This is a genomic window from Bacillus sp. USDA818B3_A, assembly GCF_009928415.1.
GTDB lineage: Bacteria > Bacillota > Bacilli > Bacillales > Cytobacillaceae > Neobacillus.
This window is the reverse complement of record NZ_JAABNN010000001.1, coordinates 639,100-696,770: the sequence shown is the minus strand read 5'-3', so window position 1 is coordinate 696,770 and position 57,671 is coordinate 639,100. Positions and strand designations below refer to the sequence as shown.

45 protein-coding genes and 2 pseudogenes (2 of these 47 only partly in view) are annotated in these 57,671 nt (G+C 37.3%); 36 read left to right on the top strand and 11 right to left on the bottom strand.

What is annotated here, in order from left to right:
* The 14 genes from mgsA to GXK58_RS03050 form a co-directional block, all read left to right on the top strand.
* Positions 1–319 carry the 3' portion of a methylglyoxal synthase gene (gene mgsA / locus GXK58_RS03115; RefSeq protein ID WP_160719693.1) on the top strand. Its footprint begins 122 nt before the window's first position, so only the last 319 of its 441 coding nucleotides appear in the window; its start codon lies off the left edge, out of view; it ends in the stop codon at positions 317–319.
* A complete protein-coding gene (locus GXK58_RS03110) occupies positions 304–630 on the top strand; it encodes an HPr family phosphocarrier protein (RefSeq protein WP_337248160.1) in 327 nt (108 codons plus the stop codon). Before mgsA ends, GXK58_RS03110 begins: the two co-directional genes overlap by 16 nt.
* Positions 631–700: 70 nt before the next feature.
* Positions 701–838, top strand: coding sequence for a sporulation histidine kinase inhibitor Sda (sda, locus tag GXK58_RS03105; RefSeq protein WP_160719692.1), 138 nt, complete (start codon positions 701–703; stop codon positions 836–838).
* A 374-nt stretch (positions 839–1,212) separates the two neighbouring features.
* Positions 1,213–3,648 carry a glycoside hydrolase family 3 N-terminal domain-containing protein gene (locus GXK58_RS03100; protein ID WP_160719690.1) on the top strand — a complete coding sequence of 812 codons (2,436 nt, stop codon included), beginning with the start codon at positions 1,213–1,215 and terminating at the stop codon, positions 3,646–3,648.
* Between the two features lie 115 nt (positions 3,649–3,763).
* Positions 3,764–4,522, top strand: coding sequence for an SDR family oxidoreductase (locus GXK58_RS03095; protein ID WP_160719689.1), 759 nt, complete (start codon positions 3,764–3,766; stop codon positions 4,520–4,522).
* A gap of 158 nt (positions 4,523–4,680) precedes the next feature.
* Positions 4,681–6,771: a beta-glucosidase gene (locus GXK58_RS03090; RefSeq protein ID WP_160719687.1), complete on the top strand. Its 2,091-nt coding sequence runs from the start codon at positions 4,681–4,683 to the stop codon at positions 6,769–6,771.
* A gap of 819 nt (positions 6,772–7,590) precedes the next feature.
* Complete coding sequence (locus GXK58_RS03085; protein WP_160719686.1) at positions 7,591–8,013, top strand: hypothetical protein; 423 nt, start codon at positions 7,591–7,593, stop codon at positions 8,011–8,013.
* 650 nt (positions 8,014–8,663) lie between these two features.
* On the top strand, positions 8,664–9,638 hold the full coding sequence (locus GXK58_RS03080; RefSeq protein WP_442862443.1) for an ABC transporter permease: 975 nt from the start codon (positions 8,664–8,666) through the stop codon (positions 9,636–9,638).
* 17 nt (positions 9,639–9,655) lie between these two features.
* Complete coding sequence (locus tag GXK58_RS03075; RefSeq protein WP_202171277.1) at positions 9,656–10,549, top strand: carbohydrate ABC transporter permease; 894 nt, start codon at positions 9,656–9,658, stop codon at positions 10,547–10,549.
* Positions 10,550–10,580: 31 nt separating this feature from the next.
* Entirely contained in the window at positions 10,581–12,203 is a 1,623-nt protein-coding gene (locus tag GXK58_RS03070) for an extracellular solute-binding protein (RefSeq protein WP_160719685.1), read from the top strand.
* Positions 12,204–12,523: 320 nt separating this feature from the next.
* Entirely contained in the window at positions 12,524–14,062 is a 1,539-nt protein-coding gene (locus GXK58_RS03065) for a response regulator transcription factor (protein WP_160719683.1), read from the top strand.
* Positions 14,037–15,833, top strand: coding sequence for a cache domain-containing sensor histidine kinase (locus GXK58_RS03060; RefSeq protein WP_160719682.1), 1,797 nt, complete (start codon positions 14,037–14,039; stop codon positions 15,831–15,833). The genes GXK58_RS03065 and GXK58_RS03060 overlap by 26 nt, the downstream gene beginning before the upstream one ends.
* Before the next feature lie 181 nt (positions 15,834–16,014).
* Complete coding sequence (locus GXK58_RS03055; RefSeq protein ID WP_160719680.1) at positions 16,015–18,201, top strand: alpha-galactosidase; 2,187 nt, start codon at positions 16,015–16,017, stop codon at positions 18,199–18,201.
* A gap of 210 nt (positions 18,202–18,411) precedes the next feature.
* Positions 18,412–18,666, top strand: a complete 255-nt coding sequence (locus GXK58_RS03050; protein WP_160719678.1) for an HPr family phosphocarrier protein — start codon at positions 18,412–18,414, stop codon at positions 18,664–18,666.
* 382 nt (positions 18,667–19,048) lie between these two features.
* Here GXK58_RS03050 and GXK58_RS03045 read toward each other — a convergent pair whose 3' ends face one another.
* The 5 genes and pseudogenes from GXK58_RS03045 to GXK58_RS27635 form a co-directional block, all read right to left on the bottom strand.
* Entirely contained in the window at positions 19,049–20,467 is a 1,419-nt protein-coding gene (locus GXK58_RS03045; RefSeq protein WP_160719677.1) for a sucrose-specific PTS transporter subunit IIBC, read from the bottom strand.
* A gap of 110 nt (positions 20,468–20,577) precedes the next feature.
* A complete protein-coding gene (locus GXK58_RS03040) occupies positions 20,578–20,814 on the bottom strand; it encodes an aspartyl-phosphate phosphatase Spo0E family protein (RefSeq protein ID WP_160719803.1) in 237 nt (78 codons plus the stop codon).
* A 98-nt stretch (positions 20,815–20,912) separates the two neighbouring features.
* A complete protein-coding gene (locus tag GXK58_RS03035) occupies positions 20,913–23,099 on the bottom strand; it encodes an alpha-galactosidase (protein WP_160719676.1) in 2,187 nt (728 codons plus the stop codon).
* A 412-nt stretch (positions 23,100–23,511) separates the two neighbouring features.
* On the bottom strand, positions 23,512–24,387 hold the full coding sequence (locus tag GXK58_RS03030) for an AraC family transcriptional regulator (RefSeq protein ID WP_160719674.1): 876 nt from the start codon (positions 24,385–24,387) through the stop codon (positions 23,512–23,514).
* 732 nt (positions 24,388–25,119) lie between these two features.
* Positions 25,120–25,342 (bottom strand): annotated as a pseudogene (locus GXK58_RS27635) (tyrosine-type recombinase/integrase); the annotation flags it as partial.
* Between the two features lie 436 nt (positions 25,343–25,778).
* Here GXK58_RS27635 and GXK58_RS03025 point away from each other — a divergent pair.
* The 7 genes from GXK58_RS03025 to pqqE all read left to right on the top strand — a co-directional run bounded on the left by GXK58_RS03025 (position 25,779) and on the right by pqqE (position 32,220).
* Positions 25,779–27,707, top strand: a complete 1,929-nt coding sequence (locus GXK58_RS03025; protein ID WP_160719673.1) for an outer membrane protein assembly factor BamB family protein — start codon at positions 25,779–25,781, stop codon at positions 27,705–27,707.
* 119 nt (positions 27,708–27,826) lie between these two features.
* The gene (locus GXK58_RS03020; protein WP_160719672.1) at positions 27,827–28,291 is read left to right on the top strand and encodes a hypothetical protein; all 465 of its coding nucleotides are present in this window, start codon (positions 27,827–27,829) and stop codon (positions 28,289–28,291) included.
* Positions 28,292–28,799: 508 nt separating this feature from the next.
* Complete coding sequence (locus GXK58_RS03015; RefSeq protein ID WP_202171276.1) at positions 28,800–29,054, top strand: hypothetical protein; 255 nt, start codon at positions 28,800–28,802, stop codon at positions 29,052–29,054.
* Complete coding sequence (gene pqqB, locus GXK58_RS03010) at positions 29,036–29,968, top strand: pyrroloquinoline quinone biosynthesis protein PqqB (RefSeq protein WP_160719801.1); 933 nt, start codon at positions 29,036–29,038, stop codon at positions 29,966–29,968. The genes GXK58_RS03015 and pqqB overlap by 19 nt, the downstream gene beginning before the upstream one ends.
* Positions 29,969–29,973: 5 nt before the next feature.
* Entirely contained in the window at positions 29,974–30,714 is a 741-nt protein-coding gene (gene pqqC, locus GXK58_RS03005) for a pyrroloquinoline-quinone synthase PqqC (protein WP_202171275.1), read from the top strand.
* A 44-nt stretch (positions 30,715–30,758) separates the two neighbouring features.
* A complete protein-coding gene (pqqD, locus tag GXK58_RS03000) occupies positions 30,759–31,103 on the top strand; it encodes a pyrroloquinoline quinone biosynthesis peptide chaperone PqqD (protein ID WP_202171274.1) in 345 nt (114 codons plus the stop codon).
* Complete coding sequence (pqqE, locus tag GXK58_RS02995) at positions 31,075–32,220, top strand: pyrroloquinoline quinone biosynthesis protein PqqE (RefSeq protein ID WP_160719669.1); 1,146 nt, start codon at positions 31,075–31,077, stop codon at positions 32,218–32,220. Before pqqD ends, pqqE begins: the two co-directional genes overlap by 29 nt.
* A 64-nt stretch (positions 32,221–32,284) precedes the next feature.
* Here the strand turns inward: pqqE and GXK58_RS02990 are convergent, their stop codons facing one another.
* The gene (locus GXK58_RS02990) at positions 32,285–32,665 is read right to left on the bottom strand and encodes a YkvA family protein (protein WP_160719668.1); all 381 of its coding nucleotides are present in this window, start codon (positions 32,663–32,665) and stop codon (positions 32,285–32,287) included.
* Between the two features lie 307 nt (positions 32,666–32,972).
* Between GXK58_RS02990 and GXK58_RS02985 the strand changes: the two genes are divergently transcribed.
* Positions 32,973–34,238, top strand: a complete 1,266-nt coding sequence (locus GXK58_RS02985) for an MFS transporter (RefSeq protein WP_237389552.1) — start codon at positions 32,973–32,975, stop codon at positions 34,236–34,238.
* Positions 34,239–34,822: 584 nt separating this feature from the next.
* On the opposite strand, the gene GXK58_RS02980 is transcribed toward GXK58_RS02985, so the two are convergent.
* Positions 34,823–35,011, bottom strand: coding sequence for a hypothetical protein (locus GXK58_RS02980; protein ID WP_160719664.1), 189 nt, complete (start codon positions 35,009–35,011; stop codon positions 34,823–34,825).
* Between the two features lie 648 nt (positions 35,012–35,659).
* Between GXK58_RS02980 and GXK58_RS02975 the strand changes: the two genes are divergently transcribed.
* On the top strand, positions 35,660–36,286 hold the full coding sequence (locus GXK58_RS02975; protein ID WP_160719662.1) for a hypothetical protein: 627 nt from the start codon (positions 35,660–35,662) through the stop codon (positions 36,284–36,286).
* Positions 36,287–36,319: 33 nt separating this feature from the next.
* On the opposite strand, the gene GXK58_RS02970 is transcribed toward GXK58_RS02975, so the two are convergent.
* Together GXK58_RS02970 and GXK58_RS02965 are read right to left on the bottom strand one after the other, a co-directional pair.
* Entirely contained in the window at positions 36,320–36,559 is a 240-nt protein-coding gene (locus tag GXK58_RS02970; protein WP_160719660.1) for a hypothetical protein, read from the bottom strand.
* A gap of 209 nt (positions 36,560–36,768) precedes the next feature.
* Positions 36,769–37,860, bottom strand: a complete 1,092-nt coding sequence (locus GXK58_RS02965) for a hypothetical protein (protein ID WP_160719658.1) — start codon at positions 37,858–37,860, stop codon at positions 36,769–36,771.
* Positions 37,861–37,997: 137 nt separating this feature from the next.
* Here GXK58_RS02965 and GXK58_RS02960 point away from each other — a divergent pair, with 137 nt between their 5' ends.
* Positions 37,998–38,168, top strand: coding sequence for an antitoxin VbhA family protein (locus GXK58_RS02960; protein ID WP_160719656.1), 171 nt, complete (start codon positions 37,998–38,000; stop codon positions 38,166–38,168).
* A gap of 66 nt (positions 38,169–38,234) precedes the next feature.
* Here GXK58_RS02960 and GXK58_RS02955 read toward each other — a convergent pair whose 3' ends face one another.
* Positions 38,235–39,023: a hypothetical protein gene (locus tag GXK58_RS02955; protein WP_160719654.1), complete on the bottom strand. Its 789-nt coding sequence runs from the start codon at positions 39,021–39,023 to the stop codon at positions 38,235–38,237.
* 359 nt (positions 39,024–39,382) lie between these two features.
* Here GXK58_RS02955 and GXK58_RS02950 point away from each other — a divergent pair, with 359 nt between their 5' ends.
* From GXK58_RS02950 to GXK58_RS02905, 11 genes and pseudogenes are all read left to right on the top strand, one after another.
* Entirely contained in the window at positions 39,383–40,267 is an 885-nt protein-coding gene (locus tag GXK58_RS02950) for an amidohydrolase family protein (protein WP_160719652.1), read from the top strand.
* A 388-nt stretch (positions 40,268–40,655) separates the two neighbouring features.
* Entirely contained in the window at positions 40,656–42,440 is a 1,785-nt protein-coding gene (locus GXK58_RS02945; RefSeq protein WP_160719650.1) for a S9 family peptidase, read from the top strand.
* Positions 42,441–42,878: 438 nt separating this feature from the next.
* A complete protein-coding gene (locus GXK58_RS02940; RefSeq protein ID WP_160719648.1) occupies positions 42,879–44,675 on the top strand; it encodes a cache domain-containing sensor histidine kinase in 1,797 nt (598 codons plus the stop codon).
* Entirely contained in the window at positions 44,650–46,239 is a 1,590-nt protein-coding gene (locus tag GXK58_RS02935; protein WP_237389542.1) for a response regulator transcription factor, read from the top strand. The genes GXK58_RS02940 and GXK58_RS02935 overlap by 26 nt, the downstream gene beginning before the upstream one ends.
* A 27-nt stretch (positions 46,240–46,266) precedes the next feature.
* On the top strand, positions 46,267–47,598 hold the full coding sequence (locus GXK58_RS02930; protein WP_160719646.1) for an ABC transporter substrate-binding protein: 1,332 nt from the start codon (positions 46,267–46,269) through the stop codon (positions 47,596–47,598).
* A 271-nt stretch (positions 47,599–47,869) separates the two neighbouring features.
* Entirely contained in the window at positions 47,870–48,805 is a 936-nt protein-coding gene (locus tag GXK58_RS02925; RefSeq protein WP_160719797.1) for an ABC transporter permease, read from the top strand.
* A gap of 19 nt (positions 48,806–48,824) precedes the next feature.
* Positions 48,825–49,706 carry a carbohydrate ABC transporter permease gene (locus tag GXK58_RS02920; RefSeq protein WP_160719644.1) on the top strand — a complete coding sequence of 294 codons (882 nt, stop codon included), beginning with the start codon at positions 48,825–48,827 and terminating at the stop codon, positions 49,704–49,706.
* Between the two features lie 58 nt (positions 49,707–49,764).
* Positions 49,765–51,375, top strand: a complete 1,611-nt coding sequence (locus GXK58_RS02915; protein WP_160719642.1) for an ABC transporter substrate-binding protein — start codon at positions 49,765–49,767, stop codon at positions 51,373–51,375.
* 94 nt (positions 51,376–51,469) lie between these two features.
* Positions 51,470–52,386: pseudogene (locus GXK58_RS27185) on the top strand (glycoside hydrolase family 32 protein); the annotation flags it as partial.
* Positions 52,384–52,938 carry a GH32 C-terminal domain-containing protein gene (locus tag GXK58_RS27180; RefSeq protein WP_442862452.1) on the top strand — a complete coding sequence of 185 codons (555 nt, stop codon included), beginning with the start codon at positions 52,384–52,386 and terminating at the stop codon, positions 52,936–52,938. The pseudogene GXK58_RS27185 and the gene GXK58_RS27180, both read left to right, overlap by 3 nt.
* Positions 52,939–53,034: 96 nt before the next feature.
* Positions 53,035–54,012 carry a carbohydrate kinase family protein gene (locus GXK58_RS02905; protein ID WP_160719640.1) on the top strand — a complete coding sequence of 326 codons (978 nt, stop codon included), beginning with the start codon at positions 53,035–53,037 and terminating at the stop codon, positions 54,010–54,012.
* Between the two features lie 60 nt (positions 54,013–54,072).
* On the opposite strand, the gene GXK58_RS02900 is transcribed toward GXK58_RS02905, so the two are convergent.
* Positions 54,073–55,128: an AraC family transcriptional regulator gene (locus GXK58_RS02900; protein ID WP_160719638.1), complete on the bottom strand. Its 1,056-nt coding sequence runs from the start codon at positions 55,126–55,128 to the stop codon at positions 54,073–54,075.
* Positions 55,129–55,446: 318 nt separating this feature from the next.
* On the opposite strand from GXK58_RS02900, the gene GXK58_RS02895 reads away from it, so the two are divergent.
* Positions 55,447–57,671, top strand: partial view of a family 78 glycoside hydrolase catalytic domain gene (locus GXK58_RS02895; RefSeq protein ID WP_160719636.1) — the 5' portion only. Its footprint extends 1,252 nt past the window's final position; the window shows 2,225 of its 3,477 coding nt (coding positions 1–2,225); its start codon is at positions 55,447–55,449; the stop codon falls past the right edge of the window.

Genomic DNA, 57,671 nt, shown 5'->3' with positions numbered 1-57,671 from the left:
AATGGAGCATACAAAGTTGCAAATATGTAGATTTAACTCTGGACCTTTAGGCGGAGATCAAGAGATTGGATCATTAATAGCGAAAAATTTGATGGATATTGTGTTCTTTTTTCGAGACCCATTAACCGCTCAGCCCCATGAACCTGATATCTCTGCTCTAATACGTCTTTGTGATGTTTATTCCATTCCTTTAGCTACGAATATGGGTACTGCAGAAATACTAGTACATGGTTTAAATAGAGGCGATTTACATTGGAGAGATATCATACATGAAAAAAACTTGGACACAGTCAAAGATAATGAGTGGAAAAAGAAATAGTCAACAAAGATAAAACTAAAGTAATTAAAGCTCTCAGAAAGAAAGGGGAGAAAATATTCCAAATGATAAGGAAAAACATTGTGGTGCAACATAAAAGGGGTCTTCAGGCCCAAGTTGCTGCAGAGTTTGTGAGAACAACGTCTTTATTTACTAGCGATATCTCTATTCTTAAAGAAGGAAAAATAGTTTCTGGTAAAAGTATAATGGGTGTTATGTGCCTGGCCATAAGAAAGGGAGAAGGAATCACACTTATAGCAGACGGAATCGATGAACAAAAGGCTATTGGGATTTTAGATGAATTTCTTTCCTAATAATAAAAAGTTGTTTATTTCTTTATTAATATCATCTATAACAATCGTTAAAAGGAATGTGTAAAATTTTATGAATAAACTAAGTACAAAAGCCTTGTTAGAGGTTTATATCCAAGCAATTGAATTAAAACTAAGTAAAGACTTCATAGATTTACTAGTTAGTGAGTTATACAAACGAGATCTTAATCAAGATATAGAAAGAAACTAAAACTTACGAGGCAGATGAACCAAGTTAGAATGTAGCTTAACCCATAACTGAAAATCTTAATTTTCCATATTGATTTAGTATAGATCCAACCGAAATTGGTTGGGTCTATACTAGTCTAAGAGGTACCTTATAAAATGATTGGATAATATTATTCAGGGAAAATATCTTGAACGAATCAATGACTCCTTTCGTGTTTAGTTTGAAGTTTTGTATATAGATTTACAATGTTTCATTATTTTAAATATCTATATAAACTATAATAACGCACAAAAATATAATTTATATAACAAATCTAAAATATTAAAGTGAAAACGGATTCTATAATATTGGTATATCAATAAGCTATAAACCAACAGAATTTTGGAGGTAGAAATATGGAAAAGTATAAAGACACAAGCCAACCTTTAGAGATAAGAGTGGAAGACTTACTATCCAGGATGACACTGGAGGATAAAATAGCACAAATTCAATGTATGATAGCTGCTGGTTCTGATCCTGCTGACACACTGGCATACTTTTCAAATGGAATAGGGGAAATTGGTAGTTTTCCCTCAGGGAGTAATGCGAATGAAGTAGCAGAAGAGAATAAAAAGATTGTTGATTTTGTATGTAATAGTGAACTGGGCATACCCCCAATTATTCATTGCGAGGCAATCACAGGCCTCAGTGCAGCCGAAGCCACTATCTTCCCATCAGCCATAGGACTTGGCGCAACCTTTAATCCTGAGACGGTTCAAAAAATGGCAGATATAATTCGTCAGCAGATGCTGGCGGTGGGTTACCGTCAAGCGCTATCTCCGGTCATGGATGTTTGCCGCGATCCGCGCTGGGGACGTATAGGTGAGACCTACGGCGAAGATCCGACACTTGCAGCCGCTATGAGTGTGGCTTTCACCAAGGGGCTGCAGAGCGATGACCTCAGAAATGGCATTGCCGCCACAGGAAAACACTTTCTGGGTTACGGTTTTTCCGAAGGTGGCCTGAATATGACCACGAATCCTATTCCTTCACGAGAATTGCGTGAGGTTTATGCAAAGCCCTTCCAGGCAGCCGTTACTGAAGGAGGTCTTCAGTCCATCATGAATTCATATGGAGTTATTGATGGGGAAATGATTGTTGGTTCAAAGCATATTCTAAGCGACTTATTACGGGATGAGATGGATTTTAAAGGCGTACTTGTGTCTGACTACACGTCAATTGAGCATTTGGTTGACCGTCACCTGGAACCCGATATGGTATCAGCGGCCATCACCGCTTTGAATGCTGGCCTTGATGTAGAATGTCCAATTCCCGCAGGCTATAGAACCGATTTATTAGTGGAGGCTATAAAGAGTGGAGCGCTCGATGAAGCGGTAATTGACCGTTCTGTTAGACGTGTATTGGAGACAAAGTTTAAACTTGGGCTGTTTGAAAATCCTCAGCCTAGAATTGAAATGTATGATACTGCCTATGGTAATCCGGAAAATGACCAACACAGCCTGAAGGCTGCACGGGAGTCTACGGTTTTGCTTAAAAATGAGGGACTTCTGCCTCTTTCCAAGGACATTAAGAAAATTGCAGTAATTGGACCCCATGCAAATAGTGTGAGAATGATGTTCGGCGGCTATACGCGCCCTGCAGGTTTAGAAATGATGATTGGGCGTACAATGGGAGATATGGCAGGTATGTCTAACGAATTTGTAAGCATAGATGAGGATGATGACTTTATACCGTCAGAACCCTTCCCAGGAAGTAACGTTTTACGTGAGCATCCAGATGCCATGGCGGCAATCAATGCTTTGTATGGACCTTCTACTCCTACGATACTGGCTTCTATCAAGGATAAATGCCCGGGAGCCCAGGTTGTTTATGTCAAAGGCTGTGATATTGCAGGTACTGACCGAAGTATGTTTAATGAGGCAATCAAAGCTGCGATAGAAGCAGATGTTGTGATACTGACTTTGGGAGGTAAGTATGGCTGGGGCGGAACCTGCACAATCGGTGAAGGAATTGACAGTGATAGCATTGGTCTGACTGGAATTCAAGAGGAGTTTGCAAAGGAGATTTTTGCTGCCGGTACTCCTGCAGTTATGGTGCATATGGACGCGCGTCCATTAAGCAGTGTATTTATCTCTGAAAAATTTCCAGCGATTATTGAGTATTGGTACCCGGGCATAACAGGAGGAAGAGCGCTAGCCGATGTTCTGTTCGGCGATTATAATCCTGCCGGACGCCTGCCGGCAACATGTGCCCGCAACGAAGGACAACTACCTATTTTCGCAGGACAATCCTATGGAAACAGCTATCATACGGAGAATACCAATAATATGTTAAATAAATATCTCGATAGCACCAAACAACCGCTGTTCTATTTCGGACACGGACTTAGCTACACGAAATTTGAGTACAGTGACTTGCAGGTAGAAAGTAATACTAGAGCTGATGGCAGCGTCAAATTGAGCTGCAAAGTTAAAAATGCCGGAAAGATCGACGGAGAAGAGGTAGTTCAGCTATATGTCAAAGATGAAATTGCTTCAATGATTCGTCCTTCTAAGGAACTTGCAGGGTTTGCTAGAATTTCTTTGAAAGCGGGCGAAGAAAAGATTGTTTGCTTTGAAATAAGAGCCGATCAGTTTGCCTTTTTGAATAAAGATATGAAATGGATCGTTGAAGAGGGTGACATGACTGTATGGATTGGCGGTTCGTCTGTTCATTTACCGCTGAAAGGAAGCTTCCATATAGACAACACCGCTGAAATTATTGCACATAAACGAGGCTTCTTTGCCAAGTCGGAAATACTGAATCGTATGGAGACACAAATCACTAAGTAACAATAGCAATTGATTTATTAAAATGTAGGTTATGAACATTTGGGGAGGCTGCCTTTCCATTCGGGAAATGGGATGGGCAGCTTTTTTTTCGAATTAAACAGGGGGGAAGAAAGAAGTGAGACTTAAAGATAAGATTGCGGTAGTAACTGGTGCAGCATCAGGTATGGGGAAAGCTATCGCTATTCTTTATGCAAAAGAAGGGGCAAAAGTAGTAGTTTCTGATATTAACTTAGAGGGAGCTAAAAAAACTGTTGAAGAAATCAAATTAAATCAGGGTGAGGCTCTAGCTGTATCGGCAAATGTAGCTAAAGAAGAAGATATTCAGAATCTAATAGAAACGGCCGTTCTAGAATTCGGTACTCTGGATATTCTTGTTAATAATGCTGGAATAATGGATAATTTCGAACCAGCTGGCGATGTGGAAGACGAGAAATGGGAAAGAGTCTTTGCCGTTAACACAACAAGCGTTATGCGTGCAACACGTAAAGCACTTCCTATTTTTTTGAAGAAGAAAAACGGTGTTATCATTAACATTGCGTCCGCCGGTGGTTTACAAGGAGCACGTGCCGGTGCGGCTTATACTGCTTCCAAGCATGCTGTAGTTGGATTGACAAAAAATACAGGCTTTATGTATGCAGATGAAGGGATTCGCTGTAATGCTATTGCTCCTGGGGCGGTTGAAACAAATATTATCACTTCCTTGAAATCGGCAAATCCATTCGGAATAGAGCGTATTCAGCTTGGAGCGGGCATTAATCCTCGTTTAGGTAAACCAGAGGAAATAGCAAACGTAGCCTTATTCCTTGCCAGTGATGAGTCAAGCTTTTTAAATGGCACGGTCATTACTGCAGATGCTGGTTGTAATGCATATTAATAAAACATATTAAATTAAATTTGAAGAATCTGGTATATGTTTTCATCTGAAGGACATTAGCTTTCTTGCTCTTGGATTATACAGGTTTGTTTAGAAGATATTAAAAAACGATTTTATTAAAAAAAGATATAGTTGAAAAAAAGAATGGAGGAAAAACTATGAAGGTTGACAAGCAAACTCGATTATCCTACAACCAAAAAGCTAAAGAAATTGTCGATCAAATGACTCTGGAAGAAAGAGTCTATTTAATGAGTGGAAATATGACGATGGAAGATTTAATAGAAGAAATAACAAAAGGTAAGCATTATAACGAAACCCCTTACGAAGCGGGGGGGAATGAACGCCTGGGGGTTCCTGCAATGAAATTTGTTGATGGACCTAGAGGGTCAGTGGCTGGTACAGGACAAAGTACTTGTTTTCCTGTACCGATGTCAAGGGGTGCTTCATTTGATAAAGATTTAGAAGAGCGCATCGGAAAGGCAATCGGAAAAGAAATCCGTGCTGTCGGTGGAAATCTATTTGGTGGCGTCTGTATCAACCTTCCTAGAAATCCTGGCTGGGGAAGAAGCCAGGAAACTTATGGAGAGGAATCGTTCCATTTAGGAGTCATGGGGTCGGCCTTGACAAAGGGTGTACAAAGTGAAAATGTAATTGCCTGCGTTAAACATTATGCTTTCAACAGTATGGAAAATGCCCGATTTAAGGTAAATGTGAAAGCAGATAAACGTACGGAGAGAGAAGTCTATCTATCCCATTTTAAAGACACAATTGATGCAGGAGCAGCAAGTGTTATGAGTGCCTACAACAAGTACCAAGGACAACATTGCGGGCACAGTGATTATCTATTGAATCAAGTATTGAAAGATGAATGGGATTTTGATGGTTTTGTCATCAGTGATTTTGTATGGGGCGTTCTGGATTCCGTGGAAGCAGCCAATGGCGGAATGGACATTGAAATGCACCTTACCCAGCACTTTGGTGATAAGCTGTTGGAGGCTGTAAAAAACGGGCAAGTCAACGAAAACAAAATCAATGATGCAGCGGTTCGGATTGTCCGTACTTTACTAGCCTTTTCAGAGGCAGATGACAAGAAATACGGTATGGATTTAATAGGAAGCAAAGACCATATTGCTTTAGCGTTGGAAGCAGCAGAAAAATCGATGACATTGATGAAAAATGAAAATAAAACATTACCATTTTCAAAATCCGAGACTAAAAAGATTGCAATCGTTGGTAAACTTGGGAATAAAGAGAATATCGGCGACCATGGATCCAGCAATGTTTATCCTCAATATGTCGTAACTCCTTTAGAAGGAGTGAAGAACATGGTTCCACATTCTGAAGTAATATTCGATGATGGACAAGATTTGGAAAGAGCAAAAGCATTGGCAAGTTCTGTTGACGCGGTTGTCTTTGTTGTTGGATTCAACCATGACGATGAAGGGGAATATATCGTAAACGATCAAGATCAAGATGTGACTGCCATTGGTGGGACTTCTGATTCTTTAGGTGGAGACAGAAAAGTATCGCTTGGCCTTCACGCCGATGAAATTGAATTGATCAAAGTAGTTGGAACTGTCAATGAAAATTCAGCAGCGGTTCTCATTGGCGGGAATATGATTATGATTGAAGAATGGAAAAATGATGTTTCTGCTATTCTTATGGCCTTTTATCCTGGAATGGAGGGGGGAACGGCCATTGCAAAAACATTATTTGGTGAAGTCAATCCTGGTGGAAAATTGCCATTTGTTGTCCCAACAGATGAGAAACACCTGCCACAGATTGATTGGGAAGCGGAAGAAATCACCTATGGATATTATCATGGATATACCAAGTTTGAGAAAGAAGGGATTGAACCATCACTCCCTTATGGATACGGGTTGTCTTATACGACTTTCGATATTTCTAATGCTGCATTTGAGGTTTCGGGGGAAGGTATCCTAGCTAGATGTGACGTAACCAATACAGGTGAGCTAGAAGGTGATGAGGTCGTTCAGATGTATGTCGGATTCAGTCAATCCCAGATTGATCGACCAGTGAAAGTACTACGCGGTTTTGAAAGAATAAATCTGTTGCCTGGTGAAACGAAAACGGTTGAAATTTCTTGTCCTATTGAAAAAATAAAATGGTTTAATCCAGAGACTAATACTTGGGAACTCGAAGATATAGATTATGACGTATACATTGGGGATAGCAGTGCGGATAAAGATTTAATCAGAGGAAATGTAAATTTATTGGCTAAGAGATAATAACTGAGGGGGCTAGAGTATTCCATTTTTAGCCCTCTATAAACTCCTTAAAAACAATTTGAGGATATTACATCTTCTCATTGAATAATAATATAACAAAATATATATATTTTTTATACCAGATGATCTTTGATTCAAAAAATATTAGAAATGACTCTTAAAATGTTTTAGAAGGACGCTGTTACAAACCGCATTTTTATTGTTTTACAGGGGACAATTGGCATACTCTGGGGACAATTTTGAGCTATCTGTTTCTTATAACAACAATTCAATCATATTGAAACTTATTGAAATCCTTGTATAACAATACTTTCGTAATCAAACTGTTATAATCATAAAGTATATCCATCATTAACAGGGTTGGGGGCACTGTTCCAATAAAAAAATCAATCTTGGGTGACAAATGGAAGAAGAGGAGGTTTAAACGAACCTCCTCTATTACTTATTTAAACTATTAATAACATAAGATAACTGATCACACTTTTGGTCACAACTTGGTCACAGATAAGATGTTTTTATATTTTATTAGATAAAATTAAATGATATATAACTTGAGAAAAAGTGCGTTAAACCAGGATTTTAAGACATTATATAAAACTAAATGGAATCAAAAATGATACTCTCCCTCTAAATTCAAAACTGCTTGTGACCTGCGTGCCAGGTCAGGTGGGTTCGATTCCCACGCAGTCCCGCCAAAAACGTTGATTTAACATGGTTTTTAACCTCTAGAATATTTTGTTTGTAAGAATAGGATTGTAAATAGACTTTTGTGCCTCCTTTGCTATGTTGGGATTTCCCTAAGGCGAAGGAGGATTTTTTATGGCTGACCAAAGTAAGATAAAAGGAAAAAGGACCGTTGGTACCAGATTGTTCTCAGAAGAAGAAAAGAACTTGCAGGGGTTACGACCGAGAACATTTCGGGAATACCGGACTACATTTAAGTATTTTTTATCCTTGCTACAACAAAAATATCCTGATATATACTCAGCAAGTGAGATTACAACAGGTGTCATTCGTAATTATTTCTATTATATGAGCAAAGAAAAACGGATTTGGGATGACCATACGAAGGCATCTTGCCAATATAAAACGGATAAAAAGGGACTACATTCTTTTACTGTTAATATAATGCTTGCTGTTTCACGAAACTCCAGTGAACGACGCTTTGTAAGAGCATCTCTATTGATTATCCTATTGAATGCAGCCCAAGAATTTTCTATAATAAATCCTCGCATTACGTAAAAGTTCAATTGAGCTCTAAGTGAACGTGCTCTAGTTTTCTTAGTAGCTTCCGCAAGACCTTTTTACAAATCGATTCCCAAAATTCAGCACAATATGATTTTCATCCTGAGGTGCATTAACATTTAATATGGCTGTGTGAATTACCATTTTCTCCACATCCGCATAATTTTCCGAAATTTCTCCACAATCACCACTGATATTTTTACAAAAAAAATTTCAAAAGTCCATATCCATAAAAAATAGGATTCATCCTTCCAAAAATCGTGTTCATGGTCTCGCCTCCAACTCAAAAATCATGTTTCTTTTTCATTGGTTATCGTTTTAAAAATACGTGACATGTCTCCAAATGTTTTAAGGTAGAAAGACATATTAAAAAAAGTAAAAAAATTAAGATTGTTAAATGACGTTATGTATTGGAGGAATGAGATATATAATTCCTTTTGAAATGGTAATAGAATATTAATTAAGGAAGCGATTTCACTAGGAAGGAGTGACAATATTGAAAGTCCTGCCCGAAGTACTTAATGGACCTTTATTTATAGACAAATCCTGTAAAGCATCCATCTTGAATAAGATATTTAAACAAATTTTGGATAGGGTAAAAAATTTTAATTAAAAAAGCGATTTTGCTAAGAAGGAGTGAAATAATATTGAAAGTCCTGCCCGAAGTACTTAATGGACCTTTAGTTGTGGACAAACCCCGTAAAGCGTCTATCCTAAAAAGGATATTTGAACAAAAATACCTTTTATTAATGGCATTGCCTGCCATTATTTGGGTTATAGTTTTTTGTTATGCTCCCATGTATGGACTCTATATGGCTTTTATTGATTATAAACCTGGAGGTCCTTTTTTCAGTTCATTCTTTACAAGTGAGTTTGTAGGAATCAAATGGTTCTCGTATTTTATTGAAAGCGGTGACTTTGTTAGAATAATGCGGAACACATTGGCTACCAGTTTTTTGACTTTAATAATTTCTTTTCCGGTTCCGATTATTTTGGCAATCGCCATAAACGAGTTGAACAATAAATATTTCAAAAAAACGGTCCAAACAGTTTCTTATTTACCTCATTTTATCTCTTGGGTAATCGTCGCCAACATTTTCTTAACATTATTGTCAGCAGAAGGATTAGTAAACAATCTCTTGGTTAGCTTGCATTTGGTCGATAAGCCAATACTTTTTTTCCAAGAAGGGAAATACTTCTGGGGAATTGTTGCCTCTGCCAATACATGGAAAGACATGGGATTTAATTCTATTATTTATCTCGCGGCAATTTCCGGAATCAGTCCGCAGTTGTACGAAGCTGCAAAAGTGGATGGAGCAAACAGATTTCAACAAATTCTTCATGTTACACTGCCAGCCTTAAGACCAACCATTGTCATTTTATTGATTCTGGCACTTGGTGGTATTTTAAATGCAGGCTTCGATCAACAGTATCTCATGCAAAATAATATGATCCTTGAATATTCCGATGTAATTGACACTTACACCTATCGATATGGCTTGCAAAATGGTATGTACTCATATGGCGCAGCTGTTGGATTGTTTAAATCACTAGTTGCCTTTATTTTAGTTGTATCAGCTAATCGTGTGGCCAAGAAAATCGGAGATAATGGACTATTTTAAGGAAGTGATTGCGTATCATGAGTAAAAAAATATTCAATTCTGAATCTATGTTTCAAGTCATTCTATTTATCTTTTTGACAGTTATCATTTTAGTTACTTTATTGCCTTTTTGGAATATATTTGTCATTTCGATTAATAATGCGCAGGATACGGTTCGAGGCGGTCTCTATTTTTGGCCGCGTGTATTCAGCCTAGAAAGTTATAAATCCATTTTTGCTGATAGAGAAATTTTAACTGCCACAAAGGTGACTGTATTACGGACCGTCATCGGGACGCCCTTATCACTTTTGGTGATTACTATGCTGGCTTATGCTTTAAGCAAAAGAGATCTCGTGTTCAGAAAGCCGATTACCCTTCTCTTTATCTTTACCATGTTCTTTTCAGGGGGGCTTATCCCTTATTATATGGTTCTTAAGTCCGTCCATTTGATTGACTCTTTTTGGGTATATATCATCCCTGGTCTGATGAGCGTGTTTAATATGATCTTGATCAGAACGTTCATTGAACAATTACCAAAGGAATTGGAAGAAGCCGCAAAGGTAGAGGGAGCAAATGATGTCCAGATTTTCTTTAAAATAATCATTCCTTTGTCAAAACCCATCCTTGCGACAATCGGACTGTTTATTGCTATCGGTCATTGGAACTCATGGTTTGATTCCTATGTATTTACCTATAAACCGGAATTGAAAACGCTTCAAGCGGTTTTAGTAAAAATACTAAATCAGTACCAAACGGGTGGGATGATGTCGGACCATCAGCAGCTAGCTGATTCAGCTAAACGTATGGCTGTTTCTCCGGATAGTCTGCGAATGGCGGCAACAATGGTCGTTACGATACCAATCATGATTGTTTATCCATTTCTGCAAAAGTATTTTGCCAAGGGCATGATGGTTGGTTCTATAAAAGAATAAAAAATCATTTTAAAATAGGAGAGATCTACTTATGGAACGAACGTGGTTAAGAAATCCATTTGCATTGATGATGATGCTGGTTTTGGTGACTTTTACACTTTTAGCTGGCTGTTCTTCAAATGAAGAAAGCTCAAAAGAATCATCAGATAAAGGAAAAACAGATGATAATTCCCCAATTACTTTGACTTTATTTGATAAAAATACGGGCGATGCATTTGACAATGAAGTAGCGAAGGAAATAACGAAACATACAGGAGTTAAAATTGAGATTCAACAGCCAACCGGCAACCCGGATGAAAAATTAAATTTAATGCTTGCAAGCGGAGATTTACCTGATATTGTTTTAATGCCTCGCGGAAGTGAACTAGTAACTAAATACATTTCAGCTGGTGCACTTATTCCACTTAACGATTTGATTGACAAATACGGTACAAATGTAAAACAGATGTACGGAGATACATTAAAGAAAACTAGATATGATGATGGAAAAAACTATTATTTATCTAATTGGTATGGTCTTGATAATGAACCTGTTTTTGGAATGCTCATGCGAATGGATTTGTTGAAAGAACTTGGAGTGGGTGAAAAAGCAAATAATGGACAGCCATTCACTTCAGAGGAATTTTATAAGTTATTAAAAACATTCAAGGAAAAATACCCAACAATAAATGGTCATGAATCCATTCCTTTAACCCTTAACGCTGAGAATATGGGATCTGCCATTGCAACTTTTAAAGGCATGTGGGGAATGAAATCATTTTATGAAAAAAATGGAAAACTCCGATATAGTGAAAAAGACCCTAGTTATTTAGAAATGATGCTATACATGAATAAACTCTATCGTGAGGGATTAATCGATAAGGAATGGGCGGTAAATAAAACACAATTATGGAATCAAAAGCTTTCTAATGGTTATACATTTGCTACAGCTTCTGCATATTGGGATACTGGAGATGCCAATACTATTTTGAAAAAGGCTGACGGAGCCGAAAATGTTGACAAACAATTTTATGCTTATAAGGTGACGGCACCAGGAGTTAACCCTTCAAAGACAACATTTGGCCCTCGCAGCTCTTTGGGATGGGATGCAATCGGGATTACCTCTAAAAACAAGTATCCTGAGAAAACTATGAAGTTGATTGATTTTCTTTCAAGCGAAGAAGGCCAGTATTTGCTAATGTGGGGAATTGAAGGCAAGCATTGGGACATGGTAGATGGAAAACACAAACCAAAAGAAGGATTTTTAGAGCAATATAAAAATGATGAAAACTTCAGAAAAACCACGGGAGTTCGAAAATGGACATGGTTTATCAAAAATGGAGCCGGCAGTGATGGAACTCCGTATGATTTGACAAATAAATACGAAAAGGATTCAGTTGCAACCATTGCCTATAAGAATTTGGATGACACTACTTGGGATACTGCCATTTACGATAATTTAGGACCTGCTGCTGGCACTCCGGAATCTCTTATTTCCCAAAAGGTAACCGATATTATCAACAGCACGGTACCAAAATTAATTAATTCACCATCAGAAGCTGAAGCAAAAGCCCGATACAAAGTCATGCTGAAAGACTTAGACAAAGTAGGGCTTGAAAAGGTGGAAAAAGTGATTAATGACAATTATCAAAAGAGAAAAGAATTATGGAAATAAATTGAGGGCCATTTTTATGGCCCTTTTTTCTAAATGATGATCCGTTCAGTATACTTGAAAGGGGGACGTTAAATCAGCATCCTAATAATTGTTCCAGACATCAAATCTTTTTTAGAAATGATTCAGTTAAGTTGAAAAGGGTTGGTACCACCGGTTGAGGGAAGTATAGGCAAGAAGGTGATTCAGTGATTTGAAGAGCTGTCAAACGGACAGACTTTTGTCAGGCATAATCAGATGGAAATTGTTTGCGGATTTTAAGTGAACAATGAATGCTATAATGAAGGAAATCCATCTTTATAACAGGGAGGGAACATCTTAGAATGTATAAGCTAATGCTAGTTGATGACGAAAAATTAGAGCTGGAAATGCTTCGCGACTTTGTCAATTGGAAACAATACAATATTGAGGTTGTGGGAACAGCAAAGAATGGGAATGAAGCATTAGCCCTATCAGAAAAATGTACACCTGACCTTGTAATAACAGATGTCAAGATGCCAATTATGGATGGGCTGGAATTTTCAAAGCAATTAAAAAGAAGAAATGAAAAGGTTGAAATTATCTTTTTAAGCGGATATGATGAGTTTTCTTTTGTTAAAGCTGCCATAAAATTAGAGGTGGCAGATTACTTATTAAAGCCTTTAGACTTTGAGGAATTACCACCGGTACTGATGAAGGTAATAGAGAGAGTAGAAAAAAGAAAAAATGAAGAAAAATCGAAAATGGCATTCATAGAGAAGCACCTGAAAGATTTGTTGTTAAATCCATCCTCAACAAAAAATGAAGAGCTTATAAATGATCTGGGGTTTCCTATCGGCGGCCAATATAGTCTGGCTATTATTAGCGTTGACAATTTCTTCTTAATGGATAACGGTTTGGAAATGGATAAAGCTTTTTATCAATACCTTTATGAATACGTATCCACAAGAACGCAATCCGCCATGATAGTGCAAACAAAAGAAGGAGAATATAGCATTATTTTGAACCATGAAAGGGATAAAGATGTAGACATAAATCAACTATTCCGGACTTTAATTAATGAGTTTTTTCAGCAATTTCAGGTTTCTATTTCAATTGCTTTATCAAATGGTTCAACTGCTTTGCCAATCTTGGGAAGTATGTATGAGAAAACAAAAAAAACGTTAGAACTAAGATTTTATAACGGACCCGGAAGTCTCCTTCAACAGGATAAAATAAACAAAAGAAACCAGGATATTCAAATCCCGCCGGTTCATCAAGAAATCGTCCATTCAATCTTGAATGGAGATTGGAAGAAAACAGAGGAATTGATTGACTCACTATTTAAATATTTCATTGATAATGAGATCCATCGAGATCTTATTTGTCATGAATTATATAAATTTATATTATATTTATTAAACAATGCATTCACCGAATCGAATACACACCAATTTGAACAAACATTAAATAATTCAATTAAAAATATTTATTTATTTGATACGGTCGAAGAATTAAAACATTTTATTTCTCGAACGATTGAATCAATTTTTCAATACCTAAGAGAAAAAGAGAGCGATAATCATCAGCAAGTTGTCAACCAAATCATATTGTTTATTAAAGAAAATCTGGACAAACCCTTACTTGTAGAAGACATTGCAAGTAAAGTATTTTTATCTCCCAATTACATCCGCAGCATTTTTAAAGAAAAAACAGGGGAAACGATATTATCCTTTATTACAAAGGCCAAATTAGAAAAAGCAACAGAATTGCTCCATCAAAGATCTTTAAAAATAAAAGATGTATGCAGTTCTGTGGGGTTTGAAAGTGTTTCCTATTTTTGCTCGCTTTACAAAAAGTATAAGGGTATGACACCAAATGAATACAGAAAAAAGATTTTTTAAAGGCAACGATTTTTCTATCCAAAATTGGTGGAAAAAAAAGTTTAATAATCTAAAACTAAGAAATAAATTATTTATTGTATATGGATTAATTGTCTGTATTCCGATTTCATTTTTGGTCGTGTATTCTTCGTATACCGCCAAAGATGAATTAACCATACAAAACTATGACAATACGATGAATACGATTAATCAAATCAATAAAAATATAGAAAATAAACTGGGTGACTTTTATCAGGTTTCTGACCAACTTTATATGGATTTGACCTTAAAAGAATATTTAACATTGAATTACGAAGATGATTACTCTCTAAATTATATAGATGCCTATAACTACATCAACCCGAGGTTTAAAGACCTTCTTTCAATGAATAGTGGAATTAGCTCCATTACAATTTACACAAATAACCATTCTTTAATGTCTGATCATATATATATTAAACACATTGATGAAAAGGTAAAAAAACAGTCATGGTATAAGGATGTTAGTACCGCTGGGGGCAAAGTTGTATTTAGTAATGTGAAAGAGAATGAACAAGGAATTCCAACCTTTACTCTGTCCCGCTTTCTTGACCATAATAGTGTATTTCCATACGGTATTCTAAATCTTGAAATTCAAGAGAAAGAACTTTACTCCTTAATTGATAAAGAAGATATAAATAGGGAAATTTTTATTGTTAATCAAAATGGTTATGTTCTAAGTAATCGAAATAAACACTTGATTTCTAAGCGTGTAGACCAGATCTTCCCTTTTGACCAAAGTAAATTAAAAAATAGCGGTCATTTTAATTGTAAGTATAAAGGGAGAGACATGTTAGTTGTTTATAAAACCATGTCAAACGGTTGGAAAACCATTTCCCTTACTCCCTATGAGAGTTTTCTTGATCGAATTAAAGCTGCTTATGCAAAGATATTTATAGTAACAGCTTTTAGTGTTCTGATTGCGATTTTCTTAATTTATTTTACGTCTTCCCTGTTGACCAAACGAATTGAAACATTGGTTATGAATATGAAAAGGGTTGAGGAAGGGGATTTTGAAGTCGCAATGCCAAAATTCGGGGAGGATGAAATCGGGGAATTGTCATCAGCCTTTTACAAAATGACAAGTAAGATAAAAACACTTATTGAGGAAGTATATCATACAGAAATACTGAAAAAAGAAGCTGAAATGAATCTGCAGCAATCACAAATCAATCCACATTTTTTGTATAACACACTGGGCTCTATTTCAGCGCTTGCAGTCAAGGAAAAAGCACATAAAGTATACCAAATGGTCAACCTGCTTTCTAAATTTTACCGAATCTCTCTAAATAAGGGGAGGAAAATTATTAGTATACGAGAGGAAATCGAGCTCTCAAAAAATTATTTAGCCATTCAACAGATTCGGTTTGATGGTTTATTGCATACTCATTTTAATGTTGATGAATCTTTATATCATTATGATACGATAAAATTAGTTTTACAGCCTTTTATTGAAAATTGTATAAATCATGCCATTTGGGATGATGAAAATGGAATTAATCTTATTATCAAAGTGTATCAAAAGCAAAATCTGGCGGTATTTGAAATAATCGATGATGGACTTGGAATGGACCCAGAAACATTGGAGAAGATCCAATGCATTACCGCTGAATCAACCAGTTATGGAATTAAGAATGTAATCACTAGATTGAAAACGTATTATGGAAACGAATCAGAGTTTACCATCTTTAGCAGAAAAGGGATCGGGACTCAAGTAAAGGTAAGTATTCCTATAATAAAGAAATCGAATTAACGAAAAAAGAGAGTCAGCTCTCTCTTTTTTTATTTAAACAAATGTGTTGGTTTACGATACCTTTCTTAAAAAAGTGATATAGTTACTTGATTACTTTCCATTTATAATAAATATGAAAGAGCTTTCAATATGTGTTTCAATCCCGTAAACGTGAACTTAATTAATATAGTTGGAGGTTACTATGTCTATCAAATATGACGATAATACACAAACATTTCATTTAACTGCAAAAAACACAAGCTATATTTTTCAAGTGGCTAAAGGTGGATACTTAGCGCACTTATATTGGGGAAAAAGAATCAACGAGTATAATCATTCCAATGAATTACGATATGCCGATAGGGCATTTTCAGGAAATCCAGTGGCGGAAGACCGTTCATTTTCACTTGATACATTGCCGCAGGAATATCCTTCCTTTGGTCATACGGATTACCGAAATCCTGCTTTTCAGGTTCAATTAGAAAATGGATCAACTATAACAGATTTACGCTATGTAACTCACACCATAACAAAAGGGAAAAAGAGCCTTGATGGCTTACCATCCACTTATGTGGAAACAGAAGCAGAAGCAGAAACAGTAGAGATTGTCCTTGAAGATCGCTTAATTGATTTAAAAGTAATCTTAACGTATGCGGCCTTTGAAGATTTCGATGCCATTACTAGGTCTGTTTGTTTTGTGAATAATGGTACGGAGAACCTGAAACTCTTAAAGGTTGCTAGCACGAATGTGGATTTTCAAGACTCAGATTTTGACATGATTAGCCTTCCAGGTGCTTGGGGAAGGGAGAGGTATGTTGCTAGGACGGAATTAAGACCAGGTATTCAGTCAGTGGAAAGTCGGCGTGGTGCAAGCAGCCACCAGCATAATCCGTTTATGGCATTAGTAAGGAAAGAAACAAATGAAGACTATGGGGAAGTTTTTGCTTTTAGTTTTGTATATAGTGGAAATTTCTTAAGCACTGTGGAAGTAGATCAATTTGGTTATTCCCGTGCAACGGTGGGAATCAACCCCTTTGACTTCTCCTGGTTACTTGAACCGAATGAGAAATTCCAAGCACCGGAGGTTGTGATGGTTTATTCCTCCAATGGCTTAAGTGAAATGTCCCATACGTTCCATCAACTATATAGAAAACGCTTATGTCGAGGAGAATTCCGAGATAAAATTCGCCCTATTTTAATCAATAACTGGGAAGCCACATATTTTGATTTTAATGAAAAGAAAATTCAAGAAATTGCGAAGTGCGGAAAAGGCCTTGGCATGGAGCTATTCGTGTTGGATGATGGCTGGTTTGGTAAGCGTGATAATGACAACAACTCTTTAGGGGACTGGTTTGTAGATAAAAATAAATTACCAAATGGGTTAAAAAGCCTAGCCCAAAGTATATGTAATACGAATATGGAATTTGGTTTATGGTTTGAACCAGAAATGATTTCCGTAAATAGTGACTTATATCGTGAACATCCGGACTGGTGTATTCATGTTCCTAATCGTCGACGCTCCGAAAGCAGACAGCAATTGGTTTTAGATTTTTCAAGAAAAGATGTTTGTGATGAAATTATCTTAAGAATTTCAAATATTTTAGAGAGTGCGCCCATTACGTATGTAAAATGGGATATGAACCGCCATATGACAGAGGTTGGATCTGCTAGTTTACCTCCTGAACGCCAAAGGGAAACCGCACACCGATATATGCTTGGTTTATACCGTGTAATGGAGGAAATTACAACAAAGTTCCCCCACATATTGTTTGAGAGCTGTTCAGGCGGCGGTGGACGCTTTGATCCGGGAATGCTTTACTACATGCCTCAAACATGGACTAGTGATAATACGGATGCCATTTCCCGTTTGAAAATACAATACGGAACGAGCCTTGTCTATCCTATTAGCTCTATGGGGGCTCACGTATCTGCAGTTCCTAACCATCAAGTGCACCGAATAACATCGTTGGAAGTAAGAGGCCATGTTGCCATGTCAGGAAACTTTGGTTATGAGCTGGATGTAACAAAATTATCAAAAGAGGATCAAGAGATCATTACAGATCAAGTAGCCTTTTATAAAGAAATAAGATCAGTTATCCAATTTGGAGACTTTTACCGTCTATTAAATCCATTTATGGGAAATCATACAGCATGGATGCATGTTTCTCCAGATAAAGAAGAAGCTGTTTTCGCCTATGTAAATGTGTTATCAGAACCGAATGATTCATTCAGAAAGGTTCGATTAAAGGGATTAGATCCAGAGACAAAATATAAAGTAGTGGAATTAAATAGAAGCTTTTATGGCGATGAATTAATGAACGTTGGAATTAATATTCCCCATATGAATGGAGATTTTACAAGCATTATGTGGAGATTGAGTGCTGAATAAAAAGTTAAATGGGATGGATTAGTAAAACTTACAGATCCATCCTTTTTATAGTAAACGATAATATTAGTCTGGTGAAAAAAAACTCAAATTAGATGTCCAAAAGAGTTAACAAGTAGAGTATTTATACCTTAACAGTAGTGTGCAAATGATAAATATAATGATGGTTGAAATGCAGTTCAACTGCTTTTTCAAAGTTAAGGAGGAAAATAAATGTTACGGAGAAAGATTGTGGTACAACTTAACAGTGGCCTTCAGGCTCAAGTTGCTACCGAATTTGTAAGGAAAGCATCTTTATATACTAGTGACATCAACATTCTTAAAGAAGGGAAATTGGCGGTTGGTAAAAGTATTATGGGTGTGATGTGCTTAGCAATTAGAAAAGGTGAAGAAGTCATACTAATTGCTGACGGTTTTGATGAACAAAAGGCAATGGGGGAACTGGGAGAATTCCTATCTTGTAACTAAAAATTGAAGTTTTTTGTTCAAACTCTACTTAAATAATTGGATTAGCTAGAAAGAACATTGCATTTTAAAAATTCTAATATTTTGGGTGAAGATACCAGCTGGATGAAGTTAAACGATATTATTGACGAGTTGGTTAATATTATTGAAAAACAAAAAAATTCATATTAAACTGCTCAATACAAAAAAATCAAGGTAGCAGGTAAGTATGAACTGTGACCCATAAAGTGGACAGTTTTCCGGAGTGGAAAGATATTGATGTAAATCTAGAGGATTATTAGATCAAGTTTTCTTAATAAAAAAACTTCAGAGAAAAATTAAGGGGGAATCGATACGATTCCCCCTTTAAAGCTAAAAAGTAAGTTGCCTTATTTTCATTACCGACTTAGTTTTTTGCACTTCTTTTTCCTAATACTAGGGTCAATATAAATGCAATAATCATCGAGATTACCATCCCAATTACATAATAAGGAATAGATGCTACCTTAATCGAAATAATTCCTGGAAGTCCTGCTGCTCCCATAGAAATGGCTCTTACCTTAAAGAAGGTAACAAATGCAGAGGCTATACCAGATCCGATGATTGCTCCAATAAAGGGATATTTAAGTTTCAAATTCACACCGAACATTGCCGGCTCAGTTATCCCTAAAAGGGCAGAAATTCCTGATGCAGATGCAACACTTTTCATTTTTTTATCTTTCGTCATGAAAAAAACGGCAAGAGTGGCTGCTCCCTGGGCTACGTTGGACATGGCTGCAATTGAAAATAAGAATGAACCACCTGTTTTGGCGATATTTGCTAACAACTGGGTTTCAACTGCAATAAAGCTTTGGTGCATACCAGTTATAACGATTGGGGCATAAAAGAATCCAAAAATCCCCCCACCAACAAAGCCTGTTGTATTATATATCCAGACGATTCCATCCGTAAAATAATTACCTGCCGAGCGAGTTAACGGACCTACAATTGTGAATGTTAGCGCTGCAGTTATCAAGATTGATAACAACGGTGTAAATAGGTTATCCAGTGCAGAAGGAATGACCTTTCGTAAGTTAATTTCAATTTTCGCTAAAAGAAAAGAGGAAGCAAGAACCGGCAAAACAGTTCCCTGATATCCAACTTTTTCAATTGTAAGACCGAGAATATGCCATGCAGGAACCTTATGGGCTACTAATGCCGCACCATACCCATACGCATTTAATAAATCCGGATGAACCATAATCATACCAAGTGCTGCCCCTAAAAAAGCATTCCCGCCAAATCTTTTTGTAGCGGAAAAACCAATTAACACCGGGAGGAAGACAAATGCAGCGTTTGCAAATGTATTTATCATTGCTGCTAAGTCGGCAATACCAGGGTTGGCATCAATTAGTGATTTCCCGTGGATAAATAAATCTTTTGCGGTTAATACATTATTAAGTCCCATTAATAAACCACCTGCTACGATGGCTGGGATGATGGGAACAAAAATATCCGAAAGTAATTTAATTAATTGAAGAAACGGATTCTGTTTTTTCGCCCCTGCATTTTTTACTTGACTGGTAGACATTTCGCTAATCCCGGTAAGATTAACAAATTGTTTAAAGACTTCGTTTACTGTACCGGCACCAATGATAATTTGAAACTGTCCTCCAGTTGAAAAGGTACCTTTTACAACCTCGAGGCTATCTAAAGAAGCTTGATTGATTTTCCCCTCATCATGCAATACTAAACGCAGCCTTGTCGCACAATGAGCAGCAGCTGAAACATTTTCTTTTCCTCCAATTGCGGTTAAAATTGCTTGTGCGCTTTCTTTGTAATTCATATCCTTTCTCCTTTGTTTTTAAGTTTTTATTTGGAACCAATTTCAATCCATGGTAAAAATATCAGTAAAAACACTTGTTCCATTAAGAGTTACCGGGAACCGGTTCCATTTTAAAACATAATGGGAACCGATTCTGAACCAGTAGATAAAAGATGATGCTGATTTCCTTTTATTTTCTTTTTATTAATTGCATTTCCATATTTTTGATAAATCATGATGAATTGGTCTAATTTCCGACTACAACGAATAGTTTCATGGCTGTTTAAGCCAGTTTCTTTAGCAATCTTAATCAAATCTTTTTTGAGTAGATCGATCTGTTCTACTAACACTTCAATCGGTAAAATCATCATGCGTTCCCCAATTCTTGTAACTGTTTAATTCGTAAATGAGTTACTCGCAGCATAATATGCAAAAAAGGTAACATGTTCTTTACAATGTACTATGTTTAGATCTTCTTTAGTCTCCAGAATAGGCTTATAAAATCTCCTTTAATTCTTGGTATCGTAATCCCTATGTTCATAAGCTCATCCCCACCGTACACTTCACCGGTTTCCATATGTTTGTACAAACTATCTCGATCCAATCCTTTTAATTTGAGAACTCGAATAGATGCTGCAGGTTGAGATAATACTCTGAAATAACCAACTATTGTTTCCGAATAATTTTCAGAGACAAAAGACCAGGCAGTTTCATTTCCTTCACATGGACTAAGGATACGATAGAAAGTGCCAAATTGAATCAACGGTCGAATCTCCTTGTAAAAAGCAACCTGTTGCATAATCATTCCCTTTTCTTCTGATGATAATTTTGTTAAATCTAATTCATAACCGAGGTTGCCAGACATGGCTACATGGCCACGCATATCAAGTGGTGTTACTCGGCCAACTTGATTGTTTGGAACAGCTGAAACATGTGAGCCTATAGAGCTGATTGGGTATACCAGACTAGTACCATACTGGATATTCAACCGGCATACGGCATCTGTATTATCACTGGCCCATGTTTGGGGCATAAAGTACAGCATACCTGGATCAAAACGTCCTCCTCCACTAGAACAACTTTCAAATAATATGTTTGGAAACTTTGAAGTCAGCTCGTCCATAACCCGGTACAGTCCCAAAATATAACGATGAGCAGTTTCTCGCTGTCTCTCCGGTGGTAGAGTTGCCGATCCAACCTCTGTCATATGACGATTCATGTCCCATTTAACGTAACTAATTAAAGAACTTGATAATATTTTAGATAACGCCTCAATAATATAATCACAGACCTCTTTACGAGATAAATCGAGAACCAACTGATTTCTGCCTACTGTACGAGGCCGATTTGGCACGTGCAAACACCAATCTGGATGTTTCCGATACAAATCGCTATCTTCTGAGACCATCTCTGGTTCAAACCATAGACCAAATTCCATATCCATATCACGAATACGCCTAGCTAAATTTTCTAGACCATTGGGAAGTTTTCTTTTATCTACTACCCAATCTCCTAGCGAACTTTTGTCATCATCTCTATGACCAAACCAACCGTCGTCTAATACAAATAGTTCCATTCCAAGTTTTTTTCCTTCTTTTGCAATCTGCTCGATTTTTTCTTCGTTGAAGTCAAAGAAGGTGGCTTCCCAGTTATTAATTAGAATAGGACGTATACGATCTCGGAATCTTCCTCGACATAAACGCGTACGATAAAGCTCGTGAAAGGTTCGTGACATTTCTCCTAATCCATTTGAAGAATAAACCATAACCACTTCCGGTGTTTGAAAACTCTCTTTTGGTTCAAGCAACCAGGAAAAATCAAATGGATTGATTCCCATAGAGACACGAGTATTACGATATTGATCTAACTCTACTTGGGTTAAAAAGTTTCCACTGTATACGAAATTAAATGCATATACTTCCCCATGATCTTCATTAGTGCCTTTACGAACTAATGCCAAAAAAGGATCCTGTTGTGGACTACTTGCACCACGACGGCTTTCCATAATCTGAACGCCTGGAGTTATGGGACGTCTAGATAAATTTCTTTCGTTTATATGAGCTCCATATAAGGATAATAATTCGAACTCATCGTCTCTAAAATCTACACTGGCACTTAATGCTCTCATGATTTTGAGATTTTCATTTCCAAGATTATTTAATCTCACTGAGCGAGTGATTACATTAAAATCTCTAAAGACGGTATAAATTAACGTAACTTTTAATCCAATCAATTCATCAATCATGTCAATTTCTACTGTTTCAGCTTCTAGTTCCTCTTCAATATAAGTAGATGGCAGCCCCTTTAATTTTGGTTTCCCTTCATAGATTAGATGTGATTCATAACGTAGATCTGTCACTGTAGAGCCATTTTCTAATTGAACCTGGTATGCGGGTGTTCTAAAATCCCCATTTCCATAGGCAGGATACTCATGTGGTATGGTATCTAATGAAAATGTTCGGTCTAACGGGTCTGGATTTGGTGAAAATCCCCTATCAATGAATACAATAGGATTACTTTTGCGATAATTTTTAATTCTTTCTCCCCAATATAAATGGACTAAATATCCATCTCGGATTACTTGCATAACATAACTTGTATTTTTTCCTTTTAAATGAAAAATTTTATGCTCTGAATCAAACTGAATAGTCATATAGCTCTCCTAGTTTATTTATTGTATTGCTTGTCTAAAATATTTTAAGTAATTTGTTGCTTATATAATTCAGGATAAAACTATTTGTTTTGTGGGACAAGGGTAAAAAAGATATACATAAGGTAAATTATTGCTCTTTCGTTCGCATCGCAAATTTCAGTTTGATTTTAATAGTTAATAGTTATGCTTCTGTCTACAGGGAATTGGTAGGAATACCATAGTTAAATTTAATACAAATGGGGTGGAAGAGGATGTACTTATATCGTGCAGTCAATTTAGAAGGGGATAACATTGATTATTATCTAAGTAATCAAGTGATTAACAAATAGCCAAGCGCTTTAGCAAGGAAGCCTTGGCTATTTCTCATATTTTTTCAACCTCATAGAATACATGATCTTAATTATTAGCTAAACTACTTTTTAAATAAAATCCGATTCATATCATAATGATTATTATTCCTGCGAAATTCCATTGGAGAAATCCCTATATGCTTTTTGAAAACTTTCCCAAAATAATTGGCGCATGTAAATCCCACCTTTTTCGCCACCATCTCCAAATTCATTTCAGTTGAAGAAACTAATAGTTGAGTGGCCTTTTCTAAACGGACCTGAGTCAGGTAACGGTTAGGGGTCATTCCTAATTTTTTCTCAAATTCACGAGTGAGATGGAATTTAGAAATCCCTACTGCATTTGCCATATCGTCCAACCCAATTAAGTCTTGATACGTTTCATTAATAAACTTTTTACAAAGCTCAATTTTAGAAGGCAAAGGCCTTGTCTTTTGTTCATGATAGAAGTGACTAGTTAACTCCATTACCAATTGATAAGCGTATTTAGAACACTGATACACATCCTTAATTTCATCTTTTAAAGCCAATTCATAGACGTTCCAAGCCAATTGGATATAGGTTGAATCTTCTTTTATTGAAATAACAGGACCTGACAAACTAAGGAGTTGATGCCAAAAAGGTATAGCCTCTTTTGAAAATTCGATATACAGTACTTCCCACTCTTTAGAATAGTCTGGCAGCCGATAGCAATGATTACTAGGAATTTCAACGATAAAAGCATCACCTGGCTTCTGACTATAAACGTTACCTTCAATCTCAATTTCACCTTGACCACTTACAGTATATTGAAATAAGCAAAATTCATTAGGGCGGCGTCTTCCATCCCAAATATATGTGGGAGATGAATAAGAGCGATAGCCGATTCCTTTTAACATTAAAAGAGGCATGGGCATAATAAATTGAAAACCTATTGAAGCTTGAGATAAATCACCCAGCAAGATCTTATCCTCCATTCAATTTTTTTACTCTTGTATCAAACTAATTATCATTTTATCTTAATTATATAAGGAGTTTGCCTTTTTAGAAAGCGACTTCAATGGAAGGAAATAACCGCAAGAATGCGTTGAAATAAATTTAATGCTTTTTTAGCATTATTTCTTTCTATATAAATATGTAAATGAATGGGCGGCATGATGTAATAATTCCCAGTTTCAAATAGGTTCCCTTTCCCTTTGTCAAATATGAATAAAGAGGATGAGGTTTGTAAAAACCTTAGTTACTTGTACCATCCTAGCAGAATTTAATAGTTTCCTTATTGATAATCGGGGGGACAATTGGGGACACTTTTTGGGACAAATTTGAGCTAACTGTTTCCAATAACAAAAATTTAAACATAATAAGAATTATTAAAATCCTTGTTAAAACAATACTTTCTTAATTAAACTGTTATAATCATAAAGTATATCAATCATTGACAGGGTTGGGTCACTGATTCAATAATGGTCATCCTCCGTTTGGGTGACCAATGGAAAAAGAGGAGGTTTACATAAACCTCCTCACTTCCTTATTTAAACATATTAATAAAACAAGAAAACTGGTCACACCTTTGGTCACAACTTGGTCACGGAATAGATGTTTTTATATTTAATTAGAAAAAATTAAATGTTATATGGCTTATCAAAAAGTGCATTAAATCAAGACTCTATGGTATTATTTAAAACTAAATAGAGTCAAAGAAGATACATACCCTCTAACTTCAAAACTGCTTGAGACCTGCGTGCCAGGTCTGGTGGGTTCGATTCCCACGCAGTCCCGCCAAACCTTAATTTATAAGGGTAAGTGTCCATTGTGATCCCTATGGTCGAATGTCCAAGCCTTTCAGAAACAACCTTAGGATGTATCCCTTGTTTTAGCAATAAAGTAGCGTGTATGCCTTAAATCATAAAATTGTATATATGTTCTTCTATATTAATGAACGTAAGAAATAAGGTCTTAAAGGTGCTCGTCGTGCGCCTCAGTTCTCAAAACGTTAATATGGGCGTTTCAAATACTCTCAGTCATTTTGGCTGGGGGTCTTTTTTTTATGCTTAAAATGAGTAATTGGTCGTACAACAGTACAATTAAACTTTTGATAAAAAACGATTTAATCATTAAGGGGATTAGTCATCGTTTATGAGGTAAGGTGTATTCATCGAAAACTAATCATTCGCATTTTAAAAAGAGGGAAGGAAGAGTTATTCATATTTTGCATAATCAATTGTTCCTTAGGTAATTATACCAATGTTCTTATAAAAATTAGAATGTCTTAAGGAGGTTTAAAGACTCTAAGTGGAATAATTCATCATCAAGAATTCAAACTATTATTTCATAATGTCAGGAGGGTACTTCCGTGAAGCGATTTTTAAAGTCATTAGGTTTAGTTTTGCTAGCGAGTACGGTTATAGTTGGCTGCCAGTCAAATAATAACAAGAATAATGCAAAAAACAAAGAGGAAACCAAGGAATCCAAACAGGCAAAACAGGAAGATGAGATAGGATTCCCAAATTGGGGTTATGATTTTCAACATACCCGACATGTGCCCTATAAAGAGATTACAAAAGATAATGTAAAAAAAATGGGGATTGCATGGCAGCAGGATATATTAGATTGGAATAAGGATGTTCCTAATTTACAAGAAGATTTCCCTGTCGTCCACGACGGGGTCATGTATGTGACTAGTGCGAAAAATCATGTGTTTGCGATCGATGGCGCTAGTGGAAAGAAACTTTGGGCATGGACACCGCCTAAGGACGTACTTGATCATATTAATAGTTTGCCATGGCAGTCCAATGTGGCAAGCAGGGGTGTCGCAGTTGCCAATGGGAATGTATTTGTCTTGATGATAGATAACCGGCTGGCCAAACTCGATGCGAAGAATGGAAAACTGATAAAAATGGTCAACTTTTGGGATCATGAACCTTCTATCAAGTTAGAAAACAGATATTATGAATCTTCAGCTCCGATGTATTATGATGGCAACGTTTACGTTGGAAGCAGCGGTGGTGATAATGGTACAAGAGGTTTTGTTTGGGCGTTTAAAGCAGATACCCTTGAACCGCTATGGAAAGAGCCGTTTTGGACCGTTCCTGAAAGAGGAACGGGCTGGGCGAAAGGTAAATATACGGGCGGAGGTTCTGTATGGACACCGATGTCGTTTGATCCAGATACTGATATGATGTATTTTGCTGTCGGGAATCCAGCTCCGGACTTTTATGATGCAGATAGAAAAGGAAAAAATCCATATACCGATTCGATCACTGCTTTAGATAGTAAAACAGGGAAGCTTAAGTGGTCATCTACTCAAGTTGATCATGATATATGGGATTATGACGCTGCCGCAACACCGATGATTCTCAATGCAAAGGTGGACGGGAAAAAGCAAAAGGTTGTGGTTGAAGGCGGTAAGAATGGAAAGTGGTATGCGTGGGACGCAAAAACGGGGAAGACCATTTATGATGGGGTACCTTTTGTAAAAATTCAACATTCGGACGTACCAAGCGATGAGAGTAAGGCTGTACTTCAATGGCCAGGAACGCCAGGTGGAGAAAGCTATGCTCCACAGACTTATGATCCGGAAACCAATTATGTGCTTATTCCAGGTATTAATAGTCCTAATTTAATGGTAGCAGCTAAAGATGCAGAAGAGATTGCAAAAGATAATAATACCTTCCCAGGAACAAAGATACTTCCTTTGCCAAAGGATGTTGATGTTTCTGGTACCATTACAGCAATTGATATGAATACAGGGAAAAAAGTATATCAAAATAAAACGGACGATCCGATGTATGGCGGATTCACAAGTACTGCTGCCGGTCTTGCTTTTTACGGGGAATTGGATGGAAAAGTAAATGCTCTTGATATTAAAACAGGTAAAGTATTATGGAATATGCAAAGTGGAGGTAAACAAATCAAAATGGCACCTTCCATATATACAGTTGACGGGCACGAATATGTTGCAGTCATTACTGGTGGTACGAAGGTTGTTGTTTATGGTCTCGGAGGTAAGTTAAAACCTGGAGCTGTAAATAAAAATGCAAAATTACAAGGGGAAGCAGACGTTGTTATCGACCCGGAAAAGGTTTACAAAAGAAGTTGTATTTCCTGTCACGGGGATAATCTTCAAGGCGCAACGGCTCCAAATCTGCAGCACATAGGTAAATCTATGTCTAAAGAGGACATATTGAATAAAATCCTAAATGGTGGCGACCGCATGCCAGCAGGCATGGCTAAAGGTGCAGAGGCTGAGAAATTAGCGGATTGGCTATCCAAAAAGAAATGATTTTTACCCTAGAAGCAATCTGAGTCTGATTCTTTTAAAGGACTCAGATTGTTTCTCAAGAGGATGAATATAGCTTGGTGAAACATCAGACATTCATGAAAAATAAGGATGGTGGTAAAATGAGGAAATTACTGAATTATACCGTGCGATTTATTGGTCCTGCCTTATGTATTTCTTTAGTCTTTGGATTTGCCTGCCCAACTTTGACTAATGCTCAATCAAGTAAAGGCTTAGGTTCATCCGAGGATAACGGAATCAGGTTAACCATCAATGACTATTCGATCATAAACCACGGCCAAGACATTCAGCTGCATTATACGATAACCTCAAATTCAAATATTCAAGTTAGTTCGAATACTAAAAGTTTGATTGTAAACCCGTATATTTGGATTGGGAATACGTTAGTCCGTGAGGAATCAGAATCGTTTAAGAAGATAAGTAATAATGAGTATAGAGGAACGATAATAGCACAGATGCATCATTACCGAACCGATAATTCTGCGCTGTCATTTCATACACATGGAATATTGAATCAAACGGGGCAATGGACAGTTAATTTTATGTTAAAGAGTAGTCAGTACTGAGTAGATGTTGAAAAGCTAAAGGTATCCCGGATCATTCTTAAATCGTGCGTTGGGATAATCTTTTGAAGTAATAATGACCGCTTTCAATTGAAGAATTTGTGAATAAATGGATGCTTTTAACCTGAGCTATGATAAGCTCAGGTTATTTTCAATTCAGTCACAGACAAAGGCAAGAAGTGACAGATGCAACAAGCTTGTCCCTTTTTGCAATATATTGCAAAATCCAATACCACATTAGGACATCTTCAGGTCAAAATTCTGGTTATTTTGAGATATTTATCTACATATGATTATTTTGAAAGGGAAAATCAGACACTCCCACGCAGGGGAGAATCTTCATTGTGAGTTTCATGAAAGGGGGTATCTAAACATGTGGGTGAAGCCTGAGTATAAAGTGATCAATACATCTCCTGAGGTGACAATGTATGCCTATATCGGCTAGCGGTACAGCCATCTTGCCTCTTGCGCATGCTTTTAATAGTTTAATAAATCAACGGAGGTAGGGCATATGAAAATAAATCGTTCCCTAAAAACAATGATTGGCGTGATTATTGGGTGTGCAACAGCAGGAGGATGGCTGGCCGTCGATCTCCTGCTCCCAGAACCAGTGGGTGACTATCTCTTGTATCCCCTTATGGCTGTAGTGAATATGGCGATTGGGTGGCAGGTTGCAAGGGCATTAGGTAAACCCAGGGATATTGGCAAAGAAGGTGTTCAAGTCTCCAGTGAAAGGACTGAAGCCAAATTCGAATTAGAGTCTTAGGAGCAGCGGCCGGTGGCGGCTTTCCGCAGTGGAACTGTGCATGTCCAAATTGCCAAAGTGTCCGCGAAGGAAACGATTCGCACCAGCCGTTATTACAATCATCGCTTGCTGTAAGTGCGAATGAAAAGGATTGGTATCTCATCAATGCGGGACCGGATGTTCACAAACAGATTGAATCGTTTACTGCCCTGCATCCGGGTCCAGGTATAAGAGAGACTCCGCTGGCTGGTGTTATTTTAACCGATGCCGAGTTCGACCATACGATTGGGTTATTGTCATTACGAGAGGGTTCTTGTTTAACCATCTATGGAACCGAGACTGTACGAAAGGGTTTGCAGTCGTTTTTCCCAGTATTACCCATACTGAAAAACTATTGTTCATGGGAATGGCAGTTTCTTCACCCTGATAATCGCAAGCGGATAGGACCTCCGGGTATAGGAAAAGAAGGAACTATCCTCATCGAGACGGTCCCCGTTTCTAAAAAACCGCCGCTTTATACCCAGTCAAACAAGGAGGAGAATGTCCCGGAAGATTTTTGGGAGGTCGGGCTAGTTCTTCATAATGAGCGTACAGGCAAATGCCTTGCTTACTTTCCTACTTTAGAAAGGATCACCCCAGCTATAGAAGCTTGCTTTCAGAAGGCGGATATCTTAATGGTTGACGGAACCTTTTGGTCAGAAACTGAATTGGTTGAGATGGGTGCAACCAAGCGCGATGCAAGAAGTATGGGACATTTACCAATTAGCGGTCCATCGGGCCTTGCTGAAAAGCTAGCCATATACTCAGCCAAGAGGAAAATTCTGATTCACATTAACAACAGCAACCCGATTCTAAAGAAGGACTCAATGGAAAGGCATACATTGGAACGGCTTGGTATTGAGATTGCCTATGACGGTATGGAAGTGGAGGTGTGAACATTTTGGATCAAGGTGATTTCCCAAGCCTAGAAAAGGTGTTAAATGAAACAGAGGAAGAACTATGGACGAGGGATGAATTCACAGAGCAATTAAAAGCTGTTGGGAGTTCCTTTTATCATGACAAACATCCATTTCATGTAGCGATGCATGAAGGAAAATTAAGCAGAGAACAGTTCCGCGGTTGGGTGGCTAACCGATACTATTATCAAATATCTGTTCCGATTAAAGATGCAGCTATTCTTTCTAGGCTGCCATCAAGGGATATGCGCCGTGAATGGATTGGGCGAATCATTGACCATGACGGAACGCAAGGGGAAGAAGGTGGAATTGAAGCATGGCTTCGGCTTGGTGAAGCTGTGGGGTTATCCCGGGAAGAAGTAGCGCAGGAAGTCAGAGTCGTTCCGGGTGTTCGATTTGCCGTGGATGCTTATGTAAACTTCGCGAGGACAAAACCATGGATAGAAGCTGTAGCTTCCTCCCTAACCGAATTGTTTTCTCCTGATTTAATGTCAAAAAGAATGAAGGTCATTGAGCGGCTTTATCCATGGATTGACCGGGCAGGACTGGAATATTTTCAGAATCGCCTTTCACAGGCGCCGCGTGATGCCGATACAGCCCTTAAACTTGTGTTAACCTATTGCCAAACTCCAAAAGATCAAAGGCGGGCTGTTGCTGCGCTGCGTTTCAAGTGTGATGTCTTGTGGGCACAGCTGGATGCCATCGAAAACGCATATCTCCTGTAAGAGTGAATGATGATTTATCACTCCCGAAGAATAGAAGAAAGGTGGTGGAGTCCATTTTAGCTGACAGTATTCCAAGACTCGCAGCAAAGGCTCGATTAAAATTTGATAAGGTGAGGGAAAAGAACCTTCTTCTGTTACCGGAAAAGGTCGTGGTCTTAAACGAAACGGCTGCATCTATTCTTACTTTATGTGACGGAAGACAAACCGTGAACACCATAACTGAAAAAATAAGGGCTTCCCTGCAGGCAGACACAGAAACAGCAGATACAAGTGTTCTGCCTGATTTGGTAACGATGAAGGCAGATATTTCTGAGTTTCTCCGGGAGATGGAGGATCAGGGTTGGGTGGTGATCCATAATCATGGTTCAGTCGATACCAAAGAACAATAAGGGGGCTCCCCCTCCATATTCCTTGGTCGCGGAGTTAACTCATCGCTGTCCTATGCATTGTCCATATTGTTCGAACCCCTTAGAAATGATATCAAAGGCAATGGAAATATCGACCGGGGAGTGGTGCCGTGTTTTGTCTGAGGCTGCTGATCTTGGAGTAGTTGAAGTTCATTTTTCCGGTGGAGAACCACTTTTGAGAGGGGACGACCTGGAAGTTCTGATCCGCCATGCAAATACATTAGAGATGTATACCAATCTCATAACTAGCGGCATTGGATTAACATCTGAAAAGGCAGCCCGGCTCTGTGATGCCGGCTTGGAAAATGTGCAGGTGAGCTTTCAGGCAGGCGAAGCGCAGCTTTCGGACAGCATCGGCGGCTATAAGGCTTTTGTCAAGAAATGGGAAGCTTGCAAAGCGGTAAAAAATGCTGGATTGTATTTATCATTAAATGTCGTGTTGCACCGAATGAATATTGATAAATTGGATGAGATTATCCAGCTCGCCGAGGAGGTGGGTGCTGAACGTCTGGAACTGGCGAATACTCAGTATTATAACTGGGCTTTGCTCAATCGGGAGCAGCTGTTGCCAAGCCGTGTTCAGATTGAGCGTGCCCGTGAAATCTATGAGGCCGCAAAAGCGCGTATTGGGAAAAAAATCGAAATCATTTGGGTTATTCCTGATTATTATGCTCAGGCACCTAAGCCTTGTATGGGGGGATGGGGGACGATTGGCCTAACAGTAGCACCAAATGGGGCAGTCCTTCCTTGCCCGACAGCCGGGATGATTGAGGGTCTCTCCTTTGAAAATGTACTTGATTCATCACTAACGCATATTTGGTATGAATCAGAGTCTTTCAACCATTTTCGCAGTGAAGAATGGATGCCAGAACCCTGCGTTTCGTGTGAACTAAGACACCAAGACGGAGGTGGGTGCCGTTGTCAGGCTTTTGCTTTAACTGGGGACGCTTATGCGACGGATCCGGTCTGCCACTGGGCGCCAAAACATTATCTGATTGAAAAAGCTGTACAGGACGCTAATAGCAACACCACTATAAAGTCATCACCCGTCATCTATCGGAGATATCAGCTAGACAGAACCACATCAAAAAAAACATAAAACTCTAAATTTGTGATTGTAATTTTGGTGCTAAAGGGCTGCATACATAACCTTTGGCACCTTTTTATATGACCCATTTAAAAAGAACCGTGGTCGCAAGACTGATCCAAACCAAGATAATGACAACACCTGCTGCCCAATTTTTCTGCAGCATTTTAGGTGTTCGGGAGGCCATCACTCTGCACTCTTGCAATACTTGATTCGGTATCAGGGTGAACACTCCTAATATCCCCAAGGGAAGCAGAATAACTTCATCCAAATAACCTAATACTGGAATGAAATCTGGAATAAAGTCTATAGGGCTTAACGCATAGGCAACAATCAATAATGAAAATGCTTTAGCATACCATGGTGTTTTCGGATGACGGTATGCAAGATACACGATATAGATACTATGTTTAAGATTTTGGATGAATTCCTTCCATTTGTTTAATTGCTTAACCATGTCATTTCCTTCCCTCTCTAATAAACTATCCTCTTTTTCATCGGTCAGTCCAGATCCTTTGGCATTATTTTGCTTCGAACATCACCATTTTAAACAACTTATGCTGTATCCGCTATTTGTGTTTTTGTTTTCTAAAGACATTGTGATGCTTCCTTTATAGGTAAAGTGTTATGGCTATGAATAAATGATAGGATGATTTGGAACTCTTTTAAGTAGAGTAACAATAACCCCCGGATTACAAATATCCCCCCATATTTATTAAAAATGATGTAAGAAAAATAGAAAAGAAGTGATAAAGTTGAAGTTTGTGTTTGGTAAGAACGATGATGACGGAGCCGGACAAATTCATCCGGCGGCCAAAAAACTTATGCTGGTCAATACCATTCGAAGTATTGGACAAGGCATGCTAGTTGTTGATTTGTCTCTATACCTCGCTGCACTGGGTTGGAGCACAGCGGCAATTGGAAGTGTGCTTGCTGCCGGAGGTTTGCTTGGTGTAGTACTAGCCCCAGTCATTGGTATTTATAGCGATCGACTGGGGAGAAAACCCTTTATCCTTTTTTCTGAACTATTAACAGCCGGATGTGCGTTGATCGGGATATTATCTACAAATACTATTTTGTTATTTATTGCAATCACTCTTTCAGGTTTTGGGAAGGCGGACGCCGGTTCTCCCAGCCCGTGTGCCCCGGCGGAGCAGGCTTGGCTGGCGGCCTTTGTCCCAAAAATAGAGCGTGGAAAGGTATATAGTCTGAATAATGCTCTTAGCTTTTTCGGAATGGCCGCGGGTGCAGTGCTGGCGGGGATCACGGCCTTATGGAATCATAACTTTCCAGGAGACTCTTCCTATCGCCCTATATTCTTCTTTATTTTCGTTTTATCCTTTGTGACCGCGTCAATCATTTTAACCATTCAGGAAGGAAAAATTGATAAACAACCAGGATATATAAAAGAGGAGTCAGGGAATCAGGAAAAGAGAATCCTGCGCGAAGAAAATTCTGCAGTCTTAAAGCTGGCAGCCATTAACATCCTTAACGGGGTTGCCATTGGGCTTACGGGACCGATGATGTCTTATTGGTTTTCGGCTAAATTCGGGGTAAGCAGTATACAGATAGGAGGCACATTGGCAGTCACTTTTTTTGCGACAGGTGTTACCTCTGTCTTACAAGCAAAATTATCCCGTAAACACGGGACAATAAGGTCCATTGTGCTGGTTCGTTTCATTGCAAGTCTGCTTTTGATTTTGATGCCTTTACTATCGTCTTATGCACTTGTTTCTGTCTTGTATATCATACGAACGGCTTTAAACAGAGGTACACAAGGGGCACAGCAAGCGTTGAGTGTGAGTTTGACTCGTGACATGCGCCGTGGTTTCGCATCAAGCATCAATATCTTTTCAATAAGGCTGCCCATATCGATTGGACCGTATTTGACCGGCTATCTTTTTGGATTGGGTTCACTGGCCTTGCCTTTTTACATAGCCTCCGGTTTACAATTCAGTTTTGCTTATTTATATGGAAAAGTCTTCAGCTCCTACGAAATCCGAATGAAATCCCATTCTTCATCGGGGTGATGTTAGGGTTTTAGGATATAGGATTTTAAGCTATACATTTTCAACAAAAAAGAGGCAGGTTTATGTGAACTTAGATCTTTTGGCTGAGAGTAAAAGAGGCAGCTGTACAACTTCTAATAGGTGATCTTACAATCAAGCAACTAGAGTCCATTAAAGAAACCAAAGTCATATTAAAACTGCTTCAATATAAAACTAAGGAAAGATAAATTCTAAAGAGCTTTACAAATTTTTAGAGGAACATATTTTTTCGGTTTATTAATCAACAAAGGTTTTTATACAAAGGGTGGATTTTTTATTCAACTGTTGTTAGAAAAACATAACGTAAAGGTGTAAGAAGTACTTTGTTAAATGGTGGGATATATATCTGTAATTTTCTAACACGGTTGTTATATATGTAAAATTATGTGAATACTTCGAACTTAGTAGAATGATTATTAAATGTTATATATTCGTGATGAATACGGGATTTATCTTCAGAAACATTATTATTATACGGAAAAAATTAGACAAATGACCAGACCCCCAGGCCCGGTCATTTTTCGCATGGTTTTTCTTGTATTCTAATTGCTAGCAACTTGCCAACATCATGGTGTTATTTTGATATCTGTAGTATTAACGTCACCATTCTCAATAAATTCCACGACCCCTAGCAGTCGTTTAATTGCGAAAGACTTATCGGCAGACTCATTCGCAAGCAGCTCCGCAGCTAAATTCAGGACCTCCGACTTAATTCGTGATAAGGACAATTTCGCATCCAGCAACTCATTCATCATAGCGCAATACCTCCGTTTTTTGGGCTTCGATATCATATATATGTTATTACGCTACGAAGAGTTCATTATTCCTCTGCAATTTGATTTTATTTCTTAATTGCTTTTCTAGCACTTTGTAACGCATCTTCTTCGGTAAGCAAAGGCACAAGTTCAAGTTCCAATACATCCAAAAGGCTATAAACCGTCCGACAGGTGCTTGGGTGGATATTATTGAAAAAGAATTATATGAGGGTTATCACGTTACGCCAAGTCGCTACAAGAATATTGGCAATGCTAATTGGGAAGTTTGGGTTTAAGAAGTTGATACTGGAGATAATCCTTATGTAACGGTCAATCAAAATACGGGTAACTTCCACGGATAATAAACCTAAAAATGAGGTTGGACTTTTCTCCAAGCTCATTTTTGTGTATTCTATTGTGAATTTGTATGTGGAAGATAAATTTGAAGAATTTGAGAAAGAATTGGGACGGGATACAAAGAGACTGAATGCTGTTAGGGAGTATTAAGAGGGGAATGAAAGCTAAATAAGGTCAATTAATCTAATTCATATTATAGAGGATCCAAAATGAGCATCTCAATGGCATACTAAGCATAATAAAATAAAGTTTTTAATGTTATAATATTGAAAAAAAGGAGGGATATCGAAAGTGCCAGATTACCACTTTAGAAGTGATTCAGATTTAAAGGATGATTATTATAGGGGGGATCCCAGTCAACGAGATGAGGCGATAAAAGAACTAAGCAGAAGATACGGCAGAGACGATGATGGATATTTTGAATTTGAAAATGGATATGAGGATCCAGATGACATCAAAGCTAAAAATGAATCTGATAGTAGCTCTATTTTTGGCCTTGCTCCTTTGTTTCTAATAATCATTGGAATTGTTGTATTAATAGCATGTTTATTAGGGGCACATTTTGTTCTAGGATACTCTGTCAACTTTAGTCGATATATTTGGATAGGATTTAGCATTTCACTTATGTTGATGGTTTTAGGAAGAGGAAATTCAAAATTTCTTAACTTTATTTTCTTTTTAGGGTGTTTAGCTGCGACAACAAGGTTTTTTGCTACCATTGTTGGAATGATTGAAAATTCGGATTATGTAAGCTATTTGTATGCAGATAGCACAAGTTTGTGGGATATGATCAAGTATGGGTTTTTCTATGCAATTTACATATTGATCGTTCCATACTTGGTGTTGAAAATTTGTACAGCACTTGCTAGAGTATTGATGAGTAAAAGTCAAAATGATACAACCAGTTTAAATGGATAGAAAATGGAGCAGCACTGGTTAGCTGTTCTTTTTTTATATACAAAAAGGCCACATCATAATGTTGTCTCTTTTTGCAAATTTAGCTTTAACGAGTTCCATATTTTTATCTAGTATTTCCTTTGCTAAAGTATGAAAAGAATACTTTCTATAGAGTTTCCAATCTATTATTTCATCACCCAAAATTTGTTGTTGCTCATACATAATCTCATATTTACGGTCAATACCTTGAAACGGAACAATTGTAAATAAACCGAGAAAACCGCTCCTATTCAAATAGGTTGCGGTCTTCTTGGTGTATTAAGACTATGTACTTCCATAGGGAGAAAATAAAGTAAAACTTAAATATGTTAATTAAAGATGTCTTAGCACTCCTTAAAATATCATTCTTTTTTTCTAAAAGGAAAAACAGTAAAAATGAAAATGGAAAGCACTAATTGTTGCGGAAAGATATTTATTCTAAGAATATGTTTAAATTACCCTTTTTACTTTCTCTTCTTTTTTATCTCTTCGAAAGTTAATTTTTGTTGAGCTTGTTTCATTGTTAAAACATCATAATTTGATTTCCGCTTTTCAAAAACACTTAATTCATCAATTGGCCATACCTGTGCTTCTAGATCAAAATCATTACCGTCCCGTGTACTAATGGTTAATCCTTGTGGATGCTCTGTATCTCGGAAAAAATACAAGTCAAAATCATCCGGAAGAGCGTCAAAAGGCCCCCCTGTCAGAACATCGTAATAGATATCACCGATAAATCGATCACTAAATTCTTTAGGGATTTCTAAATTTGGTATGGTGTCAGGTTTATTATCAACAAGTAAACTCATCTTAACCACAGTATCTGTCTCAGGAGAGCCTCCATATTCACTATCTATGACCAACCAATATCTTTCTAATCCTTTCCCCACTTTGTCCCCTGGAATACCATAGAAGTATTTGTTAAAGGGATACGGACCATTAATGGTATCAGTTTGAACCTTATTAGGTTCTCCCCACTTTTTAGAAACCACATCTTGAATCGAATCCCCAATTCCTATTCCTAAGAAAGATATTTGGTCTTGGTCATTAATTGCAAACAGCGGTTCTTTCTTTGCCAATTCCGCCCTCTTATCAAGCGCTTGTTCTTCCTTTGTACCATTTTTCGCGATTTCTTTTTCTTCTTCCAATTTCCAATTCAACTTATAGCCATCCTGAATCTCAGCATTTTTAACATAAAATTCGGCATAGCCACTTACTGTAGTAACGGAACTTGGTATTTGCGTATTCGGATCCTTTACCAACGATAACATCCAATCACCTAAAGCATCTGTATATCCCAGATTATTGGCTAAGGATTTAAAGTATCCCTTTTGTTCATCTTCACTTAATTGCACAAATTCATCAAAACTATATTCCTTCAATTCTACCTTTTTGGGTGTGGAGCTATCTTTTTTACTTTCTTCTGTTTTTTTGTTTTCTTCCGAAGATACACTTGCTGCTTCTCCGCTATTCTGTTCGTCTTTTGCGTCTTCATTCGAACAAGCTGTTAAAGCAAACAATAAAATTAGAGTGATAAATGGTATTACTATTTTCATTTTTTTCCCCCCGTAGTATTTTCTTACCAGTAAAATAATAACATTAAAATCTGTTAAATGGCTCTAACATTGATGAATTAACATTAGATATTAGTAAATCTGATATAATTAATTAAGAGATGTTAAGGGGAGAGAATATGGAGAAGGATAAGATTAAAAAGGCATTAGCAAATGCCAAAGCATCAGTTGAATTAGAAGGACTTAAGGTAAAACCTGAATGTATGGAATTAGTAGAGAAAAGACTAAGAAATCAAATTACAGAGGAAGAATTTCAAGAAAAAGTAAAACAACTTGTACATAAAAAGTAAATCTACCTTAAAGGTGGATTTTTTTATAAAAAAAGAAGCCGGAGTTGCTCCAACTTCATAATATATTTATTCATTATTGTTATGTTGTGCTTTAAATTCCTCGAATGACATATCTGTTTTAGTCATTTCTTGTTCGCCCATTATTGATAATTTTGTTTTATCATCCGAGAGGTGGAAAGCCGTTCCCGCTCCCAGATACAAATCATCATCTTCTCCATTTGCATATTTTTCAGGAAGAATTTTGGTGATCTTTCCGAATACATAATTATCAATAACATCCGTAACTTCGGCTGAAATGTCAAATTTAACTAGTCCTTCATCAGCACCATCTTCAAAACTAAATGTAAGAACATTATTGTCTTTTGTAATCGTTATATAATTATTATCATCCATCCAGTTTCCAACTAAATCTAAGGGATCAACATTTTTTTCATCTTTCGCTCTAGTGAATTCTTGAGTATCTCCATCAATTTCTAATGAAAACTTATTGTTATTTATTATTTTTAAATTTACCTTATCTCCAGTCTGAACACCATTATCTGTACCTTTTACTACAGTTGTATTGATTTCGTTGTCCCTAACATTTGTAGCATCCAATTGAATAGTTTCTTGAAAGGTAAGTGATGTTAAAGAGTAAGTATCATCAGTTTTTGAGAGAGAATAATAATCTCCTTTGCCATCTCCACTCCAATAACCAGTTATATCGAGCGGAGCTTCCTTTTTCTTTTCTTTTGTTTCAGATGCCTGAACATTAGTTTTATCATCTGAACTTTCGTTGGTTGCTGTATCATTACTACAGGCTGCTAAAGCTAATAATAGAATGGCAGCTAAAAAGAATCGTATAGAAAATCTCATTTCCATTTCCCCCTTGTTGTTTTATTTTACCAAAAGTATTATATCATTTATTTCGGTTTACAAAAGGAAAATAGTAGAAGCACCCCTTTTATGAAGTTGTTGCAGAAATAACTTTTGAAAGATTTCTTTTAGAATCCTTAATCAATTTTTTGTATGATCTTTAATGTATCAACCTAATGGTTTTTATATCTTTATAAAAATAGATCTCGAGCTCATTATAAATCGGGGATTAAGATAAGAACCCAAATTTATTTTAAAGTATGCTAATAATTTTGCTCATAGTTTAATATTACAAATCATAAGAAAATACTAGAAAGAAAACAACAATCATATAAAAATTTCACCTTCTGAAGGGGAGGATGAAAATGATAATAGACTGCCATTTTCATGTGGATGAAACCATGCTGACTCTTGAAAAAATGATAGAGTGTATGGACCAAAATGGTGTCAATAAAACTGTGTTGATTGCCGCCATGAATGAAACCATGTTTGAGGTCGATAGTGCCTTTCAACATAATTTACAGCGTCTTTTCCGTTCTTTAATATTAAATGTACCGTATGTGGGCCATAAAATTTATGATGGGTTGGTAAAAGAGGGCTATTTTAATCTTTATGGTTCTTCATACAAGATTTTTAGTCAACCAGACAATGATTTAGTTGCATCAGCCATTAAACGATTTCCTGATCGGTTTCTAGGTTGGGCTGCCGTGAATCCTATGATTCCTGAATCAGTTGAAAAACTGGAATCCTATCTTACTAAACCAGGTTTCATTGGAGTGAAAGCCCATCCGTTTATGCATCAATATAGTATCAGGGCACTTGACCAAGTTGCTGAATTATGTGAAACAAAAGGCGTTCCTATCATTATTCATCTTTCTTCCGAACGAAACTCTTACCGATATTTACCAGAAAAATACCCAAACCTTAAATTAATTTACGCTCACGCCGGTTTACCTTTTTGGAAAAAACTATGGAAATACGTGGAATATCAGCCAAATATCTATATTGACTTATCAAGTGACTATCTTACTCCTACGATTGTAAAGAGCACAGTAGAAGCTTTGGGGTATCGGAAAGTTCTTTATGGCTGCGACGGACCCTATGGAATGCAAAAATTTAATGAATATGACTACTCTGCAAAGAAAAAATGGATTGATTCTCTTGATATTCCTGATTACCAAAAGGAATATATTCTGGGAAAAAACTTTTTAGCATTGATTGGGGTCAGTTCCCCGGTGCTTTAAAGCAGCGGGGGACCAACTGAAAAAGATTATCTAGGTCCAATCCTGGTAATTTTAGATTATAGATAATTTACTAAAGCTTTTAATGAGCTGCTCGAGTCGAAGGGCAGCTTTTTTGCATCTTTAATTAGACATGAGTATATTTGTCCATCGATACCAATTGTCGAATGTCATGTTCACTGATACAACGTTTGCACCAATTCTTACTCCAATGAGTAAATCGGCAGTAATTAGTGGAATAAATGAGTATCAAGAATGGGCTAATAAGCATAATTCCCCTTCGATTAAATAAAATGGATTGGAGAGTTTTATCCCTTTTTATTTCATTGATCTTTCCACGACTCTCAATTCTAAAGAACGTTTTTGATTTAATACAGGGAGGGGATATTTTATGGATGCCGTAAGTTTAGACCCTTTTATACATGTTCGTACTGCGAAAAATCCAGTTTACGCTCCTGTTGGTAACAAATTACGCTTTATTGCTAATTATACTGGAGAACCTCAGGTATGGGAGCTCGATCGAGGTGAAGCCTGGCCTGCCCAAGTCTCTTTTACACAGGATAGAATCACCCTTATTAAGTATGTAAACGGTACATCTAATTTAATTATTGGAATGGATAGTAAGGGAAATGAAAATGAGCAATTATACTTACTAAAGAAAGATAATAAACTAATAGATCTAACAAACTCACCAGAACATATGCATCATTTTGGCGGAAGCTCTCCAGATGGAAAATGGATTGCCTGGTCAAGTAATCGCCTGCAGCCAGCCTATTTAGATATATACATTCAGAATCTGGAGACACTAGAAATCCGTCTTGTTCATTCGGATAATGGGCTATTTTCATGCCTTAAATGGGCTCCAGAAGGAAGGTCTCTATTAATTCAGAAAACAAATACATCTCTTGACAATGATTTAGGTATACTTGACCTTTCAACTGGAAGGGTGAACTGGATCACAAAACATACAGGGGAAGCAGGCTTTAAAAATGTTCATTTTAATAAGGATGGAACTCATCTCTATTTATTGTCCAATAAAGATAGAGAATTCTTTGGGCTTGCATTTATTAATTTAAAAACAAAACATTTCGATTGGATGGAACTTGGAGAGTGGGATTTCGAAAATCTAGAAATGAGTAAGGATAAAGACAAGCTTGCCTTTACGATAAATGAAGGGGGAGTTTCCAAAGGGATTATTTTAGACTTAAACACAAGCAATCTATATACATGGAAAACACCACTTGGTGTCATATCCAAAATGAAATTTTCCCCTGATAATCAAAAACTGGCATATGAATTTAATGGACCAGCCTATCCACCTGATATATGGGAACTTGATCTCAAAACAATACAAGCTGAGAGGCTTACATATGTTTCCCGCTCACCAGCTCTGAAGGATAAATTGATTGAACCTGAAATTATCACTTTCCGCTCTTTTGACAACCTTCAGATACCGGCATTTTACTATGAACCTAAAAATATCTCTAAAAAACTGCCTGTTGTCCTAAATATTCACGGGGGTCCTGAGAGCCAAAGCCGTGCTGTTTACAACTCAATCCAGCAATACTTATTAAATCAGGGTTATGCTGTTTGTGCACCAAACGTTCGAGGCAGTACGGGCTATGGAAAAACGTACACCCATCTTGATGATGTCCAAAAAAGAATGGATGCTGTAACGGATCTGGTATATTTAGTTGATTGGCTAAAGACAAATAGGAACATAGATTCTGAAAGGATTGCCATAATGGGCGGCAGCTATGGTGGGTTTATGGTTCTTGCTGCCATTAGCCATTTTCCAAAGTATTGGTCTGCCGCTATTGATATTGTAGGTATGTCAAGTCTTAGAACTTTCCTCGAAACAACAAGCCCCTGGCGTAAGAAGCAAAGGGAGGCGGAATATGGAACAATAGAAAGAGATGGGAAATTTTTTGATAGAATTGACCCATTGAATCATACAGATAGAATCACTTCCCCGCTAATGATTCTTCATGGGGAAAATGATCCTCGTGTCCGGATCACAGAATCCGAGCAAATGGTGAATAAATTAAAGGCTCGAAATCATCAAGTTGAATTTATTCGGTTTGAAGATGAAGGCCATAAATTCGGAAAACTGAAAAATAAAACTACTGCCTATAAAGAAATGATACAATTTCTCAATCGGCATATGGGTAAATGATTTTTAAAGTCGCTGCTGGGTTCGATTTCCAGGCGGTCCCGCCAATAACGTTGAAATGACATGGTTTACTTCCCTTTGGAATAATTTGGTTTGAAGAAATCGATTTTCCGATAGACTGTGTTGGATCTATCATATAGACTGTGGAGCCTCTATTGCTATGTTGGGAATCCCCGATGAAGCGAAGGGGCTTTTTTATGGCAGAACAAAGCACAACAAAGGAGGAAGCCAAAATAAGCTCTCCTTTGTTGTAGGTCAAAAAACTATTTGAAAAAAATTTGCCCAATAAAAAAATGTACCGAAATTTCGAAAACAAATATCTACTAAAAACCCGTAGCATGTCGGTAACCGTTATGTTAAATTGATTAAATAATAATATTTGAAATCTTAAATAGACTAGCATAATATTGTAAGGGTTTTCTCTTAACTGGGGGTGATTAGATGCTTTTTTCCTTACGTAATCGTTTGTTTATAGTGTTTACTTGCTTGTTAACGATTCCGTTAATCATATTGTCCATTATTATTCCAAGCTGGTTTACATCGATTATTGAAGAACAGACTCAGGATTTAACTGTCGAGGCAATGGACCAGTATTCACTTTATATTAATTCCGTCACAACACAGGCGCAGGATTTGGGAAAGCAGGTACTTGTCAATCAAGCGACCCAACAGTGGTTAAAGCTGGAAAATAAGGATGCGAAAATTTCGAAAGGCCAGAGCTTACTACAAAAAAATCAACTTAAAACGCTGCTATCCTCGATAATGGTTAACAATTCAAATGGAATGTCCATTTCCGTTGTTCTAAATGATGGCGAAGGGACCTGGGGGAATCGTCCCGACCTGCACCAAATGGATTGGTTTAATGACTTCACAAAAAATGAACAGCGATTTGCAAAGTCCCATATTGATGCTTATCTGCCAGCTCAAGGTAATGTTAATAGCTATATTTTACCTCTTTTTGATATGAATACGTTTAAAACCTATGGGATTATCAAGGTTAATATCCCTTCCGCTTTGCTAGAAACAGCTTTGAAAAAAATCACGATTGGAAGAAGAGGTCATGCGTATTTAATCGATCAGCAGGGAGCAAACGTATTACAAGGGAAGATCTATACTCCGAAAAAGGTATTAATACAAAGTTTAACTAAAATAAAAAATAGTCAAAATCAAAAAGGGTTATTAGAAACTGATTATAACGGTGAGGATTACTTTGTGTTTTATCAAAAGTTATCAATGGGTAATTGGTTCCTGGTTAGTGAAGTGACCAAGTCTGATTTGTTCTCAAAAGTATACTTTTTACAACGAAACTTACTATTAACCAGCGGAATTGTTTTTTTGTTAACAATAGTCGCTTCTTATATGCTTTCTTCCAATATCGTTAGTCCATTGGGAAAACTGGCTAAAGCGATGAGAGTGATTGAAAACGGAGATTTTTCCGGCGCGAAACGCTTAATGCCAACAATCAAATCGAATAACAACGAAGTAGGTTATCTGATAAAAGTGTTCGATCATACCGTTGATCGATTAAAGACCTTAATTGAAACGGAATATGAAACCAATATCCGCCGAAAGGATGCCGAATACAAAGCGCTATTACTGCAAATCAATCCCCATTTTTTGAACAATACGCTTGAAATCATTGGAGGGCTAGCTGTTCAGGGGAAAAATAAAGAGGTTATGAATGTCAGTATATATTTGGGCCGGATGATGAGATACTCCTTAAATACGCAAAGCGATGTGGTAACATTGGGTGAAGAGGTTAATTATATCCGCAGTTATACGGACATTTTAAAGGTGAGATACGAAGACGACATCACAATTAGAATTGAGGAGGATCCCGAGACAAAAACTCTTCCGATTATTAAATTTATCCTCCAGCCACTCGTTGAAAATGCCGTGAAATATAGTTTTAGCGAAAAAGCCTCTGCAGAAATCTTTATTAAAACCCAAAAGATCAACCATCAGGTATTAATTATGGTGGAAGATAGAGGAATCGGAATGTCTGAAGAAGTGATTTCCAATTTACTGAGTGAAGATACAAAGAGTGAAACAACGAATGTATTAAAAAGTAAAGGCAGGAGCATTGGGCTTAGAAACGTCCTTAGCCGATTGGGACTTTACTACGGTAAAAACTTTTCATATCAGATTGAATCTGAAAAGAATGAAGGCACACGGATTACATTATGTATAAATGTGGATAGAGGTGATCTACATGTTGAAGGTACTTCTTACGGATGATGAGATTCAAATTCGTAAAGGCTTACGAATGAAAGTGGATTGGGAAGAGGAAGGGTTCGAAATTACAGGTGAGGCTTCCAATGGCCAAGAAGCACTTGAAATGGTCCGGAACAGTGAGATTGATTTAGTTATTACAGATATGAGGATGCCCATTATGGGTGGAATTGAATTAGCGAAGCATTGTCAGCAGGAATTTCCGAAGGTTAAAGTCATTGTCTTATCCGGTTATTCCGACTTTGAATACGTCAAAGGCTCAATGAAGGAAGGGGTTAGGGACTACCTGCTGAAACCTGTTGCCCCTGATGAATTAGTAGAAGCATTAAGAAAAATCCGCTGTGAAATCGAGGACGAGAAGAAAAAACAAGTGGAAACGGCGCGGATGCGCCAGCTTGTTCTTACCCAGCTGCAAGAAGTGCAAGAAAAATACTTGCTCTATTTAGTAAAAGAGGAATGGTTACAGCTTAAGATGGTAAACGAGAGACTGAGTCAGCTGCAGCTGGAAGATCTTGTGAGAGAGGATGCAATCGTACAATTTGTCACCGTGGAAATTAGAGAAAATGAAGGCAATCTAAACCGGTTAAAAGAGCTCCGGATACCTTTTCAGATGCTATGCAGGGAAATCGCAAAAGAGTATTCGGGAACGTATTCCTTTTATGACCCCAGCTATGCCAATATGATTCATTATATACAGTTGATTGATTCTGAAAAGTTAAATTCAACTTCCAATGTCATAAAAAAAATACAGCAAAATGTAAAAAAACTCCTTAATCTAGAAACAGTGATTGGTATTGGGAATGTTGTCAACGGTCTTCCAAACTTTAAGACGGGGTATATTTCAAGCTTACTTGCCTGGAGCCAAAGTCAACTGGGCTCACAATCACAGGTGATTGAAGGGAAGATGACGAGAGAAGAAGGATTTGAGTTTTCACCAGAATTTGAGAGAAAGTTAACCAATGCGATTGAAAATGTCCAAATCGAGGTGTTTAAGGACAATATTCACAATCTATTGGGAAGGGATGGAACTCAATCAATTATGACCTTTTCATTCTCGGCCAATCGAGTGTTATTTTTGTTAGGTTCCATCGCAAGAAAATATCATATTGAAACGGGTAACATTCAAGAAACAATGTGGAATTGCCAGCAAAGTATTTGGGAGCTTAATGCACAAAGTAAAGTGTTGGAACATCTTTATCAATTGGCGGAGCTCATTATTGAAAAGGTAAGATTGGCCCGCTTTTCGAATGGAAAATTAATCATTGATAGTGTTAGGCAATATTTGGATCAGCATTATGCAAGTGAAATTTCACTTACCTCATTATCTGAGCTCTTTCATATTAATAGTGCCTATTTATCAGAGACTTTTAAAAATTATGTTGGGCAGAATTTTAGCGATTACCTTGTTAACGTACGAATGGAAAAAGCTAAGCGGTTCCTGAGAGATGAGGAGCTTAAAATCATTGATGTAGCAAATCTGGTCGGATTTTCTAACTCGGGATATTTTAGCACTGTTTTTAAAAAGCACTTTGGACAAACACCTGTTGAGTTCCGAAATTCCGTAGATTGATAAAGAGTAGAAAGAAAGGGAATGCAGATGAAAAAATGGTTCACGGTCATTATTTTTTCCATCATTCTTTTAAGTATTGCAGGGTTGACATTTTCTTTTTTCGATACATTCTCTGGCAGTAAAAAAGAAAACGTAAATCAAACTGATGAAGTCGACCAAATCCAGCTGACATTCTGGAGAAATAGCGGTAACGCCGCTGAAAATAAAGCGTATGAAGAATTAGTTTCTGCTTTTGAAAAGGCAAATCCCGATATTGACGTGCAAATGAAGTCGATTCCATACAGTGATTATGAAATCAGACTCCGAACCGAACTCGCAGCAGGGAACCCTCCGGATATTTTGACCATTGACAGTCCAACTTTGGCTCTATATGCCAATACAGGATCGCTATTATCATTAGATCAATATATGAGAAAAGAAGGCAAGATAGACGATATCCCTGAAACTACCTTAAAAGGCTTAAGCTATAAAGGCCAAATTTACCTTGCTCCCGTTACGGAGTCCAGTATTGCCTTATGCTACAATATCCATTTATTTAAAAAGGCCGGTATCCCTCTTCCGCCAAAGAATCCGAATAAACCTTTAACTTGGGACGAAGTAGTAGAAATCGCAAAAAAACTAAATAATCCTGCAAAAGGTGTGATTGGTATTGACCCGGCGCAAGGATTTGGTGAAGGAGAGGCTCCTGCGTATTTTAAAACACCTTTCCTTTGGCAGTTTGGTACCACTGTACTAAGCCCTGATGGGACAACGGCAAGTGGATATGTAGATTCAGCCGAAGCATTGAAGGCCCTCCAATTTTATCAAGACCTATACAATAAATATGGAGTGGCTACCTTTGAAATACCTTCAGGAGCATTCGAATCAGGGAAGCTTGCGATGACGGTAATGGGATCCTGGACTTTAAAGGACTTTGAAAGAAATACTGATTTCAAACTGGGAGAAGATTTTGGAGTGGCACCTCTGCCAAAGGCCAAGTATCAGGTTGCTCCGAATGGAGCATGGTCGCTCGGAATCACATCAAAATCTAAACATCCAAAGGAAGCTTGGAAGTTTATCAAGTATGTAACAAGTTATGAAGGAATGAAAAAATATGTCACTATGACAGGAGATATACCGGCAAGATACTCGGTAGCAAAAGCTCTTCCTGAATTTAACGAATATCCTAAAAATATTTTATTACTGCAAGCACAGAAATTTTCCAGGAACCGTCCGGTTACGCCAGTTTATCCGGTTGTCAGCGATGCCATAAAGACATTATTTGAGGATGTTGGAATCGGAGGGAAGGATGCAAATGTTTCCGCTAAAGAAGCGGTAGAAAAAATTAATACGGCTCTTAAAGAAATAGAGAAACCATAATTCATCTTCTAGTTTTAGAAACTAGGAGATTTTTTTTATTACTTCATAATCTTGTTAACCGTTTACTTTATTAATTTTATTTAGATGGAATCGATTTCAAATGCCGAAAATTTTAAACATCCGTACCCAAAGATATTGAAATCCAACTTTAATCCTACCTGATATAGTTAAAAGCAGATAAGCAATAAAAATTTTATCAAATAAAGCAGTTAGATAGGAGGTAAAGCGATTGCAAAATTTAATCAATGCCAAAAAAGAAAGCGCAATACAAATGAAAACGAAGACCAAATCAGCATCGAAACTGAGAAGCCAAATCGATTATATTAAGAAAAACTACTTTCTTTATTTGCTTATCGCACCAGCAGTTATTCTTACCATCATCTTTAAATATATCCCGATGTATGGAACGATTATTGCCTTTAAAGATTTTAGTACGATTAAAGGTATTTTAGGCAGTGATTGGGTTGGCCTTGATAATTTCACGAAGTTTCTCTCTTCACCAAACTTCGGGGCCATTTTTATGAGTACACTTAAACTGAGTCTATTTGGCTTAATCCTAGGGTTTCCGATACCAATTATTTTAGCACTTATGCTGAATCAATTGCGCAGAGCGGCTATCAAAAAGAATATCCAACTCGTTCTTTACGCACCGAATTTTATTTCTGTTGTAGTTATTGTTGGGATGGTATTTATTTTCTTATCACCAACTGGTCCGATTAATCACCTTATCACTTATATCACGGGGAAACCGATCATGTTCATGTCAGATCCAGGTTACTTCCGATCCATCTATATTCTTTCTGGAATATGGCAGGCAGCCGGCTGGTCATCAATTATCTATGTTGCTGCTTTAGCAAATGTTGACCCTGAATTGCATAATGCAGCGACAATTGATGGAGCCAATATTCTGCAAAGAATCATCCATATTGATTTGCCGACACTTAAACCCTTAATGGCTGTTACGTTTATTTTGGCTGCTGGAGGCATTATGTCGATTGGATTTGAAAAAGCCTATTTAATGCAAACGGCCATGAACTTGCCGACTTCTGAAATCTTGCCAACTTATGTGTACAAGGTGGGTTTACAAGCAGGTGACTACGCCTATTCAACAGCTGTTGGGCTGTTTAATTCAATCATAAACGTGTTTATGTTAATTGTAGTAAATAAAATTGTGAAGAAATTAAATGAAGGCGAAGGTTTATATTAACGAAAGGAGGAGTCTTGATATGAATATAAAACACACCAGCATCGACCGGATCATATTGGGTTTAAATAATATCTTTCTATTTATAGCTGTATTAATCGTGTTAGTTCCCTTGGTATATGTCGTTCTCGCTTCGTTTATGGATCCGACGGTTCTATTAAATAAAGGGATATCTTTTAATTTTTCGGATTGGAGTTTTAAAGGATATAAGCTGATTTTATCCAATGATGCGATGGTACGAGGATTTTTCAATTCCATATTCTACTCCGTAGGATTTGCGATTGTAACTGTTGTGGTATCTGTTTTCGCGGCCTATCCATTATCTGTAAACGGTTTTGTTGGTAAAAATATCTTTATGACATTGTTTATTATTACCATGTTCTTCGGAGGAGGGCTTATCCCAACATACCTGGTTGTAAAAGACTTGGGAATGTTAAACACCGTCTGGGCCATTTTAATCCCTGGTGCTGTGAATGTTTGGAACATTATCCTGGCAAGGACTTATTTTAAAGGGATTCCTTACGAATTGCATGAAGCAGCGAAGATAGATGGAGCCTCTGATCTATTAATTTTCTTTAAAATCGTATTGCCGCTTTCAAAACCGATCATATTCGTTTTAGCCATGTATGCCTTTGTTGGACAATGGAACTCTTATTTCGATGCTATGATTTATCTCGAAGATCCAAAGCTGCATCCATTACAGTTGGTTTTACGGTCAATCTTAATCCAAAACCAGGCTGAACCGGGAATGATCAGTGACCAGCAGGCAATGGCTGAACTGAAAAAGCTCTCTGAAATGATCAAATACTCGTCGATTGTTATTTCCAGTCTGCCACTGATTGTTATGTATCCGTTCTTCCAAAAATACTTCGAAAAAGGTGTAATGGTTGGTTCTCTAAAATAATGAGCCAATAAAAATATATTTTTGCAAATGCTTACACAAACCATTTAGGAGGATCATTATGAAAAATGCAAAAAAAGTTTTAGCTACTTCTCTCGCAGCTATATTTCTAGTTTCAGGCTGCAGCAACGGCGGTAACAGTGAAACAGCTGCAAAAGAGTATGACCTAAAGAATGTTAAGTTTCCTTTAAAGGAAAAGGTAACCTTAAATTTTATGACTCAAAGCTCGCCATTAGCTCCAAAAGATCCGAATGAAAAGTTGATTTACCAGCGTTTGGAAAAGGCTACAGGTGTTAATATTAAATGGAAGAACTACACTTCCGATGCTTTTGTTGAAAAAAGAAACCTGGCAGTGGCCAGTGGTGATTTGCCTGATGCCATCCTGGATGCTGCTTATAGTGACTACGATTTATTAAAACTAGCAAAAGATGGTGCGATTATCCCGGTTGAAGACTTAATTGAAAAGGACATGCCAAACTTAAAAAAGGTTTTGGAGCAAGCACCTGAGTATAAAGCAATGATGACGGCTCCTGACGGACATATCTACTCCTTTCCATGGATTGAGGAATTAGGCTCCGGGAAAGAAAGCATTCACTCTGTCGATGATTTCCCTTGGATTAATGTTGAATGGTTAAATAAACTAGGGTTAAAAATGCCAACAACAACAGAAAAATTAAAGCAAGTATTGATTGCGTTCAAAACAAAAGACCCTAATGGCAACGGAAAAGCCGATGAAATTCCAATGTCATTTATCAATAAAGCCGGCGGCGAAGATTTAGCATTCTTATTTGGCTCCTTTGGCTTGGGGGAAAACTGGGATCATACGGTTGTAACGAACGATGGAAAAGTTACTTTTACAGCATCCGATAAGGGGTATAAAGAGGGGATTAAATTCCTTCATGATTTATATAAAGAAGGTTTAATTGATGTGGAAGCATTTGAGCAAGATTGGAACACGTATCTTTCCAAAGGAAAAGACAATCGTTACGGTTTGTATTTCACATGGGATAAAGCCAATATTACAGGGATGAATGACAATTATGACCTTATGAAGCCGCTAGCGGGTCCGGATGGTCATGTGAACGTAGCCAGAACAAATGGAATGGGCTTTGATCGAGGCAGAATGGTCATTACAAGTGCAAACAAGAATCTTGAATTAACAGCAAAATGGATTGACCAATTATATGAACCACATCAATCTGTCCAAGATAACTGGGGAACTTTTGGAGACAAAAAGCAGCAAAACATCTTTAAACTGGATGAGGCTACAGGTATGCTGCATCATGAACCTTTAAATGGTATGGCACCGGTTGAATTACGACAAAAAACTAGTATCGGCGGACCATTGGCGATTTTAGATGAGTACTATGGAAAAGTGACGACCAAGCCTGATGATGCTGCATGGAGATTAGGATTAATGAAGGATGTCATGGTTCCTCATATGACAGCAGAAAATATTTATCCTAAAGTATTCTTCTCTATAAAAGAACTTGATCGACTTTCTGCGATCGAAACAGACATGTTTGCTTATGTTATGAGAAAACGCGCAGAATGGATTCAAAACGGTAAAGTAGATCAAGAATGGGCTGGTTATTTAAAAGAATTAGACCGTTTAGGCTTGCAAGAGTGGTTGAAAATTAAGCAATCAGGCTACGACAGAAACGCAAAATAAATGATTTAAAATAATGGGGCTAAGGCTGTAACAGAATAACAGCCTTGTTCCAATTTAATAGATTGATAATATTTTCAAAAAGGAGAAACAAACGATGAGACAAAAGTATAAAGAAAAGCACCGTCCACAGTTTCATTTTTCACCAGAAGAAAAGTGGATGAACGACCCAAACGGAATGGTCTTTTTTAATGATGAGTATCATCTTTTTTATCAATACCATCCATTCGGTACTACATGGGGACCGATGCACTGGGGACATGCGGTTAGTAAGGATTTAATCTATTGGGAACAGCTTCCGATTGCTTTATATCCAGACGATCATGGAGCGATTTTCTCTGGCAGTGCGGTTGTGGATTGGAACAATACTTCAGGCTTTTTCCCTGAGGGACCAGGGTTAGTGGCCATCTATACAAGTGCTGATAATTACCCGGAATCAGACCGGCCTCGTCAACGGCAAAGCCTGGCTTATAGTAAAGACAATGGAAGGACTTGGGTAAAGTATGAAGGAAATCCAGTGCTTTCAGACTTGAATATTACAGATTATCGCGATCCAAAAGTGTTTTGGCATAACGAAACAAATAAATGGGTGATGGTATTGGCGACCGGACAATCTGTCACGCTCTATATCTCTGCTAATCTAAAAGACTGGGAGTTTGCCAGTGAATTTGGAAATAAAGCCGGGTCGCATGACGGTGTTTGGGAATGCCCTGACCTGTTTCAATTGCCAGTAGATGGCAATGAAAACAATCAAAAATGGGTCATGTTTGTCAGCATTGGTGATAACCCTCAATTTAAAGAAGGGTCAAGAACACAATATTTTGTAGGCCAATTCGATGGGACTACATTTGTAAATGACAATCCGGATGAAATGGTTCTTTGGCTGGATTTTGGCCGAGATAATTATGCAGGGGTAAGCTGGTCAGATATGCCAGCAGAAGAATTTACATTGGCTGGATGAGCAACTGGCGTTATGCCAATCAGGTTCCAACGGAAGAATGGCGAAGCGCAATGACGTTGCCAAGAGAATTATCGTTAACCTCCGGTGAGGCTGGAGTACAATTGGTTCAAAAAGTGGCAGAGGAAATTGATTCAATCCGAAAGGGGGCGGAAGTGTATCAGGATGTTTCAATTGAATCAAATCATCCAGTGTCTTTTGAGCTCTTAAGTCCATTACATGAAGTGAATATTGAGTTTAAGAAACAAACTTCCGATTCCTTTGGGCTTGTTTTTCAAAATTCTCAAGAGGAAAAGACTATCATTCGTTACGATGTCGCAAAGGAAATGTTACTTGTCGACCGAACAGAAGCTGGTGATAATAGTTTTTCAGAGTCATTCCCGACTGTACAGGAAGCTTCTGTGAAGACGGAAAATGATCGAATCAAGCTGCAAATCTTTTTGGATACTTCTTCCATCGAGGTATTGGCGAATGATGGAAAGGCCGTATTTACCAGTTTAATTTTTCCAAACCACCCATATGAACAAATGGTGTTGTTTTCCAACGAAGGACATACCAAAGTGTCCTCATTAATAGTAACGGAACTAGAATCAATCTGGGGTAAGTAATTTTATTTATAGGCAGAGCTCTAATCGAACATTTGGGATTAGAGCTTTGTTTTTTCAATATTAAACGAACAAAATGAAAAGGACGGTTTATCATAAATGAAAAAAAATTCATCAGTTATTTGTATTGGAGAATTGTTGATTGATTTTTTCTGTACGGATGTGGATATTGACTTAGTTGAAGGTCGAAAATTTGAAAAACAGGCAGGGGGAGCGCCTGCCAATGTTTGTGCGGCAATTGTGAAATTGGGGGGCAGAGCTTCATTCATCGGCAAAGTGGGCAATGATCCGTTCGGACATTTTTTAAAGAAAACATTGGATGAAGTGAAGGTTGATACCTCCATGCTTGCACTCGATAATGAGCATCCAACAACATTAGCATTTGTTTCGTTAAAAGAAAATGGGGAAAGGGACTTTGTTTTTAATCGAGGCGCAGATGCTTTCTTAACGCAAAACGATCTTGATCAAAAAAGAATAACGGAATCTAATATTATCCATTTCGGTTCAGCCACTGCTCTATTAAATGATCCATTTCAAGGCACTTATTTAAATGTGATGCAGACAGCCAAGGCTGCAGGTCAATTTATCTCGTTTGACCCTAACTATAGATATGACCTTTGGAGGGGAAGAAGAGAAGAGTTTATAGAGTTGGCGAAAAAGGGAATCTCTATAGCTGATTTTGTCAAAGTAAGTGATGAGGAATTAAAGATTATCTCGGGAAGAGAAGATTTAAAAGAGGGAATTGCTGCCCTTCAACAAATAGGGGCAAAATCAGTTGCCGTTACGTTAGGGAAAGAAGGGACACTGATTTCAAATGGCCATCACATTGAAACCGTCCCTAGTATAGTAGTTGATGCGATTGATTCTACCGGTGCCGGGGATGCTTTCGTAGGAGCAACGCTCTATCAGCTTTCGAAAACGGAAGAGCCGAAAAGTTCTTTAGAAGACTTCCAACAGCTAAAACAAATCATTGCATTCAGTAATAAAGTAGGAGCGATGGTCTGCACGAAAGTAGGGGCCATTTCTGCCTTGCCGACGTATGAGGAAGTTAACAGCTTGAAAAGATATGCTAATTGATAGTCTTTAAGAAAGTCCATTTCATAACTAATTAACTAAATGGTATTAAAGCTGCTATTATTATTTTGGCAGCTTTTTTTTGTTTCTATATTGATTAGGAGCTACTCCATAAACTCTCTTAAATATCCTTATAAATTGAGAGACATTTTCATATCCAATCGAATGACTGATCTCTTCAATCTTTAATCCAGAAGACGTTAAAAGTTCAATCGCTTTATTGAGCTTTAATGTTTGAATGATATCCTTAAACGTTTGCCCAGTATTCATTTTTATAAGTTTACTCAGATAAGGAACGGTGAAGTGAAATTCTTTAGATAGATCTTGAAGGGTTACAGTTTTGTAATTTCTTTGGATAAAAGTAATAATCGATGTAAAATACTTGTTACTTTTATGAAGTTCTTGAGGTAACTCTATTTTAATACTCTCATCTCTTAATAGATTAGCAAAGAATACCATTATTAGATTATCTAAAACAATATGACAGTATTTTTTATTTTCTAATCCTTCATGAAAAATTTCACATAAAATATCCTTAATTTCAGGATGATTATTCGTACGAAATAGAATGTACCTATTAAAAGTATTAGAATGTAAGATCTTATTAAAGAAGGAAGATAATAAATTTTCCTCCTTAAGAACAGCCAAAAATGTGTTGTTAAACGTACTTTTCCTGATTAAAAAGTTAAGTAGAATCGTGTCGTCATAAATACCAACAGAATGTTCAACCCCAGGTGATAGGATGCAAATATCACCTTCATTTAAAACGATTTCATCATGGCCAATTTTTTGCGTAAAACTACCTGAATAGACGTAACTCATTTCAAAAAAAGTATGAGTATGAACAAATTCAGGTGTGTACCGATAATGTTTTAAAGGCAAAACATTAAAATTTTCCTTTCCCTTAAAAAACGAGTTTTCTGTCATCATGTAGGGATCTTCAACATCAGGGTAAAAAGAAGGAATAATAATTTTCTTTTCTTCAATGAAGTCAAAATCTATGTTTTCCATAAAGGTCATATATGTCTCGGGATTTTGTGAGGCAATGTAATGACTTTTATAGAAGATCTCATCTTCCGTATATTCTCTCAAAAATTGATCTAACTCATTTAACTTCATTTTTTCACCTTCGAATAATAAATAAGATTAAAAAAATCTAATTTTATTTTTATTTGCTTATTAGTAGTTTAAGGGAATTGCATTAAAAATAGACTTATTATACGCTTTTATCAGACAGTTATTTAAATTATACAGAAGAAAATTCATAAAGAATAGATTAAAAAACATCAATTATTTTCATTAAATATGAGTATATGGATTCCTATTCATTTGAATTAGTATAGTAGTAGATATTAATTTTAAAAAATTGATTTTAACTTGAAAGTGAAATGCTGGGTTATAAGTTCAGGATATATATTTTATTGGAGGTATTTGAAAATGCTTACATTAAAAACAGAAGGCCTTGTGAATCCAATCGGGATTGATTATAAGAAGCCAGAGTTTAGTTGGCTGGTTTTATCTGATGAAGTAGGTGTTAGGCAAGAATCTTATAGAATAATCGTGAAAGAAGAAGATGGAAGCATTGCTTGGGATTCAGGGGAGGTCTTCTCAGATACGGCTGTTGAGATCTCTTATGAGGGAAAACCTCTTGAACCATCCACAAGATACAGTGTGGAATTATCAGTAGCAGATAATCATGGAAATAGATACAACTCTACGGATAATTTTTTTGAAACGGGACTTATGTTAGAGAATGAGAAATCCCTAGGTGATGGTGCTAAATGGATTGGAGCAGACGAGCTGACATTGGATGCGGCTTCTGCTTGCTACTTTGATTTGAGGATGGATCTGACTTTAACGGAAGGCTCTAAAAAGGCAGGAGTCATTTTTGGCGCCAATGATTTTAGATTAAAAAACAAGAACTTTAACATCTGGGGAAAAGCGGAAGATCTAAACTATTTTAAATATGAAGTGGATGTAGAGCAGCTAGTAAATGGAACAAGTGATACGGCGAAGCTTAATATCTATGTAGTGGGTATGCCGGTTTTTGGACAAAGTATAGAGAATGACCCAAATGAAGCTGATTTTTCGGTAGAGATTCCAAATACAGTGATTTCTAAAGAAAATGTTTATGAGAAGATGAGCATTTCTATCGATACATTAAGTAACTTAAATCAAGTCACCTTTAAAATAAATGGAATGGCAGTCGATGAAAATCGTCAGCTTAACCCGTTAGGCAACACGCATGATTATAATACCTATCCGAATCTGAATGAAATTGGGTTTTCAGTAGCTGCAGGAGAAAAAGCCATATTTGAAAACCTGGCCATTCATAATCCAGGTCCATATAGTGAGGGAATTCTTTTTGGAGAGAAAATTGGAGCTGCGTACGATATTTTTAAAGGTCTTGAAGGCGTTTGTGTGGAAGAGGATGGAAAAATTATTGTAGGCGGCAATAAGGATATTCTGGTATCTGCCAATCCATCTTATGGCAGTGCTCCAATGCTTAGAACAGAGTTTAAGGCTGAGAAAACAATTGAAAAAGCTCGGCTGTATGTTACGGCTCAAGGCATATATGAAATGTGGATTAATGGAGAGAAAGTTAGTGATCACTGGTTTAACCCAGGGAACTCAGAGTACCGTGAAAGAATTGCCTACCATACCTACGATGTAAAAGAGTTACTTAACAGTGAGAGTAAGAATGCCATTGCCGTACAACTGGCTGAAGGCTGGTGGAGCGGCTATCAGACTTTCATTGTCCATAACTATAATTTCTATGGCGATCGTCAAGCTTTGATGGCGAAGTTAGTGATCGAGTATACCGATCAGACGGTTGAAACCATTGTAACGAATGAAGAAAATTGGTCTTACTATGGAAATGGACCTGTTGAGTATGGCTCATTCTTCCAAGGCGAACGTTATAATGCAAACAAAGAAGTAGTTGGCTGGATGAATGTGGACTTTGATGAAAAAGGCTGGAGAAAAGCAGTTGAGATCCCAACAGAATCTGCATTTGAAAACTATACCTTTATGACAAGATTGGATGAGCCGATTCGTGTGATTAATACGATTGTCTCAAAAAGTGTTCAAAAAACCAGCGAGCATAAAGATTTCAATGGTAACTATTCTTACATTTATGATATGGGTGAAAATGTATTGGGCGTTCCTCACATCGAGATACCAGAAGGAGTGCTAAAGGCAGGTCAGCAGTTAATTATCCGTTATGCTGAGATTCTTTATCCGAGTCAACTTAAGGAATATCAAGAAGCAGGAATCGCAGATATGATGATGGTTGAAAATTATCGTGCAGCTCTTTCAACTGACTTTTATACAGCAAAGAGTAATGATGCAGTTGTCATTGAACCTCATCGAACCTATCATGGTTTCCGTTTTATTGAGATTTCAGGACTCAGTGAGCCACTTCCAGTCGAATGTGTTCAGACATACCTTTTATCATCGATAAAAATGTCTTCCACCTATGAATCTTCCAACCCATTGGTCAATAGATTATATAAAAATGTGCAAAACTCTCAAAACAGTAACTTTATTTCACTTCCAACTGATTGTCCACAAAGAAATGAGCGGCTGGGATGGACGGGGGATGCACAGGTATTTTCCATGGCAGCAACCTATAATGCAGATGTTTATAATTTTTATCGCCA

Excerpts from the sequence above, each read along its gene's own strand:
- GXK58_RS02960 (WP_160719656.1), top strand. The coding sequence starts at position 37,998 with ATGGAGAAGGATAAGATTAAAAAGGCATTAGCAAATGCCAAAGCATCA.
- sda (WP_160719692.1), top strand. The coding sequence starts at position 701 with ATGAATAAACTAAGTACAAAAGCCTTGTTAGAGGTTTATATCCAAGCA.
- GXK58_RS02980 (WP_160719664.1), bottom strand. The coding sequence starts at position 35,011 with ATGATGAATGAGTTGCTGGATGCGAAATTGTCCTTATCACGAATTAAG.
- GXK58_RS02955 (WP_160719654.1), bottom strand. The coding sequence starts at position 39,023 with ATGAGATTTTCTATACGATTCTTTTTAGCTGCCATTCTATTATTAGCT.
- pqqE (WP_160719669.1), top strand. The coding sequence starts at position 31,075 with ATGGTTCAGTCGATACCAAAGAACAATAAGGGGGCTCCCCCTCCATAT.
- GXK58_RS02965 (WP_160719658.1), bottom strand. The coding sequence starts at position 37,860 with ATGAAAATAGTAATACCATTTATCACTCTAATTTTATTGTTTGCTTTA.
- GXK58_RS02935 (WP_237389542.1), top strand. The coding sequence starts at position 44,650 with ATGTTGAAGGTACTTCTTACGGATGATGAGATTCAAATTCGTAAAGGC.
- GXK58_RS02920 (WP_160719644.1), top strand. The coding sequence starts at position 48,825 with ATGAATATAAAACACACCAGCATCGACCGGATCATATTGGGTTTAAAT.
- GXK58_RS03050 (WP_160719678.1), top strand. The coding sequence starts at position 18,412 with ATGTTACGGAGAAAGATTGTGGTACAACTTAACAGTGGCCTTCAGGCT.
- GXK58_RS03020 (WP_160719672.1), top strand. The coding sequence starts at position 27,827 with ATGAGGAAATTACTGAATTATACCGTGCGATTTATTGGTCCTGCCTTA.
- GXK58_RS02900 (WP_160719638.1), bottom strand. The coding sequence starts at position 55,128 with ATGAAGTTAAATGAGTTAGATCAATTTTTGAGAGAATATACGGAAGAT.
- GXK58_RS02940 (WP_160719648.1), top strand. The coding sequence starts at position 42,879 with ATGCTTTTTTCCTTACGTAATCGTTTGTTTATAGTGTTTACTTGCTTG.
- GXK58_RS02915 (WP_160719642.1), top strand. The coding sequence starts at position 49,765 with ATGAAAAATGCAAAAAAAGTTTTAGCTACTTCTCTCGCAGCTATATTT.
- GXK58_RS02925 (WP_160719797.1), top strand. The coding sequence starts at position 47,870 with ATGAAAACGAAGACCAAATCAGCATCGAAACTGAGAAGCCAAATCGAT.
- GXK58_RS03075 (WP_202171277.1), top strand. The coding sequence starts at position 9,656 with ATGAGTAAAAAAATATTCAATTCTGAATCTATGTTTCAAGTCATTCTA.
- GXK58_RS03065 (WP_160719683.1), top strand. The coding sequence starts at position 12,524 with ATGTATAAGCTAATGCTAGTTGATGACGAAAAATTAGAGCTGGAAATG.
- GXK58_RS02950 (WP_160719652.1), top strand. The coding sequence starts at position 39,383 with ATGAAAATGATAATAGACTGCCATTTTCATGTGGATGAAACCATGCTG.
- GXK58_RS02990 (WP_160719668.1), bottom strand. The coding sequence starts at position 32,665 with ATGGTTAAGCAATTAAACAAATGGAAGGAATTCATCCAAAATCTTAAA.
- GXK58_RS03060 (WP_160719682.1), top strand. The coding sequence starts at position 14,037 with ATGAATACAGAAAAAAGATTTTTTAAAGGCAACGATTTTTCTATCCAA.
- GXK58_RS27180 (WP_442862452.1), top strand. The coding sequence starts at position 52,384 with ATGACGTTGCCAAGAGAATTATCGTTAACCTCCGGTGAGGCTGGAGTA.
- GXK58_RS03090 (WP_160719687.1), top strand. The coding sequence starts at position 4,681 with ATGAAGGTTGACAAGCAAACTCGATTATCCTACAACCAAAAAGCTAAA.
- GXK58_RS03070 (WP_160719685.1), top strand. The coding sequence starts at position 10,581 with ATGGAACGAACGTGGTTAAGAAATCCATTTGCATTGATGATGATGCTG.
- GXK58_RS03035 (WP_160719676.1), bottom strand. The coding sequence starts at position 23,099 with ATGACTATTCAGTTTGATTCAGAGCATAAAATTTTTCATTTAAAAGGA.
- GXK58_RS02945 (WP_160719650.1), top strand. The coding sequence starts at position 40,656 with ATGGATGCCGTAAGTTTAGACCCTTTTATACATGTTCGTACTGCGAAA.
- GXK58_RS03040 (WP_160719803.1), bottom strand. The coding sequence starts at position 20,814 with ATGATTTTACCGATTGAAGTGTTAGTAGAACAGATCGATCTACTCAAA.
- GXK58_RS03055 (WP_160719680.1), top strand. The coding sequence starts at position 16,015 with ATGTCTATCAAATATGACGATAATACACAAACATTTCATTTAACTGCA.
- GXK58_RS03100 (WP_160719690.1), top strand. The coding sequence starts at position 1,213 with ATGGAAAAGTATAAAGACACAAGCCAACCTTTAGAGATAAGAGTGGAA.
- GXK58_RS03085 (WP_160719686.1), top strand. The coding sequence starts at position 7,591 with ATGGCTGACCAAAGTAAGATAAAAGGAAAAAGGACCGTTGGTACCAGA.
- GXK58_RS02905 (WP_160719640.1), top strand. The coding sequence starts at position 53,035 with ATGAAAAAAAATTCATCAGTTATTTGTATTGGAGAATTGTTGATTGAT.
- GXK58_RS02930 (WP_160719646.1), top strand. The coding sequence starts at position 46,267 with ATGAAAAAATGGTTCACGGTCATTATTTTTTCCATCATTCTTTTAAGT.
- GXK58_RS03045 (WP_160719677.1), bottom strand. The coding sequence starts at position 20,467 with ATGAATTACAAAGAAAGCGCACAAGCAATTTTAACCGCAATTGGAGGA.
- GXK58_RS03015 (WP_202171276.1), top strand. The coding sequence starts at position 28,800 with ATGAAAATAAATCGTTCCCTAAAAACAATGATTGGCGTGATTATTGGG.